Here is a 56,736-nt window from a genome sequence, read left to right as displayed (position 1 = left end):
TCATCGTCGCCGCCCTGATCGACACCGGCGAACAGATCGTGGAGTCCCTGCGGCAGGCGGTCCGCGACCTCGCCCGGTTCGTCGGGGCGGAGGGCACCACCCTGGACGATCTCGTCACCTACGCCCAGGACCGGCTGAGCCGGCTGGGCGGCGGCGCCGCCTCCGGGGTGATCAGCGGGATCGGCGTGGTCGCCCAGGTGCTCACCGTGGCGCTCCTCGCGCTGCTGCTCGTCTTCTTCTTCATGCGGGACTCGGGCCGGGCAGTCCGCGCCCTGCGCTCCTTCTCCCCCGCGGGCCGCGCCGACATCGTGGAGGCGATGGCGCGGCGGGCCTTCGGGGCCGTCGAGGGCTTTATGCGCGGCACCACACTGATCGCGCTGATCGACGCCACGTTCATCACCGTCGGCCTGCTCGTGCTGGGCGTCCCGGGCGCCGTCGGGCTGGGCGCGCTCGTGTTCATCGGCGCCTACATCCCGTACCTCGGCGCGTTCATCTCCGGTGCCGTCGCCGTGCTCGTGGCCCTCGCCGACCGGGGTTTCGCCATCGCCCTGTGGACGCTGGGCGTCGTCCTCGCCGTACAGACCCTGGAGGGCAACATCCTCCAGCCGGTGATCCAGAGCCGGATGGTGCGGATCCACCCCGCCGTGGTGCTGGTCGCCCTGACCGCGGGCGCTTCCGTCGCCGGGGTCCTCGGCATGCTGCTCGCCGTGCCGTTCACCGCGGCCGTGTTCGGCGTCCTGGGCGAGCTGCGCCGGCACTACGGCTACGGAGAGGGACCGGGAGACGGTCAGACGGCCGACGCGCCGCCCTCGTAGAGCTCGAACCAGATCGACTTGCCGTCACCGCGCGGGTCCACGCCCCACGCGTGCGCCAGCATCTCCATCAGCAGCACGCCGCGCCCCGACGACGCCATCTCGCCGGGTCTGCGCCGGTGCGGCAGCTCGTCGCTGGCGTCCGCGACCTCCACGCGCAGCCGCCGCGCCCCGTGGTCGCCGGTCGCCTCCGCCACCAGCAGCGCGTCGCCGTCGGTGTGCACCAGCACGTTCGTGACCATCTCCGAGACCATCAGGACCGCCGCGTCGACCTGGTCCGTGTCCGCCCAGTCGTGGAGCAGCTCCCGCAGTCGCTGCCGGGCGCCCGCGATCCGCTCCGGCTCCGCCTGGGCGACGCTCAGCGCCGTACGCCGCGGCGGGGCCAGCCGGCCGGCGGTGACGCCCGTACGGGACAGCAGGAGTATCGCGATGTCGTCCTCGCGGCGGTCGGCGAGCGGCCCGGTCGTGTGGTGCGAGCTGGGGCCGTGCACGGCCTGCACCAGGCAGTCGGCGAGTACGTCCAGGGACTCCTTGGCCGGGCGGTACTCCTCCAGCAGCTTGCGGACCCGCAGCCAGCCGGTCTCCAGGTCGTGCCCGCCGGTCTCCAGGAGCCCGTCGGTGCAGATCATCAGGGTGTCGCCGGGCTCCAGGGTGAGCCGGGTCGTCGGATAGTCGGTGTCCGGGACGATGCCCAGCGGAAGCCCGCCGTCCGTCTGTCTGATGAGCACGGTGCCGTCGGCCATGCGGATCGCCGGGTCCGGGTGCCCGGCGCGGGCGATGTCGAGCGTGCCGGTCGCCGGGTCGACCTCCAGGTACAGGCAGGTCGCGAAGCGTGCGCCGTCCGCCCCCGTGCCGGACTCCGCGTCGCCGCCGCCGTTCGCGCCCTCCGTGATCCCGTACAGGAACCGGGACGCCCGCGACAGCACCGCGGCCGGCCGGTGCCCCTCCGCGGCGTACGCGCGCAGGGCGATCCGCAGCTGACCCATCAGCCCCGCCGCCCGCACGTCGTGCCCCTGCACGTCGCCGATCACGAACGCCACGCGCCCGGCCGGCAGCTGGATCATGTCGTACCAGTCGCCGCCGACCTGGAGCCCGCCGCCCGTCGGCACATACCGCGCGGCCACGTCCATGCCGGGGACCGCGGGTCCGAGGACCGGCATCATCGCCCGCTGGAGGCCCAGCGACAGCTCCCGCTCCGACTCGGCGACACCCGCCCTCGCCAGCGCCTGGGCCAGCATCCGCGCGACCGTCGTCAGCACCGAGCGCTCGTCCGGCGTGAACCCGACCCGGTACTTGAACGCCGCCATCCACGCGCCCATCGTGCGGCCCGCGACGATCAGCGGCAGAAACGCCCATGACTCCCGCTCGAAGCGCTGCGCGAGCGGCCAGGTCGCCGGATAGCGCTCCCGGTACTCCTCAGGCGTCGGCAGATAGATCGCCCGGCCCGTCCGTACGACCTCCGCCGCCGGGTAGTCGGTGTCCAGCGCCATCTCCGTGAAGGGGCCCTCGTCGCCCACGCGGTGCCCGTGTTGACCGATGATCGTCAGCCGGTCGCCCGCGACGCCGAAGACCGCGAGTCCGTCCGGCGAGAACCCGGGCATCGACAGCGACGCCGCGACCCGCAGCACCTCGGCCGTCGACCGCGCCTCGGCCAGCGCCCGCCCCGCGTCCAGCAGGAACGCCTCGCGCGACCGCCGCCAGTCGCCGGTGACCGGCGTCCGCGCGGCCGAGCCCGGCTCCGGCTCGGCGACCTCCTGGAGCATGCCCACCAGCTCGAAGCCGTCGCCGTTCGTCAGCGGCTTGGAGCGGGTCCGTACGGTACGCAGCACCCGGCCGCTCTCGTCCATGACCCGCAGCCGGGCCTCCGCGAGGGTGCCCTCGGCGGCGGCCAGGTTGACTACGCCGTCGATCTCGTTCCAGTCGACGGGATGAAACCGGGAGCGTACGGCGCCTTCCGTCAGCTCCACCGGCTCGGCGGGCAGGCCCAGCAGCCGGGCCGCCTCGCCGTCGAGCGAGACGATCCCGGTCGCGTTGTCCCAACGCCACAGGCCGGTCAGAGTCGCGGCCAGGACGTCCTCGGTGCGCATTGCCCCACTTTATGAAGATGGACCGATGAGACGCCACTGTGCGAGGGCTGTGAGCTGCGGCTCAATAGGTCAGGGAATCCGTCTTGGGACGGACGGTAACCTTGACGGGTCGAGCCATACCCACACACCCGAAGACTGGATGAACGACGATGCATCGGTACAGGTCCCACACCTGCGGCGAGCTCCGCGCTTCTGACGTCGGTACCGACGTCCGGCTGAGCGGCTGGCTGCACAATCGGCGCGACCTGGGCGGCATCCTCTTCATCGATCTGCGCGACCACTACGGCATCACGCAGCTCGTCGCCCGGCCCGGCACCGCCGCGTACGAGGCCCTCGACAAGCAGACCAAGGAGTCCGTCGTCCGCGTCGACGGCGAGGTCGTGTCACGCGGCACCGAGAACGTGAACGCGGATCTGCCGACCGGCGAGATCGAGGTCGAGGTCTCCGACGTGGAGGTGCTCGGCGCGGCGGGCCCGCTGCCGTTCACGATCAACACGGACGACGGCGTCAACGAGGAGCGGCGCCTGGAGTACCGCTTCCTCGACCTGCGCCGCGAGCGCATGCACCGCAACATCATGCTGCGCACGGCCGTGGTCTCCGCGATCCGGCACAAGATGGTCGCCCTCGGCTTCAACGAGATGGCGACGCCGATCCTCACCGCGACCTCCCCCGAGGGCGCCCGTGACTTCGTCGTCCCGTCCCGCCTCAACCCGGGCAGGTTCTACGCGCTGCCGCAGGCGCCGCAGCAGTTCAAGCAGCTGCTGATGGTCTCCGGCTTCGACCGCTACTTCCAGATCGCGCCCTGCTTCCGCGACGAGGACGCCCGCGCCGACCGGTCGCCGGGCGAGTTCTACCAGCTCGACGTCGAGATGTCCTTCGTCGAGCAGGAGGACGTCTTCCAGCCGATCGAGAAGCTCATGACCGAGCTGTTCGAGGAGTTCGGCGGCGGCCGCCATGTCACGTCGCCGTTCCCGCGCATCCCGTTCCGCGAGGCGATGCTGAAGTACGGCTCCGACAAGCCGGACCTGCGGGCCGGGCTGGAGCTCTTCGACATCACCGACGTGTTCGCCGAGTCGGAGTTCAAGGCGTTCGCGGGCAAGCACGTGCGCGCCCTGCCGGTGCCGGATGTCGCCGGGCAGCCGCGCAAGTTCTTCGACGGCATGGGCGACTTCGCCGTCGAGCACGGCGCGAAGGGTCTGGCCTGGATCCGCGTGGGCGAGGACATGGCGTTCAGCGGCCCGATCGCCAAGTTCCTCACCGAGGAGAACGTCAAGACGCTCGTCGACCGCCTCGCCCTGAAGCCCGGCCACGCCGTGTTCTTCGGCGCCGGCGACTTCGACGAGGTCTCGAAGATCATGAGCGCGGTGCGTGTGGAGGCCGCGCGGCGCGCCGGGCACTTCGAGGAGGACGTGTTCCGGTTCTGCTGGATCGTGGACTTCCCGATGTACGAGAAGGACGAGGAGACCGGCAAGATCGACTTCTCCCACAACCCCTTCTCGATGCCCCAGGGCGGCATGAAGGACCTGGAGGAGAAGGACCCGCTGGACATCCTGGCCTGGCAGTACGACATCGTCTGCAACGGTGTCGAGCTGTCGTCCGGCGCCATCCGGAACCACGAGCCCGAGATCATGATCAAGGCGTTCGAGATCGCCGGGTACGACCGCGAGACGGTCGAGGCCGAGTTCGCGGGCATGCTCCGCGCGTTCCGCTTCGGCGCCCCGCCGCACGGCGGCATCGCCCCGGGCGTCGACCGCATCGTCATGCTGCTGGCCGACGAGCCGAACATCCGCGAGACCATCGCGTTCCCGCTCAACGGCAACGCGCAGGACCTGATGATGGGCGCGCCGACGGAGCTGGACGAGTCGCGGCTGCGGGAGCTGAACATCGCGCTGCGGAAGCCGGTGGCCGACAAGTAGGCGCCGGTTTCTCGGCCGAAGGCCCCGCGCCCGGAAGGGGCGCGGGGCCTTCGGCTGCCTTTTGTGTGCCTTTTGTGTGCCGCGGGATCTTGCCCATACGGGGGCAACCCCAACGGGGGGCCGTCGCGTTGTCAGGGTGTGAAGCACCGGGACGACGACGGACGGCGAGTACGTGGACGGCGACGGCAGGACTTCGGCTCCGAGGAGTGGTCCCCGTGACCACCGTGGGGCCGGGTCGCGGTCGCGGGCACCGTGCCGGACACCGGCTGACCGAAGCCGAACACCTCCTGGCCGCAGCGACGTTCGGCACCGACGCGACTCCCGTAGCCGGCACCACCCGAAAGGCCGTGACACATGCCTGCCTCCCGACGCCCGCGGCGCCGCCTCGTCGTCGCCGCCGTGCTGCTGATTCCGTTGCTGCCGCTGACCGCGTGCGCGGATGCCGACGGCGCGCGCGGAGACTCGTCCCGCCCGGCCGCCGGAGCCCCGGGAGCCCCCGGAGTCCCCGGTGACGACGGCCAGGCCGGCCGGCGCGCGACCGCCCCGGCCTCCCCCGCGTCCCCGGCCGCTCCGGCCGGTATCCCCGGTCTCGGCCCGGCCACCCGCGGCGGCATCCCCGAGAAGAGCCGCCAGGCCGTCGTCGTCAGGGGCGACGACCAGGACGCGAACACGTCCACGGTCACTCTCTACGAACGGCACGCCACCGAGGGCTGGAAGGCGGTGTCCGACCCGTGGCCCGCGCACAACGGCCTCAAGGGCTGGACCGACCACCACACGCAGGACGACCTCCGCTCCCCGATCGGCGTCTTCGGCCTCACGGACGCGGGCGGCCTCCTCCCAGACCCGGGCACGAAGCTCCCGTACGACCAGGACCACGGCTTCACCATCCGGGGCACCGGCGCCCTGGGGGAGCCGCTGGAAGGCTCCTTCGACTATGTCGTCGCCATCAACTACAACCGCAGGCCCGGCACGAGCCCGCTGGACTGGACCCGCCCCCTGGGCGCCGAACGCGGCGGCGGCATCTGGCTCCACGTCGACCACGAGGGCCCCACACAGGGGTGTGTCTCCCTGAAGGAGCCCCGCATGCGGGAGCTTCTGAAGTGGCTGGACCCGGCGGCGAAGCCGGTGGTGGTGATGGGGGACGTGACGAGCCTGGGCCGCTGAGACGCCTGGTTCAGCCGTGGGCCGGGCAGGTCGCGCGGAGCCGGGAGACGAACCAGCCTTCGCCGAGCACTCCACCGCCGGGCGCCAGAACGGTGCCCGAGCGGGCGGTGACCGCCGTGGCGAGTGCGGGGCCCCGGAGTGACGGGTCGCCGGCCAGGGCCTCGGCCAGGGCGGTCACGGCGGTGGCGCACACCCTGCCGCTGCGGCTGATCGTGGTGGACGGCTCGCTGGCAATCGTGCCCGCCCCGCGCACCGAGGACGGCGAGATCGCGGCGGTGATCCTGCACAGCGACGCCCTGGTGGGCGTGTTCCGGGAGATCTTCGATCACTGCTGGGCGGGCGCGAGCGTCCTGTCCGAGACCGCCGCCGCCCTCGACTCCTCGGCCCCCGCCGCCGACGGTGGGTGGGAACCCACCGGCCGGCACCGTGAGGTGCTGCGGATGCTCGGGGGCGGACTGACCGACGAGGCGATGGCCCGCAAGCTCGGGATCTCCGAGCGTACGGTCCGCCGCCTCGTCTCGGATCTGACGGAACGCCTAGGGGCGGCCAGCCGGTTCCAGGCCGGGGTCGCTGCCGTGCGGCTGGGCTGGCTCGACGTCTGAGGCGGCGGCGGACGCCTGGTCGTCCCGGTCCTTGTCCTTGTTCTGGTCCGCGTACTGGTCCCCGCCCTGGTCCCCGCCCTGGTCCCGGTCCGCCACAGTGCGTCCCCAGGCCGTGCCCGCGAGGATCAGCGCCACGCCGACGAAGCCCAGCCACCCCGGCCGGTCCCCGGCCAGCGCGATGCCGAAGACGGCGGCCCAGACGGGCTCCGTGCCGAGCAGCAGGCTGACCCGCGACGGGGAGGTACGCCGTACCGCCCACATCTGTACGAAGAACGCGAACAGCGTGCAGAACACCGACAGATACAGCAGCCCCAGCCACTCGGCGGCGCTGAAGGCGGCGGCCACCGCCCATGGCGTCCCGTCCCCGCCGGACGTCGTCGACAGCAGCGCGAACACCAGGACCGCGCCGCCCAGCTGGACCGTGGTCAGCGACATCGAGTCCGCGCCCCGCACCGAGTCCATGCGGGCCATCGCCAGTACGTGCACGGTCCGGGCGACGGCGGCGCCCAGCATCAGCAGGTCACCGCCGGACGGGGCACTGAACCCGGTGCCCTGGGCCAGCAGCACCACACCGAGGACGGAGAGGCCCGCCGCCGCCATGAAGGTCCCGGACAGCCGCGTGCCCCGCACCCGGCTCTCCGCGACCGGCGTGAAGATCATGGTGAGGCTGATGATGAGCCCGGCGTTCGTCGCGGACGTGTGGACGACGCCGTACGTCTCCAGGAGGAAGATCCCCGCGAGGATCAGCCCCAGCAGTCCGGCGCCGCGTATCTGGGCGCCGCTGAGCGCCCGTAGCTTCCGCCACCCGGTGACCACGAGTACGGGCAGCACCACGGCGAACCGCAGCACCAGCACCGCGAGCACGGTCTGGGCCGTGGTGATTCCCTTCGCCGCCAGATAACTGGAGCCCCACACCACCGCGACCAGCAGGACGGGCAGGTCGGTCAGCCAGGCACGGCGGGCCATGGTGACGGTCAATTCAGGCTCCTCGGCAGAAGTGCGGAAGTACGGGCGCGTGGGGTCAGCGCGCGGTGCAGGCGATCACCAGGACGTCGCGGTGTGCGGCGAGGCCGGGGTCCACCGGTCGCACGGGGGTCACCGAGTGCAGGGTGCGGCGGTCGTCGCCCAGCAGCAGGTCACCGGGCTGGGACAGCGTAGTGGTGAGCAGATGGGCGCCGTCGTCCGCGTAGACGCCGCTCTCGCCGCCCCGGGCGTACATCTCCTCCGGAACGTCGTGCAGCTCCGGGTCGTCGAGGATGCCCGACTCGAACTCGCGGCACCACAGGTTCGAGTCGCCGCTGACGATGCGCCCGGCGAGCAGGTCCACGTCGGCGGCACGGAGCGCGGCGAGCTTGTCGTCGCGGGAGACGGGGTCGAGGTCGTACGGGCTGCCGAAGGCACCCTCGTAACCGAGCAGTCCGAGCGCGCCGTTGAGCCTGCGCAGGGTGTTCTGGGAGCGGTTCGCGGTGTGCAGCACGGCCTGCGCGCCGAGGCTCCTGGCCAGGTCCACCGCGCTCCGCGCGATGAGCGGGCGGCTGAGGGTGGAGCTGACGGGGTGGATGCCGAGGTACACGGCCTGCGCGGCGATGGCGGGCGCCACGTACCGCTCGGCGAACTCGGCACGCCGGTCCAGGATGTGGACGGTCGCCCCGAGGGCCTCGGCCACCTGGCGCTTGTACGTCCCGGACTCGTCCTCGCCGATGTCGACGCTGACGGCGTGCACATCACGGACGCCCATCCGGCGCAGCCGGAGCAGCAGGTACGAGCTGTCGAGTCCGCCGCTGAACAGGGTCACGACGGGCCGGCCGGGTGCCAGATCCTCCAACTGCGAGAAGGATCGGATGAGCGGGGGCCGCATGGTCTCTCCAACCTCTGTGTGGTTCACGGAGGAGGAGATTTCCGTGCGCCGGACCCCACGGCAATGGATTCCGGCCGACCGCCCCCGGCCATGACCGCACCCGGAAGCACCGGCCGTGACCGCGCCCCGGAACACCGGAACACCGGAAACGACAAGACCGCCGTCCCGGGGTGGGGCGGCGGTCGTCGTGGTGCGGGGTCAGGACTTCTTCGGGTCCTCCAGGCGGGGGAACAGGACCGCGCCCTTCGTCACCGTCGCGCCGGGGGGCAGCCGGCCCCAGTCGGCGGCGTCGGTGAGGGGCTGGGAGGCGAGGGGGCCCAGGGCCGGCTCGGCGCCCAGGGAGTCCCAGAGCTTCTGGGAGGTCTCCGGCATGATCGGGTTCAGGAGCACGGCGACCGCGCGGAGGGACTCCGCCGCCGTGTAGAGGATCGTCGCCAGGCGGGCCCGGCCCTCCGGGGACGTGTCCTTGGCCACCTTCCACGGCTCCTGCTCCGTGATGTAGCCGTTGACCTGCTTCACGAAGTCGAAGATCGCCAGGATGCCGCCCTGGAAGTCCAGCTCCTCGCCGATCTTCCGGTCGGACTCCCCGACCGCCTTGGCCAGGCCGTCCTGGACGGCCTGCTCGGCCTGACCGGCCGCCGTGGCCTCCGGGAGGGCGCCCTCGAAGTACTTGCCGACCATCGCGGCCAGGCGCGACGCCAGGTTGCCGTAGTCGTTGGCGAGCTCCGAGGTGTAGCGGGCGGTGAAGTCCTCCCACGAGAAGGAGCCGTCCTGGCCGAAGGCGATGGCCCGCAGGAAGTACCAGCGGTAGGCGTCCACGCCGAAGTGCGAGGTCAGGTCCTGCGGCTTGATGCCGGTCAGGTTGGACTTCGACATCTTCTCGCCGCCGACCATCAGCCAGCCGTTCGCGGCGACCCTGCCCGGGACGGGCAGGCCCTGCGCCATCAGCATCGCGGGCCAGATGATCGCGTGGAAGCGCAGGATGTCCTTGCCGACCAGGTGGACGTCGGCCGGGAAGGTCGCGTCGAACTTCGCCTGGTCCGCGCCGTAGCCGACGGCCGTGGCGTAGTTCAGCAGGGCGTCGACCCACACGTAGATGACGTGCTTGTCGTCCCACGGGATCGGGATGCCCCAGTCGAAGGTGGAGCGCGAGATCGAGAGGTCCTGGAGGCCCTGCTTGACGAAGTTCAGGACCTCGTTGCGGGCCGACTCCGGCTGGATGAACCCGGGGTTCGCCTCGTAGAACTCCAGCAGCTTCGGGCCGTACGCGGAGAGCTTGAAGAAGTAGTTCTCCTCCTTGAGGATCTCCACCGGCTTCTTGTGGACCGGGCAGAGCTTCGTGCCCTGCTCGTCCTCGATCAGATCGCCGGGGAGCTTGTACTCCTCGCAGCCCACACAGTACGGGCCCTCGTACCCGCCCTTGTAGATCTCGCCCTTGTCGTACAGGTCCTGCACGAACTCCCGGACGCGGTCGGTGTGCCGCTTCTCCGTCGTACGGATGAAGTCGTCGTTCGCGATGTTCAGGTGCTCCCAGAGGGGCTTCCACGCCTCCTCGACGAGCTTGTCGCACCAGGCCTGGGGCGTGACGTCGTTCGCCTCGGCCGTGCGCATGATCTTCTGACCGTGCTCGTCCGTGCCGGTGAGGTACCACACCTTCTCGCCGCGCTGACGGTGCCAGCGCGTGAGCACGTCGCCTGCGACGGTCGTGTAGGCGTGGCCCAGGTGAGGAGCGTCGTTGACGTAGTAAATGGGGGTCGAGACGTAGTACGCCTTCGCCCCCTGCTTCTCGGATCCAGTGGCCGCCATGGTCGAAATCCTATCCGCCCGCCGAAGCCGCCCTCACCTCCGATTCCGTCCCTCGTCCCGTCGGGTGGGGACGGCCCGGCGGGTGCCGCGGCCCGTACACGTCCGGGCGGAGCGGGCGGGGGCCTGGTCGGGACCGCGGACCTGACCCCCGCCGTGGCTCAGACGGACCAGGAGGCGAGGACCTCGCGGTAGAAGCGGGCGTGGGGGATGTCGCGGGGGGTGGGGCCCGCGTGGAAGAAGGCGGCGTTGTCGACGGAGAGGCGGCGCAGGTAGTCGAACGCCTTGCCGTCCTCCTCGCCGAAAGCCACGAACTGCCAGAACACCGGCCGCCCGGTCGCCGCGGCGGCCGCGAGCGCCTGCGTGGCGGCGGTCTTGGACTCGGGCGCGCCGTCGGTCTGGAAGAGCACGAGCGCGGGGCGGCCGGGGCCGGTCTTCTCGTGGTGGGCCATGACCTCCTTGACGGCCCGGTCGTAGTTGGTCCGGCCCATGCGCCCGAGGCCGCTGTGCAGCTCCTCGATGCGGCCTTCGACGCCCTCCAGGGTGAGGTCGCCGGTGCCGTCGACCTCGGTCGAGAAGAACACGACGGGCACGGTCGCGTCCTCGTCCAGATGCGCGGCCAGCGCGAGCGCCTGCTCGGCGAGGTGCTGCGCGCTGCCGTCCTTGTAGTACCCGCGCATCGACCCGGACCGGTCCAGCACCAGGTACACGGCCGCCCGCGTCCCGACCAGACCCCGCTTCCGCAGCGCCGCCCCGGCGGCCTTGTACGCCTCCACGACGCTGTCCGTCGCCCGGGCCTTGACCTGAGCCGCCGAAAGGGCGGGCTTGCCGCCGTCGGCGACGGGCGCCTGCGCGGTGGCGGTCTCGGCGGCGGTGTCGGCGGCGGTGTCGTCCGCCGGCGGCACGTCGGCGGCGGCCGCCACGGGCTGCGGCGTCTCCTGCGCCGGGGTGGCCTCCGCCGCGGCGGGCTCGGCCACGGGGGCCGCCTCGGACCGCGCGACGGCGCCGTCCGCCCCGGGGGCGGTGGCGGGCTCGGGCGCGTCCGTGGTGGCGGGCTTCTCCTCGGCGATCGGCTCGGCCCCGGCCCCGGTGGGCGCGGCCGCCGGCTCCTCCGCCGGGGCGGTGTCCGTGCCGGCGGCGGTGGGCTCCTGGGTCACGGGCGCGTCGGCGGTGGCTGTGTCGGCGGCCACGGGCTCGGGCGCCTTCTCCGCCGGGGCGGCTTCCGCCGCGGCGGGCACCGTGTCGGCGGCGGGCCCGTCGGCGGCGGGCTCCGCCGTGTCGGCGGTGGTCAGGGGCTGGGCGGGGGCCGGGGCGGTCGCGTCGGCGGTGTCGTCCGACTCGGGCGCCTCGGCGGTGCCGACGGCGACGGGCTCCGGCACCTCCGCCGGGGTGGGCTCCTCGGCGGCGTTCGGCTCCGCCGCGCTCTCGGTGGGCGCGGCCGCCGGCTCCGCGGCCGCGGCCTCGGCCGGGGCCGGCTCCGTGGTGGTGTCCGCAGCGGTCCCGGCGGCCGTGGCGACGGGGGCGGTCTCGGCGGGCGTCGCCTCGTCGGGCGCGGCGGGTGTCTCGTCGGCGACGGCGGCGGGCGTCTCGTCGGCGATGGCGGCGTCCCGCTCCGGCGCGTCCGTCTCCGCCGCGGCGGCGGCGTTCGCGGGCTCGGTGGCTTGCGGCTGTGCCTTCGCGGTGGCGTCCGGCTCCGCCTCCGGGGTGGCGGCCGTGGCCTCGGGGGTGGTGTCGGCGGGGGGCGCGGGCTCGGGCGTAACGCCCGGTTCCTGGGAGGGGCTTGCGGCCTCGCGGGCCGCCGGCACCGTGGTGCGGCGGGACTTGTCGAAGACCGCCGCCACCAGGTCCTCCGCCGTCTGTTCCGACGTCGCCGTCCCCTTACCCCGTTCCGCCCTGGACGGGGCCGAGGGGGACGGGACCGTCGCCGCCGGCTCGTCCTGGGGCACCGTGCGTTCCGCCTGGGGCGGGACGGAGGGGGTGGCCGTCGACTCGTCACGCTCCGCGAGGTCGCGTCCAAACACCTTGCGCAGCAAGCTCCGAATGCCCATGGGCCATGGCCTTTCGCATATTGGGTGCCGTGTATGTCCGTACTGCTGGGGTTCACTCTGAATCATCCCTGGCCAGGGCGGACACGTAAGGTTAGCCGCCCCGAGTGGCGCGGATAGGTGCCCGCCATTCGCGTCACGCCCACCCCCGACTCCCCGCATTCATCACGCGTTCACTCCGACGCCGTCGACCTGCACGGCACCCCGCTTAACGTCGCGCCCGGACGTTATCCCGACACCACGTCGGCGCGGTGTGCGCCGAAGGAGGAACACGTGCGCAAGCTGCTGCCGCTGCTCACCACCCCGCACGCGGGCGGCCGGTCCGCCCTCACCTGCCGCTACCGCTGCGGCGACGCCTGCTTCCACGAGGTGCCCAACACCAGCGACAACGAGTACGCAGGCGACGTCATAGCCGGCGCCCTCTCCCGGCGCTCCATGATGCGCGCCGCGGCCGCCGTCACCGTCGCGACCGCCGCCGGCGGTGCCGTGCTCGGCGCGGCCGCCCCCGAGGCGCAGGCCGCACCGGCCGACGGCCGGTACCCGGGCGGCAAGGGCAAGGCGTGCGGCGCGCGCGGACTGCGCTTCGCGCCCGTCGCGCCCAACACCGCCGACCAGGTCACGGTCCCCAAGGGCTACGCCCAGAACGTGGTCATCCGCTGGGGCGAGCCCATCCTCCGCGGCGCCCCGGCCTTCGACCCGGACAACCAGACCGCGAAGGCGCAGGCCGGGCAGTTCGGGTACAACAACGACTTCCTCTCCCTGCTGCCGCTCCGGGGCGAGCCCGGCCGCCAGGTGCTCGTCGCCAACCACGAGTACACCGACGAGCTGCTGATGTTCCGCGGGTACGACCCCGAGAACCCCACCCGCGAGCAGGTCGAGACCGCCTGGGCCGCCCACGGGCTCTCCGTGGTCGTCGTGCGGGAGGAGCACCGCAGCGGGAAGCTGACGCCCCTCACCCGGCACCCGCTCAACCGGCGCCTCACCGCCACCAGCGTCTTCGAGCTGACCGGTCCCGCCGCCGGCGGCGACCTCCTCAAGACCTCCGCCGACCCGTCCGGCCGCAAGGTCCTCGGCACGCTCAACAACTGCGCGGGCGGCACCACCCCGTGGGGCACGATCCTGTCCGGCGAGGAGAACTTCAACCAGTACTTCGCCCACGGCTCCACCCCCGCCGACAAGCGCTACGGCATCGGCTCCGGCGCCACCGAGCGCAAGTGGGAGCGGTTCGACAGGCGGTTCGACGCCGCCCAGGAGCCCAACGAGCCGCATCGCTTCGGCTGGGTCGTCGAGCTCGACCCGTACGACCCGGAGTCCACGCCCCGCAAGCGCACCGCGCTCGGCCGGTTCAAGCACGAGGCCGCCCAGCCCCGCCTGACCGACGACGGCCGGCCCGTCGTCTACATGGGCGACGACGAGCGGTTCGACTACTTCTACAAGTTCGTCTCCGGCAAGCGGATGAAGAGGGGGAACTCGCGCGCCGCGCGTGAGCACAACCTCACCCTCCTCGACGAGGGCACCCTCTATGTCGCCAGGCTCACCGGCGACTCGCCGGCCGCCGAGGTCGACGGCTCGGGCAGGCTCCCGGACGACGGCGAGTTCGACGGCTCCGGCGTCTGGATCCCGCTCGCCACCGGCGACGTCTCACACGTCCCCGGCATGACCGCCGAGGAGGTGTACGTCTTCACCCGTCTCGCCGCGGACAAGGTCGGCGCCACCAAGATGGACCGCCCCGAGGACGTCGAGCCCTCCCCGCGCACCGGCCGTGTGTACATCGCGCTCACCAACAACACCAAGCGCGGCACCGACGGCAAGCCCGGCGCCGACGAGGCCAATCCGCGCAACGAGAACAAGCACGGCCACGTCCTGGAGCTGGCCGAGCACTGGGACGACCCGTCGTCGGACGGCTTCGCGTGGCGGCTGTTCCTCGTCGCGGGCGACCCGGAGGACCCGGCGACGTACTTCGCGGGGTACCCGAAGGAGAAGGTGTCGCCCATCTCCTGCCCGGACAACCTCGCCTTCGACCCGCACGGCAACCTGTGGATCTCCACCGACGGCAACCGGCTCGGCTCCCACGACGGCCTGTTCGGGGTCGCCACGCAGGGCGAGCGGCGAGGTGAGCTGAAGCAGTTCCTGACCGTGCCCGTCGGCGCCGAGACCTGCGGCCCGATCATCCAGAACCGCCGTGTCCTCGTCGCCGTCCAGCACCCGGGCGAGGTCGACGGCGCGTCCGTCGAGACGCCGGCCTCCGCCTGGCCCGACGGACGGGGCAGGATCGTCCGCCCGTCCGTCGTCGCCGTCTACCGCGAGGACGGGCGCCCGATCGGCGTCTGAGCGCCGCACAGGGCTTCACGAGGTGGCGCGGGCCTGTGCGCGCCACCTCGTGAACTGCTCGGCGGGATCTCCGGTGTACGACCACGGCACCCGCGACGCCCGCGCCCCCAGCAGCCCGAACAGCTCACCCGCCACATCCAGCCGGCCCGCGTGACAGGCCGCGTGGGTGAGGTAGTTGAGGACCTCGACCTCGTGCGGGCGGACCGGGCCCGGCGTGCGGTCACCGATCCACCGCTCCCAGGTGCGCCGTACCTCCGTCACCGCCAGCTCGTGCTTCCAGTGCTGGTCGAAACCGCGCACCGTCCCCGGCCTCCGTCCCCGCCCCAGCGCGCCGTCCACCACGTACCGGTACTCCTCCACCCGCGCGATCTGCACCAGCACCGGCAGCGGGCAGCCGGGCGGCGCCGCGCCCGCCGCGTCCCGCGCGAAGTCGTACATCGAGCCGTGCGTGCCGTGCCACCGCGCCGACCAGTAGCGCAGCAGCTGCACATGGCCCTCCGTGTTGTGCGGGTCCCGCCGACGCAATTCGTCCCACCAGTGGCGCAGCTCCCCCCGGCCCACCCCGCCCTGGTACAGCCGGGCCACCGTCAGCAGCGACACCCACGGCATCGGGTCGGCGGGGCGGGCGTCCGCCGCGGTCAGGCACGCCAGGACCGTCGAGTCCAGCCGCCCGCGGTCCACCGCGGAGCCGCGGCCAGCCGCGATCGCCGCGCCGAAGACCCGTACGACCTCGGTCGCCGCCCGCAGGACCGCCGCGTCCGGGTTGTCCGGTTCGGCCGCCCGCCACGCCTCGACCGCCGAAGTGCCGGCCACCGCGTGCGCCAGCAGCCGGACGCGGTGGGTACGCAGCGGCCAGTCGTCGCCGGTGGCGCGCAGCAGGTCCCGCAGGCCCTGCCAGCGGCCGATAACGATGTCGTGCCGTACGTCGGTCAGGGCCTCGTCCCCGAAGTCCGGATCCATGTCCGGGACGAAGCGTTCCCCGCGACGCGCGGACCTCGCCGCGCGCCCGATCAGCCCGGCACGGCGTGCGATGCGCCCCGGCCGTCCCGGCTTCTCCGGCCCCCCGGGCCGGTCCGGGCGTCCCCCGCCGGTGGCGCGGTGGCGTGCGGCCATTCCTTCTCCCCCCGATCGCGTGGTCAGTCGCGTGGTCAGAAGTCGGTCGCCATGGTCTCGTCGGCGGCCGGCCGGTGCTGCCGCGGTACGTCGCCGTACGGTCCGTCCGACTCCGCCTCGGCCGCCAGCGCCCGTACCGCGTCCAGCTTCGCCGGACGGTAGTACGAACTGCCGCGCCGCCAGTGCCAGGTCATCGGAATGAGACCTGCGGCGAGCCCGCCGAGCCCGATCGTGAGGGAAGCGGTGGACAGCTCCGCCAGCGACTCGAAGAAGATCCACAGCATGAACGCGGCGCCCAGCAGCGGCCACACGCCGCCCAGCAGGAACTCCCGCACGGACGTGAGCAGCAGCCGGCGGTAGGCGACGACCGCGGCCACCCCGGCCAGGCCGTAGTAGAACGCGATCTGCAGGCCCATCGCGCTGACCGCGCCCGACAGGATGTCCCCGACCGAGCCGAGCGCGTTCGCCGCGACGAACAGGACGAGCGTGACCCCGCCGACCACCGCGACCGCCACCCACGGGGTGTTCCAGCGGCGGTGCACCGTCCCGAACACGGCCGGGACCGTCCGGTCCCGGCCCATCGCGAACAGCGACCGCGTGACCTGGATCAGCGTCGTCTCCAGCGTCGCCACGGTCGACAGCATCACCGCCACGATCAGCAGCTTCCCGCCGACGCCCGGCCAGACCGCGTCACCGAGCAACGCGAGGGTGTTCGCGCCACCGCGCGCGGTGATCTCCTCGGCGGTGAGGACGATGTTGACGGCGATGGTGAACGCCTCGAAGAGCAGGAAAACGGTGCCGACACCGATGAGCGCGGCGAGCCCGGCGGTACGCCGGCTGTCACGGGTCTCCTCGCTCAGATTGCTGGTGACGTCCCATCCCCAGTAGTAGAAGGCGGCGATCAGCGCGCCCGACGCGAACCCGGACACCCCGTCGAAGTGCCCGAAGCCCAGCCAGGACCAGTCGAACGCCGCCGCCGCGCCGCCGTGCACCAGGGCGCCCAGCACGAACAGCAGCAGAAGCAGCAGCTCGACGCCCGACATGACGAGCTGGGCCCGTACGGAGAGCCGCGCCCCGCCCAGCACCACCAGCAGCATCACCAGGAACCAGCCCGCGCCCACGGCCGTCGCCAGCCATGTGTCGTCGGCCAGCGCCGGGTCGATCAGCGCCAGCGTCAACGCCCCGGCGGGCAGCGACCCGGCCACCATGAACAGCGTCGTCGACACCACCAGCGCCCACCCGCACAGGAACCCGAGCGCCGGGTGCAGCGTCCGCCCCACCCAGGAGTACGCGGCCCCCGCGTTCACATCGATCCGCCCGAGCCGCCCGAAGGCCAGCACGATCCCCAGCATCGGCAGCGCGCAGTACAGCAACGCCGCGGGCGCGGCGAATCCGACGGCGCCGACGAGCACGGCGGTGGTGGCGGCGATCGAGTAGGCGGGGGCACTTCCGGCGATCGCCATCACGACGGTGTCGAACGTGCCGAGAACATTGGGTCGAAGCCCTCTGCCGGAAGCGTTGCGCATGCCGAACATCCTTGACTGGCAGGGGATATGGCGCGGGGTCAGGCGGCATCGTAGTGCGATTCCCGGAAGCCGGACGTCCGGGGCGGGGGTACGGCGCTCCCGCGGTCTCGGCACGGGCGCCGGGGCCAGGCACGTCCAGCACGCCCCGAACCGGCGGGCGGTCAACGGCCCCGGTGCAGGACGAGTTCGACCAGGAGGGCGCGGTGGTCGGTGCGGGACAGATCCAGGAAGCGCGCGGCGCGCACCGTGAAGTCCGGGCCGACCAGCACATGGTCGAGCTGCGTCCAGGGCGGCACATGACTGTTCGCCGGCCAGGACGGCGTACGCGCGGCCCCGGCGAGCCGCGCACCGTCATGCAGCCCACCCGCGTCCAGCACGTCCCGGAACACCTCGTGGTCCTGCCCCGAGTTGAAGTCGCCCGCCACGATCCCGGGCTCGCCCCGCGCCGCCGCCGCGTCCTCCCGCAGCAGCCCCAGTTCCCGCCGCCACGCCCCGACCTGCCCCGGCAGCGGCGGCAGCGGGTGGGCGAGCCGGAGCCGTACGTCCCGCCCGCCGATCCGCGCCGTCGCGCCCGGCATGCCCAGGGTGGTGCCCGGCAGCGCGTGCGCATCGGTCAGCGGGAAGGCGCTGAGGATCACGGACCCGGCGGAGCCCTCCGCCACGACCTGCGCCCGGTGCGGCAACCGCTCCCCCAGCGCGGCGGTCAGCGCGGCCACGCACGAGGGGGCGCACTCCTGCACGAACAGCAGCTGCGGCCGTTCCCGCCGCGCCGCCTCGATCAGCGCGGGCACGGCCCCGCCGAACTCGACGTTCGACGTCAGCACGCGCAGCGACGCGGCGACGGGCCCCCGCGCGCCGGTGGCGTCGGGCCCGTACGGCCGGATGAACCAGACCGTGACGGCCAGCACCGCCGCCGCCCACGCGCCCAGCGCCCACCGGACCCGGCCGCGCGCGGCCACCGCCGTCAGGAGCGCCAGCCCCGCCGGTACGGCCAGCCACGGCAGCAGCGCCAGCAGCTGGGGGACGGGCGTGACCCCGTCGGTCTCGAACAGCCGGGCACCGGCGACCACGGTGGGCGGGAGAAGCAGCACCCCGGCGGCCCATCCCGCCGCACGGCTCCCCCGACGCCCGTGCCGCCGCTGCTCCTCCGTCACGCGGGCCTCCCTGCCGACGTCCTCCTGTGTCCGACTTGCCGAGTGTCCCCCCTGGGTGTGCCCTTGGAGGGGGGTTGTGGGAAGGAGTTCCGCCATGGGCGCACACGCAGCGCCCGCGCGGCACCGCCGCGCGGCGCGCCGTTTCCGGGACCGTACGGAGGACCGGCACACCCTGCGCTGGGCCCTGCCGACGACGCTCGGCTTCCTCTACGGCCTGTACGCGGGGTTCCTCGACCGCGGGGAGGGCCCGACGAACTGGGGCAACGTCGTGTTCGGCCTGGTGAGCGGTGTCGTGTTCGGTCTGCTCAGCTACGGCATCGGGCGGACCCAGCGGGCGATGCCCCGCGAGCTGCGCGGCCTCGCGTACGGGGCGCTCACCGGGATCGGCGTCGGATTCCTCCACAGCGTGTCCGGCGCCACCGTGCTCGGCAGCTCGGTGATCGGGCTGCTCGTCGGCGCGTCGATGTTCTGCGCGGCGTTCTACTTCTTCTACACGCGGGAGTGAGCGGGGAGCGGTGGCGCGCTCCCGGGTGACGGCCGGAGACTGGGGGAGGCGAGGGCGGAGGGTCGCCGCCGCCGTACCGCCGGGAGGTACCCGCGATGACGAGTCCTGCATACGGCACCACAGACCTGGCGGTCGAGACGCACGGCCTGGTCAAGGTCTTCGGCGCCACCCGGGCCGTCGACGGCGTCGACCTGCGGGTTCCGTCCGGGACGGTCTACGGGGTGCTGGGCCCGAACGGCGCGGGCAAGACGACCGCCGTGAAGGTGCTGGCCACGCTGCTGCGACCGGACGGCGGCGAGGCCCGGGTGTTCGGCCTGGACGTGGTGCGGGACGCCGACGCGGTACGCGGCCGGGTGAGCCTGACGGGGCAGTACGCGTCGGTCGACGAGGACCTGACCGGCACGGAGAACCTGGTCCTGCTCGGCCGCCTGCTGGGCCACTCCCGCGCGGCCGCCCGCGAGCGCGCGGCGGAGCTGCTGGAGGCGTTCGGGCTGTCCGACGCGGCGGGCCGGCAGGTGAAGAACTTCTCGGGCGGCATGCGGCGCCGTATCGACATCGCCGCGTCGATCCTCAACACTCCCGACCTCCTCTTCCTGGACGAGCCGACGACGGGCCTGGACCCGCGCAGCCGCAACCAGGTGTGGGACATCGTCCGGGCGGTCGTCGCCCAGGGCACGACGGTGCTGCTGACCACCCAGTACCTGGACGAGGCCGACCACCTCGCCTCGCGCATCGCGGTGATCGACCACGGGCGGGTCATCGCGGAGGGCACGAAGGGCGAGCTGAAGGCGTCGGTCGGCTCGGGCTCGGTGCACATACGGCTCCGGGCCCCGGAGCAGCGCGAGGAGGCGGTACGGGTGCTGAGGACGGCCCTCGGCGACGTGACCGTCCAGCTCGACCCCGACCCGGTCGCCCTGACCGCGACGGTCGACGGGCACCGTACGGAGCTGGGCGCGGCCGAGCAGGCGGCGCGGGCCCTCGCCGAGCTGGCCCGGGCGGGGGTCACGGTGGACGACTTCGCGCTGGGGCAGCCCAGCCTCGACGAGGTGTTCCTGGCGCTGACGGGCAAGGAGGGCACGGGATGACCACTACAGCGTCACAGCAGACGCAGCAGACGCAGCAGACCGACGCCGCCGCGTTCGTCGCGCCCCGCGCCGACGAGCTGGCCGCGCTGCTGGTCAAGGGCGCCGACCAGCGGCCGCCGCGCCCCTCGGCGCTGTCCGCGTCGCTCACCTTCGGGTGGCGGGCCATGCTGAAGATCAAGCACGTGCCGGAGCAGCTCTTCGACGTGACCGCGTTCCCGATCATGATGGTGCTGATGTACACGTACCTCTTCGGGGGCGCGCTGGCCGGGTCGGTCTCGGCGTACATCCAGTTCCTGCTGCCGGGCATCCTGGCGATGAGCGTCGTGATGATCACCATGTACACGGGGGTCGCGGTCAACACGGACATCGCGAAAGGCGTCTTCGACCGCTTCCGCACCCTTCCGATCTGGCGCCCGGCGCCGATGGTCGGCTACCTGCTGGGCGATGTGGTCCGCTATCTCATCGCGTCGGTCGTGATGCTCTCGGTGGGTCTGCTGATCGGCTACCGCCCGGAGGGCGGGGTGCCGGGGGTGCTGGCGGGCGTGGCGCTGCTGATGGTCTTCTCCTTCGCCTTCTCGTGGATCTGGACGATGTTCGGGCTGCTGCTGCGGAGTGAGAAGTCGGTGATGGGCGTCAGCATGATGGTGATCTTCCCGCTGACGTTCCTGAGCAATGTCTTCGTCGACCCGAGAACCATGCCGGGCTGGCTGCAGGCGTTCGTGAACAACAGCCCGATGACCCATCTGGCCACGTCGGTCAGGGACTTGATGGCGGGCGCCTGGCCGATGGCGGACATCGCGTGGACGCTGGGGTGGTCGGCGCTGTTCGTGGCGGTCTTCGGGGCGGTGACGATGCGGCTGTACAACCGCAAGTAGGGACGCCCTCGGGCGGGCCACCGAGGCCCGCTGAACCGGTCGCGGTGGGACCCCCGGCGTCGGGCGTACTGTGGACGGCGGCCTTACGACGGACACGGCGAGGAGACACGATGAGCGACCTGGAGCGCTGGAAGGAGAAGGGCGTAGCCCTGCGCGTGTTCGTGTACGTGTTCGTCACGCACGCGCTGGCCGGGTTCGTGTGGATCCTCTTCTACGTCGGCGAGCACGCCGACAAGTAGCACCCGCCCCCGCTCCGCGCACCGACCGGCCGGTAAGGTCCGGCCCGTGAGCAGCACCGCCAGGGGCCCCGAGCGGCACCCGCACCCCGTCACCGTCGTCGGTATCGGCGCCGACGGCTGGGCAGGGCTGCCCGAGGCGGCCCGCGCCGCCCTGCGCGCCGCCGACGTGGTCATCGGCGGGGGCGCCCGCCAGCTCGGACTGCTGCCCGCCGCCGAGGTCGGCGCCGAGCGCGTCGCCTGGCCCTCGCCGCTGCGCCCCGCCGTTCCCCGCCTCCTGGACGCCCACGCCGGCCGGAAGGTCGCCGTGCTGGCCAGCGGCGACCCCATGTTCCACGGCATCGGACGGGCCCTCGCCGAGGTGCTCGGCCCCGAGCGGCTGCGCGTCCTGCCGCACCCGTCCTCCGTCGCGTACGCCTGCGCCCGGCTCGGCTGGCCGCAGGAGGACGCCGAGACCGTCACGCTCGTCGGCCGCCCCCTCGACACCCTGACCGCCGCGCTCCACGACGGGCGCCGCCTCCTCGTACTCAGCGCGGGCGCCGCGACCCCCGGCGAGGTCGCCGCCCTGCTGCGGGCCCGCGGCTACGGGCCCAGCCGCCTCCATGTCCTGGAGCGGCTCGGCCACGCCGACCACGAGCGCGCCCTGCACGGCACCGCCGACGACTGGCCCCACCCGCAGGGCGACCCCCTGAACATCGTCGCCGTCGAGTGCCTCCGCGCCCCGGACGCGCCGCGGCTCGGCGCCGTACCGGGACTTCCCGACTCCGCGTACGAGCACGACGGCCAGCTCACCAAGCGGCACGTCCGCGCCGCGACCCTCGCGGCCCTCGCGCCCGCGCCCGGCGAGCTGCTGTGGGACATCGGCGGAGGCTCCGGCTCCATCGGCATCGAGTGGATGCGCACCCACCGCAGCTGCCGCGCGGTCACCGTCGAACGCGACCCGGTACGGGCCGGGCGCATCGCCCGCAACGCCGCCACCCTCGGCGTGCCCGGCCTGCGCGTCGTCACCGCCGCGGCCCCCGGCGGCCTGGCCGGTCTCGACGCCCCCCACGCCGTGTTCATCGGCGGCGGGCTCACCGTGCCCGGCCTGCTCGACGCGTGCTGGGACGCGCTCCGCCCGGGCGGCCGGCTGGTGGCGAACACCGTGACGCTGGAGTCCGAGGCGCTCCTCGCCGACCGGTACCGGCGGCACGGCGGCGAACTCGTACGGCTCGCGGTCGCGCACGCCGTACCCGTGGGCGGCTTCACCGGCTGGCGGCAGGCGATGCCGGTCACGCAGTGGTCCGTAACGAAGGCAGGAGCAGAGGAAGCATGACCGTCCACTTCATCGGCGCGGGACCCGGTGCCGCCGACCTCATCACCGTGCGCGGCGCCCGCACCCTCGCCTCCTGCCGGGTGTGCCTGTACGCCGGGTCGCTCGTCCCGCGTGAACTCCTCGCCGAGTGCCCGCCGGACGCGCGGCTGGTCGACACGGCGAACATGGACCTCGACGCCATCACCGAGGAGCTCGTCCGCGCCCACGAGGCCGGGCACGACGTGGCCCGGCTGCACTCCGGCGACCCCTCCGTCTTCAGCGCGGTCGCCGAGCAGATGCGGCGGCTGGACGCGGCGGGCGTGCCGTACGAGGTGGTGCCCGGCGTCCCGGCGTTCGCGGCGGCCGCGGCGGCGCTGAAGCGGGAGCTGACGGTGCCGACAGTCGGCCAGACGGTCATCCTGACGCGCGTCGCCCAGCAGGCCACACCCATGCCGGACGGCGAGGACCTGGCCACGCTCGGCCGCAGCGGCGCCCTCCTCGTCCTCCACCTCGCGGCCCGGTACGTCGACCGCGTCGTCGCCGAACTCGTCCCGCACTACGGCGAGGACTGCCCGGCCGCGGTCGTCGCCATGGCCAGCCGGCCGGACGAAGTGGTGCTCCGGGGCACCCTCGCCGACATCGCCGCGCGGACGAAGGCGGCGGACATCACCAGGACCGCTGTGATCATTGTCGGCCGCACTCTGGCGGCCACCCAGTTCCGCGACAGCCACCTCTACTCGCCCGAGCGCGACCGCCACGTCTGCTGACGCCGGGTCCGCGCGGACGAAGACCATGTGCGGGAAGGCGACGACGCCTTCCACGAGGTGGGCGGCTCGGTCGCCGACGCGTTCACCCTCCGCGCGGAGGCCGCGCGGCCGCCGCGGCCGTCGCGGCCGTCGCCGCGGCGGCCTCCCTGTTCCGCGTCCCCCGGGCGCGGGGACGCGGGGACGCGTGATGCGGGGACGCGGGATGCGGGGACGCGGTCAGTGGGGCGCGGTCAGTGGGACGCCGCGAGGATCTGTGTGAAGGTCTTGCCGGCGTCCTTGGACTCGTACACCCCGCCCTCCGTCGCCGCCAGGACCCGCTCCGCCGTCACGGCCGTCAGGGCCTGCGGGCCACCGCCCGGGACCGTGGCGGCCTTGTGCCAGGTCCTGCCGCCGTCGGCGCTGTGGTGCACCGCCCCGGACGGGTCGAGGCCGAACAGGGCGTCCGGTGCCGCCCAGGACACGAAGGCCATGACCGGCTCGGTGCCCTTGGCGAAGGTACGGCCGCCGTCCGTGGAGCGGGCCACCCCGTCCTCGGTCGTGGCCAGGACCGTGTCCGGGTCCTCGGGGCTGACGGCGATGTCGAGGGCGCGCAGCTCGGACCGGTTCTCCCAGTCGACGCGGTTCTCGCTGACGCGCAGGCGGCCGTTGGTGCTGTCGTAGCCGTAGACCGTGCCGTGGGCGAAGTCCAGGGAGTGGAAGTCCACCCCGGCGAGGGACTTCCTCTTCCATGTCTTGCCGGCGTCGGTGGACTCGATGAGGCCCCGGTTCCCGGGCTCGTCCTCGTTGCCGTGCCCCGGGTGGCCGCTGGCGACGAAGGTCTTCGGACCGATGACGGTGAAGCCCATGTAGTCGTCGTGGCTGTCGCCGACGCGCTCGGCGCCGCCGTCCGCGCCCGGCGTGACGATGCCCTCGTGCGTGGCGACGTAGACGCGGCCGTCGGCGGGGTCGACGCCCAGGCCGTGGATGTGGCTGACCTCCACGTCGCCGGACGCGTCCGGCGACGGCCCGCCCTCGTCGCCGGCGCAGCCCGACAGGGCCAGTCCGAGCGCCGCCAGGGCGGCCACGGCCGCGTACCGCTTCTTCTGCGTCTTCTTGCTGTGCATGTTGTCCCTCGGGTGAGTGCTCAGTGCTCAGTGCCCAGCACTGGGTGCTGGGTGCTGGGTGCTGGTGGATGGGCGGAGGAAGGTGAAGGTGAAGGTGAAGGTCTTCCTTCTCCCTCCTAGATCCGCAGCAGGGACAACTGAGCCAGGTCCGGCGCGCGGGGTGGGGGATTCGCGCGACGCGGGGTGGTGTGCGGCATGCGCGTACGGGCCCGGAAGGCCGCCCACGGGACCGGGCGCCCCGTCAGCGCCGCCAGCGCCCCCGCGCCGATGAGCACCGCCACGCACAGTCCGGCGAGGTCCACGTCCGTGACCGGACGGTCCTCGTCGTGCGGTGCGTCGTGCGGTGCGTCGTGCGGTGCGTCGTGCTGTGTGCCGTGCGGGGCCGACGCGGCGGTGGGCGTGGACGCCGCGTGCGCCTGTTCCTGATGGCCCACGCCGTGCATCAGGAACAGGCCCACCGCCAGTACCGCGACCAGCAGCAGGCGCCCTACGGGGCCGGGGCCGGTGGCCCGGGCACTCCGGATGCTCACGCTCAACGGGGTACGCCTTCCAGGGGGTGTTCCGGTTCGAGCGTACCGGCCCACGCCCGGCGAGCGTGGGCTCCCACCGGCCCGGAGCTACCGTGACGGGATGCAGCTCGCCCGTGACCGGTTGGCCCTCGGCGCGTTCGCCGTGACCTGTCTCCTCGCGGGCGGCAACGCGGTCGGCATCCGCTTCAGCAACCGGGAGCTCGACCCCCTCTGGGGCGCCGCCCTGCGGTTCGGGGCCGCCGCGCTGCTGCTCCTGGCGATCATGGCGGCGCGCCGCCTGGCGTGGCCGCGCGGCCGGGCACTCGCCGGGTCGGTGCTGTTCGGGCTGCTGAACTTCGGCGTGACGTTCGCGCTGGCGTACTACGCCCTGCTCCACATCCACGCCGGACTCGGCCAGACCCTGCTCTCCCTGGTGCCCCTGGCCGCGCTGCTGCTCGCGGTGGCGCAGCACCAGGAACGGTTCCGCCGGGTAGCCCTGGCCGGGACGCTGTGCGCGGTCGCGGGTGTCGCGGTGATGTCGCGGGCGCCGCTCCAGGCGGAGGTGCCGGTGACCGCGCTGCTGGCCGCGCTGGGCTCCGTACTGTCGTTCGCGCAGGCCGCGGTGCTCGTACGGCGGCTCCCGAAGGTTCATCCGGTGACCATGAACGCGGTCGGGATGACGGCCGCGGCGGTCGCGCTGTTCGCGGGGTCGCTGGCGGTCGGGGACGAGTGGGTGCGGCCGGAGCGGGCCGCGACGTGGTGGGCGCTGGCGTATCTGGTCGTGGCCGGGTCGGTGCTGACCTTCATCTGCTATCTGGTGGTCATCCAGCGCTGGGGTGCGTCGCGGGCCGCGTATGTGTTCGTCGTCATCCCCGTGGTCACGATCGCCGCCTCGGCCTGGCTCGACGACGAGCCGCTCACGGTGTCGCTGCTGCTGGGCGCGCCGCTGATTCTCGTGGGTGTCTATCTGGGTGCGCTGCGACCGGCCGCGGAGGAGCCGGCCGCGGAGGAGTCGCCCGCGGAGGAGTCGCCCGCGGAGGAGCCGGACGGGGACGGGCCGGACGGGGACGGGCCGGACGGGGACGGGCCCGAGGGCTAGCTGTTCTGTCCCGGGGGGCCGACGACGGGCGCAGGGCGTCCAGGGTGACCGCCACCAGGCGTCGTACGGCCGCCTTGGAGGCAGCGCGCGGCGGCCGCTTCGAGGGCGTGCAGGCCGTACGCGGCGAGTGCGGCGGGCAGCGGCGCGGGGCGTGCTGACGCTCGCCGTGCTAACGCTCGCCGTGCCCGCCGCCGCCACGCATGGCACGCATCATCACGATCATCATCAGCGGGCAGGCCACGGCCAGCGCGGTGAACAACAGTGTGCTCGCCGGTACGCCGAAGCCCGCAGCGGCGACCAGGATGACGCCGACGAGCGCCGCCACCCCGCCGACGTAACGGCCGTAGAGGTCGTGGCCGCCGTGGCCCGGAGAGGCTGAACCGATGTGTCCGTCACGGCTCGTCTGGATGGCCATCGCTACCTCCTGAACGGTGCGTTCGCCGACTGCGCCCGCCCGCTCCCGGTCCGTACGGGGAGGGGACCGCGGGGCGGGCGCACCCGGCCGTGTCCCCCATGCAACCAACGCCCGCCGCCGGCCCCCAGGGCCGAACGTCCTCCTCCGGCCGGGCCTGTTCGGGGCCGTTCGGGGTCCTTCCGCAAGGGGCCACCGGGCCGTTCGCCCTCTTTCCCCGTCACAGCGGCCTGTGTTCACTTGCGACACACAGACGAGTGGGAGGCGTTGTATGGCCGGGAAGCGAGCCCCGAGGTGATCGCGGCCGTCGGGCACACCGACCTGACACCGGAGACCCTGAAGCTGGTCGAACACGAACTGCGCAAACGTGTCGAGCGCCTGACGGACGGGGCGGTCGGCCTGGTGCGCGTCGGCGCGGGACTGCCGTTGGCGTTCGGGCGGGCCGTACGGGAGGCCGGGCGGAAGCTGGTCGTCCTGCTGCCCGCGCAGGGCTCCGTGCCCGCCGTGCTGCCGCGCCGCGACCGTGCCGCGGCGGGCGAACTGCTCCTGCTCGCCGAGCAGATGAGGCTGATGCCGTACGACCCGGAGGGCCGGGACGCCTGCGTCGGCGCCGACGAGCGGATGATCTCCACGAGCCGCCGGCTGCTCGCCGTCTGGGACGGCTCCCCGTCCAACGGCCGCGACGCGACCGCCCACCTTGTGGCATACGCCCGCGCCCACGGCATCCCGGTCGACGTGGTGTGGCCCACCGGTGCCGCCCGGGCCGCGGGCGGACCACGTCCGCCGCGTACCCGCCGCTCCGGCTCGCTCCGCGGTCCCCGATGACGAGCACCGTCAACGGCCGGTCGTCACACCCCCGTCCCCGTCCCCACCCCCGTCGCCGTCCGCGCCCGCGTTCCGCCCCCGTGCGGCCGGGCCCAGCGCCGCCGACCATCGGGTCCGGTCCCGCCTTCGCCTGGCTGCTCGTGGTCACCGGACTCCTCGGCGGCCTCGCATCCTTCGTGATCACACTGGACAAGTTCCGGCTCCTCGAAGACCTCGGGTACGTACCGTCCTGCAATCTCAGCCCGGTCGTGTCCTGCGCCGACGTGATGCGCAGCGAGCAGGCGTCGGTGCTCGGCTTCCCCAACCCGCTGCTGGGCCTCGCCACGTACGCGGCGGTCGTCGCGATCGGCGTCGGCCTGCTTGCCGGGGCCCGTCACCGCCGCTGGTTCTGGCTCGCTCTGAACGCCGGGACGCTGGCCGGTGCGGCGTTCTGCATGTGGCTGATGAGCCAGGCGCTGTACGTGATCGGCGCGCTCTGCCTGTGGTGCGTTCTCGCCTGGGCGGCGACCGTCCTGATGTTCTGGTACACGACGGTCCACAACCTCCGGCACGGCGTCCTGCGGGCACCCCGCGGGCTGGTCAGCGGCGTCCAGGAGTTCCACTGGGCGGTCCCGGCCGTCTGGCTGGGTGGTATCGGGATGCTGATCGCCACCCGCTGGTGGCCGTTCTGGCAGTCGCTGCTGTGAGGCCCGTACAAGAGCCCGTACAAGAGCCCGTACAAGAGCCCGTACATGCTCCCGTTCAGCAGCGGGAGCGGGGACCACCAGGTCCCGCGAGGGACCGTTCGGCCCTGTCGGCACCCCCTGCCCCTCCGCGGATCATGTGGCGGCAACGCACTGATGTGGGGAGGTCACCGGCCGGTGGACGAGACAGAGACGAACCAGGTGGGAACCGCCGGGCGGCACCGCCCGGCGGTGGCCGGGGAGACCGGGCCCGGCACGAGGACCCGGCCCTCCTGGGCCGAGTGGCTGACGACCACCGATCACAAGAAGATCGGCACGATGTACCTCGTCACCGCGATGGTCTTCTTTCTCCTCGGCGGCGCGCTCGCGCTGCTGATGCGCGCGGAACTGGCCAGGCCAGGCACGCAGATCATCTCGAACGAGCAGTTCAACCAGGCGTTCACCATGCACGGCTCGATCATGCTGCTGCTGTTCGCCATGCCGCTGTTCACGGGGTTCGCGAACTGGCTCATGCCGATCCAGATCGGCGCGCCGGACGTGGCGTTCCCGCGGTTGAACATGCTGGCCTACTGGCTGTTCCTGTTCGGGTCGCTGATCGCGGCGGGCGGGTTTTTGACCCCGGGTGGCGCGGCCGACTTCGGCTGGTTCCTGTACGTGCCGCTCTCCGACGCCGTGCACTCGCCGGGCCTCGGCGCCGACCTGTGGATCATGGGCGTGGCGCTCTCCGGATTCGGCTCGATCCTCGGCGCGGTCAACTTCATCACCACGATCATCTGTATGCGGGCCCCCGGCATGACGATGTTCCGGATGCCGATCTTCACCTGGAACGTGCTGCTGACCGGCGTGCTGATCCTGATCGTCTTCCCGGTCCTGGCGGCGGCTCTCCTCGCCCTCGAGATGGACCGCAAGTTCGGCTCGCACGTCTTCGACCCGGCGAACGGCGGGGCGCTGTTGTGGCAGCACCTGTTCTGGTTCTTCGGCCACCCCGAGGTGTACGTCCTGGCGCTGCCGTTCTTCGGGATCGTGTCCGAGATCGTCCCGGTGTTCTCGCGGAAGCCGATGTTCGGCTACATAGGCCTCATCGCCGCGACCATCGCCATCGCGGGCCTGTCGGTGACGGTGTGGGCGCACCACATGTATGTCACGGGCGGGGTGCTGCTGCCCTTCTTCTCCTTCATGACCTTCCTGATCGCGGTGCCGACGGGCGTGAAGTTCTTCAACTGGATCGGCACCATGTGGAAGGGCTCGCTCTCCTTCGAGACCCCGATGCTGTGGGTGGTCGGCTTCCTCCTCACCTTCACCTTCGGGGGCCTGACGGGCGTCCTGCTGGCCTCGCCGCCGCTGGACTTCCACGTCTCCGACTCGTACTTCGTCGTGGCGCACTTCCACTACACGCTGTTCGGGACGGTCGTGTACGCGATGTTCGCCGGGTTCCACTTCTGGTGGCCGAAGTTCACCGGGAAGATGCTGGACGAGCGCCTCGGGAAGATCACCTTCTGGACGCTGACGGCCGGCTTCCATCTGACCTTCCTGGTCCAGCACTGGCTGGGCGCCGAGGGTATGCCGCGCCGGTACGCGGACTACCTGGCGGCGGACGGCTTCACGGCGCTGAACACCCTGTCCACGGTCGGTTCCTTCCTGCTCGGCCTGTCCTTCCTGCCCTTCTTCTACAACGTCTGGAAGACCGCCAGGTACGGCAAGAAGGTCGACGTCGACGACCCGTGGGGCTACGGCCGTTCGCTGGAGTGGGCCACGTCCTGTCCGCCGCCGCGCCACAACTTCGTATCGCTGCCGAGAATCCGCTCCGAGTCGCCGGCGTTCGACCTGCACCATCCGGAGACGGCGGCACTGGAACACGGCTCGGAACCCGATCCGGCCCGGGTCTGACGTAGAGAGGGGTACGAGCGGTGTCCGCTGCTGCCGTTGCCGCGCTGGGCGTCGCGGTGGTGTCCGCGTCCGGCTACGTCTGGTACGTGCCCGCGCTGGTCGATCTGAGGGCCGGCCAGGACCGCCCGGAGTCCCGCCGTATGGCGGCGGCTGCCTGTGTGACCGGCTGGGGCGCTGCCGCCGCCGTCGCGGTGCTGCTCCTCGCCGGTGCGCCGTGGCGAGTCGCCCTCTCCGCCGCCGCGCTGGGCGGTGGTGTCTCGGCGGCCTTGCGGATACGGTCCGCGCTGTGCCGCCGGCGGGAGGCCGCGGAGGAGGTCCTCCGGTGGGCCGCGCTTCTCCGGGCTCCGCACGCCGGGCCGCACGCCGGGCCGGGCACCGGGCCCGACCCGGCCGCCGCCACGCGCCGGTCGGCCACCTGGGCGGCGGCGGGGCTCGGCACGGCCACCGCCCTGGCCGTGGCCGTCATCCTGGCCCTGGCCACCGGTTCCGCTTCTCCGTGACGTTGTGGCCGCCCGCACGTGGCGGCGCTCTACCTGGCCTGCCTGGCAGGCGTGTGGGATGCCTGGGGGTAGGCGAGGACGCCGGTGAGGATGATCCTCAGGATCTCGCGCAGTTCGATGTGCAGGGGCGCTCCCGCGTCCGGGTTCCGCGACCAGCGGTAGAGAAGGCCGAGGTACGCGTCCCTCAGGATGTTGCCGACCCTCAGGGGGTCGATGTCGAAGGTGACCTCCCCGCGCTGTCGGCCGGCCTCGATGATCGAGGCGAAGGCGTTCCCGGCCCGCTGGTCCTCCAGGAGCGGACGGCCCGCCTTCACCCATGCCTGCAGCATGGTGGTGGTGAGCTCCCGCTCCGCCTCGTTGAACTCGGCCAACGCCGCCACGCACCGCTCCAACTGGACGGTCACGTCGTCGTCCTGAGAGAGCGCCGACTCCTCGATGAAGCGCTCCAGCCGTTGTTTCCGGGCGTCCGCCCAGGCCGTGATGAGGTCTTCCTTCCGCTGGAAGTAGTTGAAGAAGGTCCCCCGGGCCACGTCCGCGCGCTCGGTGATCTGGTCGATCGTGGTGCGGTCGTAGCCCTGCTCGACGAAGAGGGACAGGGCGGAGGAGTAGATGCTGGCTCTGACCCTCTGCTTGCTGCGTTCCCGGCGTCCCATGGGACGGGCGGTATCCGTGGTCAAGAGCCTTCGCCTCCTCGCGTCGTCGGCATCTTCGCCGAGACGAAATTTATACCAGAGTACATAGTTGACTTCTAGTCCTCTATTGCGAGGGAGCGGGCGAGTACGCCGACGGGCTCGTCGCCCAGCAGGCGTTTCGCGGTGACATCGACGCCGAGCGCGCGCTGAAGCCGTACGCGCAGTTCGGTGGCGAGGAGCGAGTCCAGTCCGAGGGCGCGCAGCGGCTGCCGCGCGTCCAGCCGGGAGAGCGAGACGCCCAGCACGGTGGAGATCTGTGTCAGAACGCTCTCCGGGGTGCGCGGCGACGGGGTGCCGGTACCAGGGTCGGGGTCGGGGACGAGGGCCGGCGCGGGGGTGTGCGGCGCCGGCCCGGAGGAGGGCGCGGCCCGGGGACGGGAGCGAGGGGCGTCGGTGCGTTCCGGTCCCGGTGCCTGGCGCAGCCGCATGGCGCGGAATTCGGCCAGTACCCTCCCGTCCGCCGCGAGCAGTACGACATCGCAGCGGGCGTTCTCACCGGCGGCCCCGTCGTCCGCCCCGTTGCCGCCGCCCGGCGCCTCCGGCGCGAACCGGGCCAGGCTCCAGTGCTCCCGGGACAGTCCGTCCCCGTCGGCGATCCGTACTCGGTCGACGGACACGGGCACGTAGGTCCATGCCGCGGCGGCGCCATCGACGTGGTGCGGCCAGGCGCCGAGCATGGTCAGCAGGGCGGCCTCCAGGCCCGCCGTGACCCCGCCGGGGCACGGGTGCATACGGGCGACCGCCTCACCGTCCCGGCGCCACAGCCGGTCGACGGTGCGGAGCGCGGTGTCGAGCGCGTAGCCGCGGGACTCGGCCCGGCGGTAGAACTCGGCGGCGGGTACGTACTCGGCGCAACGGGTCAGCGCGGAGTCCAGCGCGGAGTCCGGAGCGGAGTCCGGAGCGGAGGCCGGCGGCGTCTGGCCGGGGGCCCCGGTGGCCGCGCCGTCCGGCGCCGCCGACGACGTGTCGGCCGTGCGGAACCTGCCGGCCAGACACAGGGTGTCGCCCGCCGCGCCCCCGGCCTGGGCCGCGGTGACGGCGACCGCGTAGACGCCCCGCTCGGCGGTGGGCTCGAAGGTGACCCGGAGGGTGGTGTCCCGGTCCCGCGCCAGGTCGAGGGGACGGCCGCCGAACTCCGCGTGCTCCAGTACGCCCGGCCCGCAGCCGGGGATGCCGCGGGCCGTGTCCAGTACCGCCTTGAGGTGGACCACCGGCGGCACGGGAGTGCGGCCGCGAGCGGTCACCCCGGCGCCCAGGCCGTCGAGGCCCAGCTCGCGCAGGCCGATCTCCCGTACGTGGCCGTGGTGGGCCCTGGCCGGCCGCGTGGCCGGCTCCTGCCGGTAGTGCTCGGTCTCCCAGGCGTACGAGGGCAGCGGCACATGCGGGGCCCTGCCGCCGAAGCAGCGGTCCCAGTCGATCCGGCCGCCGAAGGCGAAGACCTGGCCCAGGGCTCGGACGACGTTCTCGTACTCGTCCTGGCGCCGTCGCAGGAGTGGTACGGCGGCCGGGGGCGCGCTGTGTTCGTCCAGGGTGGCGACGAGCGACTGGACCAGTATCGGGTGCGGACTGACCTCCAGGAAGACCGTCTCCTCCTTGGCGGCGGCCCGGACCGATTCGACGAAGCGGACCGGTTCACGGAGGTTGTCCATCCAGTACGCGGCGTCGAGTTGGGCGCCTTCGACCGGGGTGCAGCGGGTGGAGGAGAACATCTCGGTGCTGGGCGCCGTCGGCGAGAGACCGGCCAGTGCCGCCCGCAGATCCTCGCGCAGCTCCTCCATGGCCGGAGAGTGGGAGGCCACGTTCACCTTGACCGGGCGGCAGTCGACGCTGTCCGCCTCCAGCCGCCGGGAGAGCCGGCGCAGCGCGTCGGCGTCACCGGCCAGGACTGTGGCGCGCGGGGCGTTCTCGGCGGCGACGCACACTGCGGCGCCGTAGGGCGCCACGGCCGTACGGGCCTCGTCCGCGCTCAGTTCGACGGAGAGCATCGCCCCTTGCCCGGCGAGGCGCTGCATGAGCTTGCTGCGACGGCAGATGACGGCCGCCGCGTCCCGCAGGGACAGCGCCCCGGACACATACGCGGCCGCCGCCTCGCCCATGCTGTGTCCCAGGCACAGATCCGGCTCGACGCCCTTCTCCCGCAATAGCGCGGCCAGGGCCACCTCCATCGCCCACAGCACCGGCTGCACCACGGCGACGTCGGACGGAAGCTCCTGCCCGGCGTCGCCGAGTACATCGACTACCGACCAACCGAGTTCCTCGCGGATGACGCTGTCGCACTCGGTCAGGGCGCGGCGGAAGGCGGAGTCAGAGCCATCGCCGGAGCCGACGTCGGCGTCGAGGAGCCGCCGTCCCATGCCGAGCCACTGCGAACCCTGGCCGGGGAAGACGAAGGCGATCCTGCGGCCCGTGTCGAAGCCGGTGTCCACCAGCCCGCCGTCCGGGGTCTCCTGCCCGGCGGCGAGGAGGCGGAGCGTCGCGGCGAGTTCGTCGTGCGTACGGCCCACCGCCCACAGGCGGCACGGGAGGGCGTCGCGCCGTGCGGCGGCGGTGTGGCAGACGTCCCGCAGCCGGAAGCGGCGCCCCTCGCCGCCCGGTTCCAGGTGGGCGGCGTAGCGCTCGGCGAGCATGCGCAGGGACTCCGTGCCGCGGGCGCTGAGGACGAGCAGTTCGGGCCGCGCGCCGTCGTGGCGGGACGTGGCGGACGCGGCGGACGCGGTCGCTCCGGCCGGTGCGGCCGGTGCGGCCGGTGCGGGCTCGGCCGGGTACTCGGCGACGACGACATGCGCGTTGGTGCCCGAGAGCCCGAAGGAGCTGACGCCCAGGAGCGCCGTCCCACCGGCGGGCTCTATCGGCGTGTTGCGGTCCACGGCCGCGATGGGCGCCGCGTCGGTCAGGAGCGGATGCGGGTCGCGCAGGTGCAGGGACGCCGGTATGAGACGGTGGCGGGCGATCAGTACCGCCTTGATCAGCCCGGCGATTCCGGCGGCCGCCTCGGTGTGGCCGATGTTGGACTTGACCGAGCCGACCCGCAGCGGGCTGGAGCGGGGCGACGCCTCGTCCCGCAACGCCTCGGTCAGCGCCCGCAGTTCGACGCCGTCGCCGACCCGGGTGCCGGTGCCGTGCGCCTCCACGTAGTCCAGCCGGCCGGGTGTGATGCCCGCGCTGCGGCAGGCGGCGCGGACCATCTCGACCTGCCCGGACACCGCGGGCTGCAACAGGAGTCCGCTGCCCTTGCCGTCGTTGGTCACCGCGCTGCCGCGCAGCACCGCCAGGACGCGGTCGCCGTCGCGTACCGCGTCGGGCAGCCGTTTGAGCAGTAAGGCCCCCACACCCTCGCTCCGGACGAAGCCGTCCGCGGAGGTGTCTCCGAACTTGCAGCGGCCGTCGGGCGCGAGCATGCCGCCCTGGGAGTAGACGACGGAGTCGTGCGCCGACAGCACCGCGTTGACGCCGGCTGCCATGGCCAGGTCGCTCTCCCCGGTCAGCAGGCTCTGCCGGGCCATGTGCACCGCCACCAGCGAGGAGGAGCAGGCGGTGTCGACGACGATGCTCGGGCCCCGGAGGTCCAGCGCGAAGGAGACGCGCCCGGCGGTGACCGCGCGCAGCCGGCTGCCCGTCATACCGTGCACGTCCTGGGCCTGCCGCGGGTCGGCCACGTCCGCGTACTCGCTGGTCGCCTGTCCCACGAAGACCCCGGTACGGCTGCCGGCCAGGGAGGAGGGGAGGATTCCTGCGTCCTCCAGCGCTTCCCACACGACATGCAGGAGGACCCGCTGCTGGGGGTCCATGGCCCGGGCCTGGCGCGGGGCGATGCCGAAGAAGGCGGCGTCGAAGCCGTACAGGTCGTCGAGGAAGCCGCCGTGCCGCGACACCGTCCTGCCCGGTGCACCCGGTGGCGGGGAGTAGTGCGCCGCCACGTCGAAGCGGTCGGCTGGGACGGGGGTGACGGCGTCGGTGTTGCTCTCCAGCAGCCGCCAGAACGCGTCCACCCCGGTCGCCCCGGGGAACCTGCACCCCATGCCGACGACCGCGATCTCGGGTATACCGCCGTGATTCACTCTGCCCCCTGTCGTGTGAAGGTCACAGTGCAAAAGTACACGCGAGATCAACTTTGACTTCGGGGTGGCCGAGCGCTGGAGGTGACACTCTCCACAGAGATGCCGGATATTCCCTCATTTGGTGTGTTCCTGCGCGTGGTCGGGTCGGAAGTTTATGGCTTGAGGAAGTGTCGGTCGTGGTAGATATTTGTTCTGCAGTTCATTAATGGACCGTTGTGCGTGATCGGCTGTGCCCGGCTGTCGGGGGATGGGGGAGAACAGATGATCGCCAGAGTGCTGGGCCCTCTGCGTGTGACGATGAACGGCGATTCGGTGGTACCCGCCGCACGGAAGGCCAAGAAGCTGCTGGCGGTGCTCATCCTGAACCACGGCCGGGTCGTCCAGCGCGACACCATCGAGCGTGAACTGTGGGGGCTTGACGTGCCGATGAGCGCGTCGACCGGCATCCAGAACTCCGTCATGCAGATCCGCAAGAGCATCGCGCTGAGCCAGCGTGGCGCCGCCGCGTGCAGATCGCCCAAGGAGATCCTGGTCACCGAACCGACCGGCTACCGCCTCGACGTGCCCTGCGGCGAGCTGGACGTGTCGCACTACCGCCGACTGGTCGCGGAGGCGGGCGATGCGGCGGAGCGCGGCGATCTGACCCTGGCCTCGGCCCAGTTGAACAGCGCCCTGAAGCTGTGGCGGGACGCCCCGCTGGCGGACGTCCCAGCCGGTCCGGTGTTGCGGGCGCACGTACGACAGCTGGAGGAGGGGCGCAGGTCGGTGCTCAGCCGTAGGGTCGCGCTCGACCTGCGGCTCGGACGGTACTCGGAAGTCATCGGCGAACTCCACGCGTTGGCGGCGCTCAACCCGTACGACGAGACGCTCCACGAGTACCTGATCCTCGCCCTGTACCTGTCGGGGCGGCGCAACGACGCGCTCGCCGCGTACCAGGACGTACGCACCGCGATGGCCGACGGGACCGGACTGGAGCCCTCGCCACAGCTGCGCCGGCTCCAGCAGGGCATCCTGAGCGGAGACGGAAGCCTGGACGAACATCTGGAGCGACGCCTACTGAAACGCCCCGGAACCTGGGAGCGGCTCGGGCAGCCGACGGGCGTGTAGCTCGCGCAACTCCTCGGACAGCAGCGCCCGGCCGTACGGAGTGAACGGGAAGAAGTGCCCGCCATCGGCGAGTCGCGCGCGGAACGGCCCGGAGGTGAAGTGGCCCCACAGCGGCAGCACGGCCGGATCGACGAGGGGGTCGTCCCGGCCTGCCAGCGCCGTCAGCGGCACGGTCAGCGGCGCCGGGGGACAGGGACCACCGCCCACGGCCCGAAGCGCGTCGCGCGTGAGGGCGAGATCGTGGGCGAGGACCCGCTGGGCGTCGTTGAGAGCCGGGTTCTCCAGGGCGTCGGCCGGCAGCCGGTGCGCGGCCAGGACGGCGGCCCACTCGTCCCGTCCATCCGGCCGCCCGGGAAGGCGGAGGCCGCGGGCACCCGGCACCGAGCAGCTGACCACCAGTCCGTCGCACCGCGCCCCGCCCCGGTGGGCGGTGGCCACGGCCAGCAGCGCGCCCATGCTGTGCCCGAAGAACACGGTGGGCACGGGCGTGAGCGCGCCCAGCTCCGCGTCGACCGCCCCGACCGCCTCCGCCGTCGACAGGCAGGGCGGCAGGCCCGCCCGGCGCTCCCGGCCGGGAAGCGTCACGCCGACCACCTCGACATCGTCCGGCAGCTCCGACACGAGGGTCGCGTAGCGCTCCGTGCCGGCGCCCGCGTGCGGGAAGACGACGAGGCGGCCGCCGAGCCGCGACGCGGGCCGCAGCACGGCCGTCCACCGGTCGACGGGTGGGGGAGACATGGCATGGGCTCCTGTGGCTCGTGCTGCTTGTACTGCTCGGCTACTCGTGCGGGTCGTGCCGCTCGTGCGGCCGCACCGTTCGTGCGGCTTCCACGGCTCGTGCCGGGTGGCGTTCAGGCCGAGGTGAGGACGAGCGCGGCATTGTGACCGCCGAAGCCGAGCGACGTACTGACGGCCACGTCCACCCGGGTCCTACGGGGCTCACCGCTGACGACGTCCAGCTCGATGGACGGGTCCGGGTTCTTCAGGTTCGCAGTCGGAGGCACCACGCCGTGCTGCACGGCCAGTACCGCGTAGGCCGCCTCGATCGCGCCGGCCGCGGCCAGCGCGTGGCCGGTGACGCCCTTGGTGGAGGTCACCGCCGCGCGGTCGCCCAGGACCCGGCGCAGCATCCGGCCCTCGATGACGTCGTTCATCGGGGTCGCGGTGCCGTGCGCGTTGACGTGGTCGACCTCGTCCGGCGCGACCCCGGCGTCCGCCAGCCCGCCGCGCAGGGCCCGCTCGATGCCCTGACCGTCCGGATGGGGCGCGGTGGCGTGGTGGGCGTCGGACGAGGCACCGTAGCCCCCGACCAGCGCGCGTACCGTCGCGCCCCGGGAGCGGGCGTCCGCGGTGCGCTCCAGGACCAGCACCCCGGCGGCCTCGGCCGCGACGAAGCCGTCGCGCTCGGCGTCGAAGGGCTTGCACGCGTGCTCGGGAGCGTCGCCCGACCGGGAGAGGGCGCCCATCCTGCCGAGGCCCGCCATCACCGTCGGGGTGAGCGCGGACTCGCTCGCACCGGCCAGCACGATGTCGCAGGCCCCCGATCGCAGCCAGTCCCGCGCGGTCCCGACCGCCGTCGCCCCCGAGGCGCACGCCGTGGCGGTGACCATGCTGGGCCCGGTCGCGCCGACGTCGATCGCCAGGTAGCCGGCGGCCATGTTGGGCATGTACTTCGTCACCAGCAGCGGGGACACCTTCGCCGGGCCGCGCTCACACAGGACGAGATGCTGCTCCTCGAACGTCGCCGCGCCGCCCAGCGAGTTGCCGAGCACCACGCCGACTCGCCTGCCGTCCCAGGTCTCCGGGTTCCATCCGGCGTCCCGCACCGCCATCCGCCCCGCGACCAGGGCGAGTTGCACAAACCGCTCCAGCTGCCAGGAGGCGAAGCCGCCCAGCAGTTCCTCGGCGTGGAAACCGGGGACACGGCAGGAGAAGTCGACCGGCATCCCGTCGAGTGCGCCGTCCCGCGTGGCGCGGGAGCGCCCCGAGAGCAGCCGCTCCCAGTTCTCCTCCACACCGATCCCGGCGGGGGTGACCAGGCCGAGACCGGTGACGGCTATGTCACCGCCGAGTGCCGTCATCGGACCGCCGCTCCCTTGGCGGCCAGCAGCTCAACGAGGCCCTCGATGGTGTGGTGCTCGGTCAGCTCGCCGTCGTCGATCTCGACGCCGAACTCCTTGTCCAGGACCAGGCCGAGCTCGATCAGTACGAGTGAGTCGAAGGAGAGCTTGCCGAGCGTCACGTCCGGCTGGATGGTGTCCGCCTTGACCTTGAACTGGTCCGAGAGGAGGGCGGAGACCCGCTGCTCGATGTCCTGCATGGTGTGTGCTCCGATCGTGGATGGTGGTGTGAGTGCTCAGTGCTCAGTGCTCAGTGCTCAGTAGTCGGTCGGTGAGGGGGACACGGGCGCCGCGTCGGACCGGATCGCGGTGACGTCAGGCCACACCAGGGCGACCGACCCCCAGGTGAGCCCGCCGCCGAAACCGCCGAGTACGATCCGTTGGCCCGGGCTCAGTTCGCCGGAGACACACGCGTCGGCCAGCACGAGCGGGACCGACGCGGCGACGGTGTTGCCGACCCGGTCGATGTTGGACGGGAAGCACTCCGCCGGTACGTCGATCTGCTCCGCCACCGCCGCCAGGATCCGGGCGTTGGCCTGGTGCAGTACGACCCGGTGGATGTCGGCGGGCGCCCAGCCGACCTCGGCCGCCGTCGCCCGCACGGAGGTCGCCATGCGCCGTACTGCGTGCGCGAAGACCGGGCGGCCCTCCATCCTGAAGTAGGTGTCCCGGTCCCTGGCGGGCAGCCCGGTGGAGCGCTGCCGCGACCCGCCGGCCTTCACCTCGATGAGCTCGCTGCGCGTCCCGTCGCTGCCCAGGCGCAGACCCATGAGCGCGCCCGGCTCCGTCGGCCGCCCGGCACGCAGGAACACCGCCCCGGCCCCGTCGCCGAAGATCGCCCGGGTGGTCCGGTCCAGGGGGTCGAGGATCGTGGAGAACGTGTCCGCCCCGATGACGAGGGCGGTCCGCGCGAACCCGGACGCGATCATGCCCCCGGCGACCCCCAGCGCGTACACGAACCCCGTGCACACCGCGGCGACGTCGAACGCCGCCACTCCGGTCAGACCGAGCCGGGACGCGACCTCCGGTGCGGTCGCAGGGCACGGGCGGTCCGGTGTGCTGGTGGCCACGACGACGACGTCGGCGTCGTCCGCCCCGGCGGACTCCAGCGCCCGGCGGCCCGCCTCGACGGCCAGGTCGCTCGTGGCGCCGCCGGGGGCGATGACGTGCCGCCGGCGGATGCCGGTGCGGCTGCGGATCCACTCGTCGGAGGTGTCCAGCCGCTCGGCGAGGGCTTCGTTGGTGACCACGGCGGGCGGTACCCAGGCGCCGACCCCCGCGACCACCGCCGCCCGGTCGGTGCCGCTCACCCGGCGCTCCGGCCGGCGTCGCAAGGGCGCCTCGTCATGGTGCTGGTCGTGTCGCGCGTTGCCGTCACTGCGTCATCCCTCCGGGGCTCTCGTCGGAGCACTCAAGGTGGCAACGCCGACTCCGATTTGCCTCACCGGCGTCCCATGCGCGGCCCACGCGGCGCTCACCCCGGCCGTGAGTGCCGCGTGAGCGGTCCGGGAGTACGCGCGGAGACCATGGACACCGGTACGCGCACGACAAGGCACGACATGGCACGACGAGGCACAAGGAGACACACGTGCGACAACGCAGGATCGGCAGGAACGGACCGTCGGTCTCCGCCGTCGGGCTGGGGTGCATGGGCATGTCCGAGTTCTACGGCCCGACGGACGAGGGCGGCAGCCTGGAGACCCTCACGGCGGCCCTCGACTCCGGCGTCACCTTCCTCGACACGGCCGACATGTACGGCAAGGGCCACAACGAACGCCTGGTGGGCCGCGCCGTCGCCGGGCGCCGCGACGAGGTGTTCCTGGCCACCAAGTTCGGTATCAGGCGCGACGAGACCGACCCGCGCCTCGGCCGGATGGTCGACTCCAGTCCGGAACACTGCCGCCGCGCCATCGACGCCTCCCTCCAGCGGCTCGGCGTCGACCACGTCGACCTCTACTACCTGCACCGCCGCGACCCCGATGTGCCCATCGAGGAGACGGTCGGGGCCATGGCCGAACTGGTGCGGGCGGGCAAGGTGCGGCACCTGGGCCTGTCCGAGGTGACGGCCGACACGCTGCGCAGGGCGCACGCGGTGCACCCCATCGCGGCCCTGCAGACCGAGTACTCGCTGTGGACCCGTGAGGTCGAGGACGAAGTCCTGCCCGCGGCACGGGAGCTGGGCACCACGCTGGTCGCGTACTCACCCATCGGCCGCGGCTTCCTCACCGGGACCATCACCCGGCCCGAGGACCTCGACCCCACCGACTTCCGGCACTCGCACCCCCGCTTCCAGCAGGAACACCTGCGGCGCAACGTACGCATCGTCGAACGGCTGCGGGAACTCGCCGCCGAGTTCGGCTGCAGCCCCGTGCAGCTCGCGCTGGCCTGGCTGCTGGCCCAGGGCGAGGACATCGTCCCCATCCCGGGCACGCGCCGCATCCCGTACCTGCGCGAGAACGTCGCCGCGGCGGAGCTGCGGCTCACCGACGAGCAACTGGCCGCGGTGTCGGCCGCGGTGCCGCGTACCGCCGTGTCGGGCGAGCGGTACGACGCGGCGGGCATGGCGACCGTCGGTCGCTGACACCTCGTCCGCCACCCCGGGCGCCCGTACCACCTCCCCCCCACCGACTTCCCCAACCACATCCCGCCCAGCCACCTCCCCACCACCCTTCAGAGGACAGCCCCATGGCAGAGAAGCTCAAGCAGCTGAAGCTGGCCGCCGTCAACATCGACGGCGTGCTCCTGAACGACACCTTCAGCCCCGTCATCCACAACTTCATCGTCAGCCGCGGTGGCGAGTACACGGCCGAGGTCGAGCGCAGCATCTTCTCCCAGCCGCAGCTCGTGGGCGGCCAGGGCATGGCCAACGCGGCCCGCGTCCCGTGGACCGCCCAGGAGGCCATCGACGTCTACTTCAAGGAGCGCGAGGAGTACCTGCGCGACCACCCCGTCGAACTCATCGACGGAGCCGTCGAGCTGCTGCGCCGACTGCGCGCCCTCGGCCTGAAGACGGTCAGCTACGGCGGTCTCGACAAGGCCCACTTCGACACGTACCTGGGCGGCCGGTACGGCGACCTGTTCGACGAGCCCGGCTACGTCTGCACCAACGACTTCCGCCCGGGCCTGCGCGAGATCACCACCGAGGTCTTCGGCCTGGAGTACGACCAGGTCCTCTTCATCGACGACGTGGCGCGGGTCGCAGAGGTGGCCAAGGCCCTGGACATCCCGTTCATCGGCCACCCCAGCTCCTTCGAGCACAGCTTCCAGCCGCAGTTGATGCGCGAGGCCGGCGCCCGCCACATCGTCGGTTCCCTGCACGCCATCGACGAGGACCTGCTGCACACCCTCGATGCCGAGGCCGCCGCCCGCTCCGTCTGGCACGGCTGAGCCCGAGCCCGAACCCGAGCCCGGCGCCGCGGCCGGGCGGGGCGGTCACCACGCCCTCCCCGCCCGGCCGCCGCCGGTCCACACCCCCGACCTCGCACAGGGCCGCGCACAAGCCCCTCGTACAAGCACCTCGCACAAGGAGCCGCCCGCCATGGGACACACCGCCGACATACCCCCCGCACCGGCCACCTCCCGGCACACCCTGCTGCTGGACTTCGACGGCGTCCTCAGCATGAACGCCTCCGGTCTCCTGCTGCGGGCCCTGCACGAGGGCATCAACCGCCATACGGAGCTGCCCATCGAGGCCACGGCTGCCCAGTTCAAGGCCATCTGCACCTTCCCGCAGCGCGACAGCCTGCGGGTGCTGTTCGCGGGCCTCGGCATCGAGCGGCACCTCGGCGCCGAGATCGAGTCACTGCGCTCGTGCCTGAGCGTCCAGGGGACACGGATGACCCTGGCCCGGGGGGCGGATACCTTCTGCGCCGAACAGCGCGCGCGAGGTGTACGGCTGCGGGTCTTCTCGACGATGGACCGCGGCACGGCGCGCCGTTCACTCCTCGACGGTCTCTTCGGCCCGGAGGACTTCGTACCCCTCGGCCACGCCTCCAAGGCGGACCCGGACACCTATACGGCGCTGCTCGCAGCCGAGAACGAGAACCACCCCGAGCGGTGGCTCCTCGTGGACGACTCGCCGCTGGCGCTGCGCGCGGCCAAGATCGCGGGCCTGCGGACGGTGCTGATGCGTGGAGACGTCTTCACCCCCGGCGACGTCGCGCCGTTCGCCTCCTTCATCGACGCGCAGGCGGACTCCTTCGCCGAGCTGGGCGACCTCCTGAGGGCCGACGCGGTAGCCGTCGGCGCCGCCCCGGTCTCGTTCCCAGCGGCCTGACCCCGTCGCCCCGGCACCCGACACTGGACGGATATACCCCCATGTCCCACCCCTCCGCCGACTCCGAAACGTTCCGGCAACCGCAAGGGCCCCGGGGACCACAGGTCGAACCACCCCCGGTGACGCCCGACGCCGTACAGGCGGCCGAGCCCGCCGACGCACCCCCCGCCGACGCGCCCCCCGCCCCGCGCCCTCCCCTCCCGACGGTCGGCCCGACCCGCACGCTGGTGGCGGTCGCCCTGGCGGCGGTGATGCTGCCGATCTCGGTGACCGGTCCCGGCGTGGCCCTCGCCGACATGTCGGACGCGCTGAACGCCTCGGCCGCGGCCACCCAGTGGGTCCTCAACGCCTACAACGTGGCGTTCACGGCGTTCATGCTCGCCGCGGGCTCCGCCGCCGACCTCTTCGGCCGCCGCCGGCTGTTCCTCTCCGGTACGGCCCTGTTCGCGCTGGCGTCCCTCGTCGCGGGCGTCGCGCCCGCCATCTGGCTGGTGGACGTGGCTCGTTTCGTCCAAGGCGTGGGCGCGGCGGCCGTACTCACCAGCGGCTCCACCCTGCTCGCCCACTCCTTCACCGGCGCCGCCCGCGCCCGCGCCTTCGGCGTCTTCGGCGCCTCAATCGGCTTCGGCCTCGCCATGGGCCCGTTCATCTCGGGACTGCTGGTGGCCGCGGCGTCCTGGCACGCCGTCTTCCTCGTCAATGTCCTGGTCGGTGCGGTCGTCCTCGTCCTGGCCCGGCGCCTGCCCGAGTCGAGGAACCCCGAGGCGCGGCGCATCGACAAGCCCGGCGTGCTGACCTTCACCGCGGCCCTGATGCTGCTGGCCCTCGGCTTCGTCGAAGGCCCCTCCGAGGGCTGGACCTCGGTGGCGACGCTCGGCTCCTTCGCGGGCTCCGCCGTGTTCCTGGCCGCCTTCGTCGCCGTGGAACTCCGCGGCGCCGAGCCCATGTTCGACCTGACCCTGTTGCGCAGCCCCACGTTCGTGGCGATCATCTGGCAGCCCGTCAGCATCGTCTTCGCGTTCGCGGCCCTGCTCGTCTACCTGCCGCCGTACTTCCAGGGCGCGGGCGGCGCCGGGTCCACGGCGTCCGGCGCGATGCTGCTCCCGCTCACCCTGCCCGTGTTCATCCTGCCGATGTTCTCCGGCGTGCTCGTCAAGCGGATCTCCGTACGGATGCTGCTCGCCGTCGGTCCCGGGGTGCTGGCCGTCGCGCTCCTGCTGATGACCCTCACCGACCCGGTCTCGAACCGGACCGGGATGTACGCGGCCCTGCTGCTGGCCGGTATCGGCATCGGCCTCGCCTTCGGCGTCATGGACAACGCCGCGGTGAGCGCCGTGCCGCCGGAGCGTGCCGGCATGGCGTCGGGCATGTTCAACACCCTCCGCGTCGCAGGCGAGACCATCGGCGTCGCCTGCGTCGCCGGACTGCTGCTCACCGCGACGCGGGGCGAGCTGTCCGCGCACACCGCCGCCGGCAGCGGCACGATGGCCGACGACGTGGTCCAGGGCCGGCTCGGCTCCGTACACGAGGCCGGCGGAGAGGACCTGGTACGGAACGCGGTCCAGGGCCTGAACCACGGCTGGGACGTGGTGTACGTGGTGCTGGCGTGCGTGGCGTTCGCCGGCGCGGTCGCCATCTTCACGATGGTCCGCGACAGGGACCTGGAGCAAGCGGCGACAGCTGGATGACGGCCGCTCAGCGAGCCCGAGGCCGGGTTTCGTACCGCGGTCCGGCGGTACGAAACCCGGCCGACTGTCGGCCGCGGGCGCCACGCCCCGCCCCCTCAACGACGGCGAACGAACCGGAACCCCGCCTCGGCGGTGCCCCGCCCACCCTGCTCGAAGAGGACGCGCACGCCGAACAGCCCGTCGCCGTCGCCGCCGCTGTCACCGGCGCCGTCCACGCCGCCACGTGCGACCACCACCAACGGCTCATCCAGCTCCGCGTAGGCGCGGAAGGCCGCCGACATCCCCGTGAGGCCCCACTCGGCGGCAGGCACCCCGGTGCTCTCCTCGGCCGCCAGCAGCCCGGCCTGCCGTCCCGCCTCCATCAGCACCATGCCCGGCACATGGTCCTGGGCGTGATCGAACAGGCTCGGATGTCCTCCGGCCACGCGGAGCCCGGCCCGCACCTCGTGCTCGCCGACGGCCGGATCGAGCAGGATCACGTTCTCGGCCCGCACCCGCCCCACGCGCGCGGGGGCGGCCAGCCCCGGGGGCAGCGGTTCGCGGTAGGCGTCCGAGGTGGGCAGGGGCCCGCTGCCCTTGCGGCCACGCAGAGCCCCGTACACCGTGTCGGCCACGTACTTGACCCGCATCGTCACCTCGCCCACCCGGGCACCGTCCATGGACAGCCGCATCCGGTAGCCGAGCCCCCGCAGCGCGCCGCCCACCCACCGGGCGTCATACGTCTCGGCCCTGATCAACAGCTCCGCGGGCCCTGTGACCCCACCGACGGCGGCGGCGCCCGGCAGGTCCATGTCCCACGACTCCAACACGAACTTCGTCCCGATCGGCGCTCCGAAGTGCGCGTGCACGGCATGCGTCTCGGCCTGCCGACAGCATTCCAGCAACAGCAGCGGATCCACGGCGTGGGCGGCCGTGTGATCGGTGTAGTACGCGTGCGACGGCGGCAGCTGGGCCGCCGCCACGAAGGACGTCGCGGCGACCATCCTGCTGTCCGTGAGAAACACCTCCGACAGCGCCCGCCGGTGCACGAGCCCCCTCGGCACCGTCCGCTCGAATCCGAGACGCGAGAGCGCGGCCTCAACCCCGTCGGACTCCACGACCGCAGTCATCCCAACACCCTTCCCAGTGACGATCTTCCAGCGGCCCTCACGCTCCCAACCCCCGCTCACGCCCCACTCACGCCCCCATCACACCCGCCGCTGAGACGATCGCCCCATGACTCATCTGGGACTGGTGACCGTGGTCGTACGCGACTACGACGAAGCCATCGCCTTCTACCGGGACGTGCTCGGCTTCGAACTCCGCGAGGACACCAGCGTCGACGCCGGCAAACGCTGGGTGGTGGTCGCCCCACCAGGGGCGCGGGAGACGGCCGTCCTCCTCGCCAGGGCATCGACCGGCGAGCAGGAGGCCCGCGTCGGCGACCAGACCGGCGGCCGGGTCGGCTGGTTCCTGCACACCGACATGTTCGACCGGGACTACGAGCGGCTGCGCGGCGCCGGCATCACCTTCGAAGAGCCGCCCCGCCACGAGCCGTACGGCACGGTCGCCGTCTTCCGGGACCTGTACGGAAACCGGTGGGACCTGATCCAGCTCAACGGGGAGTGAGCTCGTCCGGGCCGCCCGCGTGTGAAGATCTCCCGCGCCCCGCGCCCCGCGCGCGTATACGCGGTGCCTCAGGTGATGGCGAGCATCCGGCTCAGGGCCGGCAGGACGAGACCCACCGCGGTCATGACGCTGCCGAGCCGATTGAAGAACCCGGGGGCCGAGACTCTCCCTGTCCGCGAGGCTCAGATCGCCCGTGCGCTGCCCCCTCAGCTCCAGAGCGGCTCGGCGGCGCGTCAGCGCCTGCCTCAACGGCACAGGACCCCCGACGGGCCGGATGTGTCCGCGGCCGACACAGTGGCGATCATGAGCATGACGTGCGTCATGGCAGGCGGCCGGGACGGATGTCGCCGTGTCGGCCGACCAAGACGGAGGAATGGCAGCGGCCCGGCGGGGTGGCGGCCGCCACGGCCCGGATGGTGTCCCGCCAAGTGGTGTAGGGGTTCAAGGCGAGAAGGCGCAGGCCACGGCCGGAATCTGGAACCCTGGGGCGCGAGATCAAGTGATGGTACGTCAGCTCGTGGCGATGTATGGACTCGCGCGGTCGATCTTGGGTGTCCTACCTCCGAGGTCACGCCAACGCCCGCCGCGGCTGAGGCCGCGCGCCACAGCCGCGGCTGACGGTCAGTCAGGATCCTGGGTGCTGTCGATCGGCAAATCGCATGCGTGACCTGTAGATATCCACGTTGATCCCCTACACCACGACAAGGGACATGACCACGGCCCGTATGCGAGCGGCGGGTTGCGGGAGTCGGTTCACACCGGTGGCTGGCAGCTTCTTCGCCCCTCTGCCGACCGGTGCGGATGTGTACACACTCGTCAAGGTCATCCATAACTGGAACGACGAACAGGCAGCCGCCATCCTGCGCCGTTGTGCCGAAGCCGGCCGGGAGGACACGCAAGGTGGAGGCGGAGATCATCTCCGTGGTGGACCTCCTGCCTCAGCTGTTCGGCGAGATCCGGCAGCTTTTCCCCTCCCTTGGTGTCCTAGGCAGGACTGGAGAGCGGGCCGTCGACAGACAGCGGTGGCTCCGCTGCCCTCGTTGCCTGGCCGGCCTCGATGAAGCCACCGGCAGACCCTCGAAGGTCCGGCCGCTCCCTAGGTGATCGGCTGCGGGGGTCCGGCGGGGGTCGTACCTGTCCTGACCTGCGGTGGAGTGGCGGACAGTGGCTGTGGCAGGGGCCCGGCGGCGACAGCGGCCAGGTCGGCAGTGATGTCCTCGTGGGTACGGCCGGCGTCCAGAGCCCGACGCACGCTGCCGGCACTGAACCGCCACACCGACGCCGTGCCGCTGGTCTCCCGGTCCGCGACGAAGTCCAGGAGCGCGGCCAGCCGCGCGGACGGTGTGCCGGTGACGACGGCGGTGAGGTCGGCGCCGATCCGGGCCGTCGCAGTGGCCGAGGGCAGCAGCCGCCGGCACTCGATCCCCAGCCCCTCCGCGTCGCCGGTCCGCAGGCGGATGCCGATGGCGGACAGGGCACCTCGCGCGAGTACGCCGAGGAGTTCGGCCTCGCGGATCACCGTGGTGAACGGGGTTCCGTCCGGCGACGAGTCGGCGAGGGGGCGGTGCCAGGCGATCAGCGGCCCCAGATCCGAGGCGACCCGCACGCCCTGCCCCGCCGGGAACCACGCGGCTGCGGCCAACAGCCCGTGGCGGGCCTGCACACAGCCGTCGCAGGGCGGTGCGCCCGCGAGTGCGGCGAGCGCCTTGCTGTCCTCGTCGCGCGCCCGGGTTGGGGTGAGCGGCAGGTCACGCCATGCCTGGAGCAGTACGGCGAACTGCTCCGGAGGTTCCTGCTCCGCCCAGGCGTCGTAAGCCTCGGTGGGGGCCACGCGATCGCCGTCCCGGGCCAGCAGCCCGGCGGCGTACGCGGTCTCCAGGGTGAGGCGTACGACGGCGTCGTCGGCCTGGGCCGCCTTGCCGATCCGGGCCAGCTCACGCGCACCGATCCCGCCGGACTTCAGCCGGGCCGGCGCGGCCGCCGAGCAGGCCGACAGGACCGAGGCGGCACCGGCGGCGAACGCCGAGGCGGCGGCCGAAGCCTCGTGGTCGACCTCCCTCGGGGTGACCTGCGCCAATCCCAAGGAAGGCGGGACGGGTTGGAACGGGGCGTGCCGGCCGGCCCCGCGCAACGCGAGCGCCACCTCGGCGGGCATACGGGCCGGGCCGTAGCGGTGGCGGTCCTGGACCAGGAACCCCCGTTCCAGTGCCCATCGAGCGCCCGGTTCGGTATCGGGGCCCGGACTCCCGAACATGACGAACCGCGCGGGCCTCGCTGGCCCGGCCCCCGCTCGGCCTTCGAGCAGCTTCCGGGTCGCCGCGGGGGCCTTGGCGACCACGGAGAGGATCCGCTCCGGGTCGCTGTGGTGTTCCACCAGCGCGGCCAGCCGCTGCGCCTTGCTGCGCGGCGGCCTGACGCCCAGTGCAGCCAGCATTCCGCGCAGCTCGTCGGAGGTCGAGCCGGCGAGTAGTTCCTCCAGTTGGGCATCCAGGCCCAGGGGCGCGTCCCACGCCTGCCGCAGCGGTCCGGCCATGCGGAGGTTCCCCGCGCCGTCAGGCCAGACCAGAGCATGATCGGCCAGGGCCTCCAACACCAGGTCCAGTTCCCCGACGGCTTCGTCGTCCGCCGCTCCCAGCAGCTCCGCCAGGGCATCGCGCGACGCGGGCGCACGCAGCGCCGCCAGCGCCTCGGCCACCTGGAGATGCGGCAGCGCGAGCCGTGGCAGGGCAAGCGCCACCGATCCCGGGCGCTGAAGGCGGTCGGCCAGTTCCCCCACCGAGCGCGGCTCCGGAGTGGCCGCCGCGTCCCTCCGCGTCTCGAGCACGCGTGTCAGACGACAGCCGTCAAGGCCGCCCAGCCAAGTCGCCAGCGTCGATCGGGACTTCATGCCGGGCACCTCGCGAGATCAGACCATGGCAGCGGGGGAGACCCACCGCGGGGCTTCAAGGATGTCGTACCCCTGTGATCCGCAGATGCCGTACGGGACAGGACTCCCCGTTGGTGGGCGCCGACATCCGCGGGGCGCCGCGGGCAGCGGGAATTGGGTGTGTGTAAACGCAACCAGAAATGCAACCAGAGCACGACGACAAGCCGAGTCGCAGATTGCGGCTCGGCTCACGTGATCGAGCTTCCTGGGCGGGAGAGACCGCTCTGCATGCATCGAGATCGTCTAGACATGACCACCGGCAAGAGCTCGGGGAGCTCCTTGACGCGAGCCCAGCATCTGTTCCAAGACCAACTGAGACGGAAACTGAGACGGACAACGTCGAAGGGCCCCACCGCGAGCGGTGGGGCCCTTCGACATCGTGCCCGGTGAGGCACTGGCGGAGGATACGAGATTCGAACTCGTGAGGGGTTGCCCCCAACACGCTTTCCAAATGTTCGTCCGGGGGTTCTGGGCCGTACGGCAACGTCCTGACCTGCGGTGCAGCTGGTCCGTTCGGGGGTTCTGAACGGTGCTGCACGCCGGTGAATGCAACCAGAACTGCAACCACGGAAGTGGGAGCAGCGTGAGTGTGCCCAGCTTCTGCTCGTGGTTCCTGGTCAGCGGGGAATCGCCTCCTTACTCCCAGTTCTGCGACCATGCCGCGGTGAGCGCGGTGACCGGGTCACTGTCGGCTGGTGCCGCGGGCCACCATTCGCCGTCGTCGTCCCGGAGGTAGGGGTACCAGCGGGCGTCAGGGCCCAGACGCAGCTGGATGCCGTGGTGTGTGAGGGTGAGGCGGTTGCGCCAGGTTCTGAGGTGTGTGGGGGAGTCGGTCATCTCGGCGAGGGCCGCGTCCACGGCGGTGCGGGCGGTCTTCATCACCGTCGGATCGGGGGCGTAGGGCTGTTCGGCGACGGAGATGCCCGTGGGACCGCCGTGGCGCCAGGCGCGGGTGAGACGTGCGAAGGCAGTGGGTTTGGCGCCGGTGTTCTGGATCAGGTGGTGGAACCACTCAGGTCCGGGGTTGCTTGCGGCGATGCGGACGGCGTCCTGGTGCTGGGTCAGGTGCAGGTCGGCGGTGTCGCCCGCTAGGAGCCGGGCGGCGCGCGCGGTGGCGTCGGCCATGAGGCGTTCCAGGTCCGCGGCGGCCAGGCCGGTGCCGGGCGGCGGGGCGACGGGCAGTGCTGTGGTGTGGGCAACGGGTTCCGGGAGTTCGGGCAGTGCGGGGGGCTCTTCGGCCCAGTGGGCGTACGCGGCGGCGGCCGGTATGCCGGCAGGTGCCGGTTGGGCTCCGGTCTCCTGTGCTGCCGTACGGCGTACGCGTAGCTGGGCGAAGACCTCCTCGCGACCGCGGCCGCGCAGTGCGAAGAGCACGAACGGGTCGGTGTCGATGGTGGCGGCGATGGCGTAGCAGAGCGCGGCGGCGTGCTTGCAGGGGTATCCCCAGTCGGGGCAGGAACACTCCGGATCGAGCTCGGTGGGCAGTGGGAGCAGTGGGACGCCTGCGTGCCGGGCGTCGTCTACGAGTTCGGCGGGCATCTCGTCGTCGAGAAGTGCTGCGAGATGTCCGGCGCGGGCCGCGATCGTGTCGAGCAGGGTGTCCCACTGAGGGTCGGTGAGGACGGGCAGGTGGACGGCGGAGCGGTAGGGGCGGGGACTGCTGCCCTGGACGGCGGCTTTGACCTGGCCGGGGGCGATGGTGACGGCGCCGACCATGCCCTGGCGGGCGTAGGTGCGTCCGCGGGACAGGCGCCCCGAGTCCAGGGTGGAGTCCTCCAGGGCCGTCACCCATGCCTGGCCCCACCAGGTAGCGGCGAAGGCACGCCTGCCGCGAGCGGGCGCGCGGCGCTGGCCGGGAAACGAAGGGCTCATGTCTGCCTCCCCAGGGCGACGAGTTCGGCGAGGTCGGCATCGGACAGTTCGGTCAGGGCGGCCTCACCGGAGCCGACGACGGCGTCGGCGAGCGCGCGCTTGGACTCGAGAAGCTTCGCCACCTTGTCCTCCACGGTGCCCTCCGCGAGGAGTTTGTGGACCTGTACGGGCTTGTCCTGGCCGATGCGGTAGGCGCGGTCGGTGGCCTGGTCCTCGACGGCCGGATTCCACCAGCGGTCGTAGTGCACGACGTGGGTGCCGCGGGTGAGGTTGAGGCCGGTGCCCGCGGCCTTGAGGGAGAGCAGGAACACCGGCACCTCGCCGCGCTGGAAGCGGTCCACCATCTCCTCACGTGCGGTGACGCGGGTACCGCCGTGGAGGAAGAGGGTGGGGACTCCTCGCTCTGCGAGGTGCTTCTCCAGCAGGGTTGCCATCTGCTTGTACTGGGTGAAGACCAGCACCGACTCGCCCTCGGCGGTGATGGTGTCGATCAGTTCGTCGAGCAGGTCGAGCTTGCCGGACCGGCCGCGCAGCGGTGTCGACTGGCGCAGGTACTGGGCGGGGTGGTTGCAGATCTGCTTCAGCGCGGTGAGGAGCTTGAGAACCAGACCGCGGCGGGCGATGCCCTCGGCTTCGGCGATCTTCGTCATGGATTCGCGAACCACTGCTTCGTACAGGCTTGCCTGCTCGGCGGTCAGAGGCACGACGCGGTCGGTTTCGGTCTTGGCGGGCAGTTCGGGTGCGATGCCCGGGTCGGACTTCCTGCGGCGCAGCAGGAACGGGCGGACAAGACGGGACAGCCGGTCGGCAGCCTGTGGGTCCTCGCCCGACTCGATCGCTCGGGCGTGCCGGTCGCGGAAGGCCGTGAGCGGGCCGAGGAGTCCGGGGGTGGTCCAGTCGAGGAGCGCCCACAGTTCGGAGAGGTTGTTCTCCACGGGGGTGCCGGTGAGGGCGACGCGGGCGCGAGCGGGCAGGGCGCGCAGCTCACGGGCGGTGACGGCGTAGGGGTTCTTGACGTGCTGTGCCTCGTCGGCGGCGATCAGCGACCAGTCGTGCTCGGTGAGGGTCTCCCGGTCGCGGCGCAGGACGCCGTAGGTGACCAGGACGATCTCGTCATCGGCGAGGTCCTTCAGGTGGCGGTCGCCGCCGTGGTAGCGGCGCACGGGGATGGAAGGGGCGAACCTGGCGGCCTCGCGCTGCCAGTTGCCGAGCAGAGAGGTGGGGCAGACGACGAGCGTGGGGCCGGCGGTGGCGGGGTCGGTCTGGCGGTGCAGGTGCAGAGCGAGCAGGGTGATGGTCTTCCCCAGACCCATGTCGTCGGCGAGGCAGCCGCCGAGGCCGAGTGCACACATCTCGGCCAGCCACGCCAGGCCACGCTTCTGGTACCTGCGCAACGTGGCCTTGAGGGCGGCGGGCTGGGGCACGGGGGTGCGGGACTCGGGGTCGCGGATACGACCGACCAAGTCACCGAGCGCACCGACCGCCGCACAGGGGACCCGGTCACCGTCCCGTTCGGCCTCGCCGGTCAGCGCGGCGCTCAATGCCTCCATGGGGGTGAGCGGTTCCATCCGGCGGCGCTTGGCGCGGGCCACCAGCTTCGGGTCGGCGACCACCCACTGGTCGCGAAGCCGGACGAGGGGACGGCGAGACTCTGCGAGAGCATCCATCTCGGCCTCGGTGAGCGGCTCGCCGCCAAGGGAGACCTGCCAGCGGAAGTCGAGGAGGGCCTCGGTGTCCAGCAGGCCGCCCGCGGTGGAACCGGGGGCGGTGCGCTGCCCGATCTCCGCGGTCGCGGTGAGCGCCTTGACCAGCTCGCGCGGCCAGTGCACGTCGACACCGGCCGCGCGCAGCGCGTCCGTGGCGTCCCCAAGGAGATCGAAGGCTTCGTCGTCGGTCAACCGGAGCTGATCTGGAGCGGCATCGTTGAGCAGCCTGCGCAGCGGGGGCCAGGCGCGGGCGCCGCGGCGCAGGGCGAGAAGGGTCTCGGTCTCGGCGCGTGGGCCGAGCAGCTGCTCCACTTCGGTCGGCTCGCTCCAGAGTCGTGCGGCCTCGATGACGAGCGCCGGGTCCGCCGCGGTGTGCAGTTGCAGGACGGCCCGGAACTGCCGTCGGCGTCCTTCGGGTACTTCGACGCGCAGGGAGACACTGACCTCGGCGGTGAGCGCCGCCTGGGTTTCCTCGGCCCATTCACGCAAGGCGGGCACGGCGCGGGCCTCGCGCCAGGCGTACGGCAGCGCTCCCATGGCGAGCGGCGCGGCCGGCGTGCGGACCAGATCATCGGCGACCGCGTCGCAGAACTGTCTTACCAGCGCGGCCGGTTCGGCGATCCGTACCGGAGTGGGGCCAGGCTCGGGCAGGCAGTGGGCGTGTGGCGGGAAGGCGGCGGCCAGGGCGTCCAGCGTCTGGCGCTGGGCGGCGGTGCAAGGACCCACCTGCCAGGTGTCGTAACCGGCGGGAGTGAGGGCCGGGTGTAGGCGGCCGTCGGCGAGCAGCCGCAGCGCGAAGCGAGTGGCGGCCTGCCAGGCGGCGCCGGAGGGATGCGTCGGCTCCGCATCGGCCAGGGCGGAGACAGCGACGGCGACAGGCAGCGCGTAACCCTCGACCCTGCGCCGCCTGACCGAGCGGCCGTGCGGCAGGACCAGCTCCACCGCCTCGGTCTCAAGGCCGGTGGGCGCCATACTGTCTCCGGCTGCTGCCCCGGTCGGCTTCCACAGCAGCAGCCGCCCGAGGCGAGCGGGCTCACCGGGCAGGAACACCGCCGCCCAGCCGGCGCCGAGCAGTTCCCTCACGACGGCGGATGTTTCCTGCCGGGCCATCGGCGGTGCGCTCCTCGTGCCCGTACTCGGCTCTCGTGCGACGACTCGTGCCACTCTCTTCCGCCCTGTCGCTTGCCGGGCCCGCCCCTGGGCCGTTCACTACCGAACCCCACCAGGCAACGTCACGCGCTGGCAACCACGAGCCTTGGCTTGACTGCCGGCGACGGCGCCACGACGGATATGCCGCTGCTGAACACACCGGTCCTCAGCCGTACGGTGCAGCGCTACGGTGAGGCGATGAGCACCTGGGCCCCAGCCGCGCCGGAGGCGTTGGTCGAAGAGGCCACCGTCGACGCCTACGGCGAGAATGAGCAGCTCACCGGCCTCTTCGCGATGATCGAGGAGAGCCTTGCCGTGCCGTTCAGCACGACTGTTCCCGGCGTCGAGGTGAGCGTGGTCGGTGTCGATCCGGCCGAGGTGGACGCGTGGTCGCACGCTGCGCCCGGGGGGCGGTCCGGCCGGGCATCGGAATTCTGGACCTGCCGCTGCCGGCACCCGCCCCCGAGGGCTCGCAAAGGACCGAGACGTACCGCTACTGGGCCCGCTGAACTGGCGCGTCGTACAAGCGCCCAGCTGAGCCCCTGCTCGACCGGACAGTCGCCCCGACTGCCGCTGACCGGACCGACTGCGGGGAATAGACAGCACGTAGCGCGCATATCGCAGTATGCTTGCGGTCATGGCTGACACCACACGCATCACGGTGACGCTCCCCACCGAGCAGGTGGCGGAGCTGAAGAAGATCACGGACAACATCTCCGGCTACGTGGCCGAAGCGGTCGCCAGGCAGATCCGGCACCAGCTCCTGGGGGCCGACCTGCGCAGCCACACAGACGAGCACGGGGCCTTCAGTGAGGAAGAGCTGGCCGAGGCGCGGGCGCGGATCTTCGGTGCGACGTCGGCCGCCGGCGGCGCGAGCGCCGCGTGAGCGGGCACATTGAGACCGTCGTCCTGGACAGTGAGGGGCTGTCGGCCTGGGTGGCGCAGGACCGGAAGGTTCTGGCGATGTTCCAGGTGTTCCATGACATGGGAGCGGACCTTGTCGTCAGCGCCAACACCATCGTGGAGGTGAGCCACGCCAGGGTGAACCTGCCCCGACTGCAATGGGCGCTTTCCCGGGTCAAGGTGGAGCCGATCACGGAAACAGCGGCCAAGGCGGCTGCCCAACTGCTCAAGGGCGCCGGTCTGCACGGGCACAAGTATGCGATCGACGCCACCGTCGCGGAAGCGGCCTTGCGTCAGCCTGGCCCGGTCGCCATCCTCACGTCGGATGTCGATGACATGACCCGGCTGTGCGGCAGCAAGGTCCGGATGATCGGGCTATGACCGCGACATCGTCCCGGGACATGGGCAGATCCGCGTGGATCCGTGGAAGCCAGAGTCGCCGCAGGCCAACCCGTGATGGGGGCGTCGACGGATACGGGGGCATGACTGCGTTCGGTGTTCAAGGCTCCTCAGGGCGGCGACTGCCTCTTCGCTACGCCGTTGAGGACGGTCAACTTCATCGTGTGGGTCCTGGCGGCCCGGTAACCGTCGTGAGGTATCCCGTCAGGTGGTGTGGCTCCCCGCAGTCTGCGCCGGTCGCCTCATAGGGCGTGAGCGTGCGCCTTCCTGCTTGAGGTGATGTCCTAAATGTCGCGTATAAATGCAACCGAAACTGCAACCAAGGAATGCCGAAGAGCCGGACCGCAATGAGCGGTCCAGCTCTTCGTTTCGCCTGTTCAGGCGGCTGCGGAGGATACGAGATTCGAACTCGTGAGGGGTTGCCCCCAACACGCTTTCCAAGCGTGCGCCCTAGGCCTCTAGGCGAATCCTCCGCCGGAAACATTACATGACGTTGAGCCGTGCTCGCGAACTCGTTCCCAGGTCGGAGGATCGGGTACTCTTGGCGGAGCCCCTCACGTGGCGCTATCTGACTGAACTCCCCCAGGGCCGGAAGGCAGCAAGGGTAGGTCGGCTCTGGCGGGTGCGTGGGGGGCGCTTGCGTTGGTGAGTGAGGGCCGGCCGGGCTGTGATCTTCCGGCGGGGTGGGGCGCGGTCTTCTGGTGGGAGCGCGGGTGATCTCGGGGCGGGCCGGTTGTCGGTGGGGCCCGATATCGTCGTAAGCGTGTCGTCCCTCGCGCTGTACCGCCGCTATCGACCCGAGACCTTCGCCGAGGTCATCGGGCAGGAGCATGTCACCGACCCGCTGCAGCAGGCGCTGCGGAACAACAGGGTCAACCACGCGTACCTGTTCAGCGGGCCGCGTGGGTGTGGCAAGACGACCAGTGCGCGCATTCTCGCGCGGTGTCTGAACTGCGAGCAGGGGCCCACGCCCACGCCCTGCGGGGAGTGCCAGTCCTGCCGGGACCTCGCGCGCAACGGGCCGGGGTCGATCGACGTGATCGAGATCGACGCCGCCTCGCACGGTGGCGTCGACGACGCGCGTGACCTGCGCGAGAAGGCGTTCTTCGGGCCGGCGAGCAGCCGGTACAAGATCTACATCATCGACGAGGCGCACATGGTCACCTCGGCGGGGTTCAACGCCCTGCTGAAGGTGGTCGAGGAGCCTCCGGAGCATCTGAAGTTCATCTTCGCGACGACCGAGCCCGAGAAGGTCATCGGGACCATTCGGTCACGGACCCATCACTATCCCTTCCGGCTCGTGCCGCCCGGCACGCTGCGGGAGTACCTCGCCGAGGTGTGCGGCAAGGAGGCCATTCCCGTCGAGGACGGGGTGCTGCCGCTCGTCGTGCGCGCCGGCGCCGGGTCCGTGCGTGACTCCATGTCCGTCATGGACCAGCTCCTCGCCGGCGCCGACGAGGACGGTGTGACCTACGCGATGGCCACGGCCCTGCTCGGGTACACGGACGGATCGCTGCTCGACGCCGTCGTCGAAGCCTTCGCGACCGGCGACGGGGCCGCGGCCTTCGAGGTCGTCGACCAGGTCATCGAGGGCGGGAACGACCCTCGGCGGTTCGTCGCCGACCTGCTGGAGCGGCTGCGGGATCTCGTGATCCTCGCCGCGGTGCCGGACGCCGCCGACAAGGGGCTCATCGACGGGCCCGCCGATGTGATCGAGCGCATGCTGGCGCAGGCGTCCACGTTCGGGGCCGCCGAGCTCAGCCGCGCCGCCGACCTGGTCAACACCGGGCTGACCGAGATGCGCGGCGCCACCTCGCCGCGGCTCCAGCTGGAGCTGATCTGCGCGCGCGTGCTGCTGCCCGCCGCCTTCGACGACGAGCGGTCGCTGCAGGCCCGCCTGGAGCGGCTGGAGCGTGGCATGCACGTTCAGCCTGCCGGGCCCGGGCCCGGGCCCGGGCCCGGGCCCGCTGTGGGGTACGTGCCGGGGCCCGGGGCCCATGCGCCCGACGCCGTGGGGCCCGGGGTGCCGCCGGGCGGCGGG

The 56,736-nt window shown here is 72.4% G+C and carries 48 protein-coding genes, 1 tRNA gene and 1 other RNA gene (1 of these 50 only partly in view); 27 read left to right on the top strand and 23 right to left on the bottom strand.

The window, feature by feature from the left end; genetic code table 11:
- Positions 1 to 815 carry the 3' portion of an AI-2E family transporter gene (locus tag FVS66_RS25620; protein ID WP_149183580.1) on the top strand. Its footprint begins 265 nt before the window's first position, so the window shows 815 of its 1,080 coding nt (coding positions 266-1,080); the start codon falls outside the window, past its left edge; it ends in the stop codon at positions 813 to 815.
- Here FVS66_RS25620 and FVS66_RS25615 read toward each other — a convergent pair.
- Positions 788 to 2,899 carry a SpoIIE family protein phosphatase gene (locus tag FVS66_RS25615; protein WP_149183579.1) on the bottom strand — a complete coding sequence of 704 codons (2,112 nt, stop codon included), beginning with the start codon at positions 2,897 to 2,899 and terminating at the stop codon, positions 788 to 790. The two genes, FVS66_RS25620 and FVS66_RS25615, sit on opposite strands and share 28 nt — an antisense overlap.
- 149 nt (positions 2,900 to 3,048) lie before the next feature.
- On the opposite strand from FVS66_RS25615, the gene aspS reads away from it, so the two are divergent.
- Together aspS and FVS66_RS25605 are read left to right on the top strand one after the other, a co-directional pair.
- On the top strand, positions 3,049 to 4,815 hold the full coding sequence (gene aspS, locus FVS66_RS25610) for an aspartate--tRNA ligase (RefSeq protein ID WP_149183578.1): 1,767 nt from the start codon (positions 3,049 to 3,051) through the stop codon (positions 4,813 to 4,815).
- Between the two features lie 354 nt (positions 4,816 to 5,169).
- Positions 5,170 to 5,979: a L,D-transpeptidase family protein gene (locus FVS66_RS25605; RefSeq protein WP_149183577.1), complete on the top strand. Its 810-nt coding sequence runs from the start codon at positions 5,170 to 5,172 to the stop codon at positions 5,977 to 5,979.
- 10 nt (positions 5,980 to 5,989) lie between these two features.
- Here the strand turns inward: FVS66_RS25605 and FVS66_RS36235 are convergent, their stop codons facing one another.
- Positions 5,990 to 6,157 carry a hypothetical protein gene (locus tag FVS66_RS36235; protein ID WP_262387204.1) on the bottom strand — a complete coding sequence of 56 codons (168 nt, stop codon included), beginning with the start codon at positions 6,155 to 6,157 and terminating at the stop codon, positions 5,990 to 5,992.
- Between the two features lie 4 nt (positions 6,158 to 6,161).
- Here FVS66_RS36235 and FVS66_RS25600 point away from each other — a divergent pair, with 4 nt between their 5' ends.
- A complete protein-coding gene (locus FVS66_RS25600) occupies positions 6,162 to 6,581 on the top strand; it encodes a LuxR C-terminal-related transcriptional regulator (protein ID WP_262387203.1) in 420 nt (139 codons plus the stop codon).
- Here the strand turns inward: FVS66_RS25600 and FVS66_RS25595 are convergent.
- The 4 genes from FVS66_RS25595 to FVS66_RS25575 form a co-directional block, all read right to left on the bottom strand.
- On the bottom strand, positions 6,516 to 7,547 hold the full coding sequence (locus FVS66_RS25595; RefSeq protein ID WP_149183614.1) for a DMT family transporter: 1,032 nt from the start codon (positions 7,545 to 7,547) through the stop codon (positions 6,516 to 6,518). The two genes, FVS66_RS25600 and FVS66_RS25595, sit on opposite strands and share 66 nt — an antisense overlap.
- Positions 7,548 to 7,602: 55 nt before the next feature.
- The gene (locus FVS66_RS25585; protein WP_262387202.1) at positions 7,603 to 8,439 is read right to left on the bottom strand and encodes a 2OG-Fe dioxygenase family protein; all 837 of its coding nucleotides are present in this window, start codon (positions 8,437 to 8,439) and stop codon (positions 7,603 to 7,605) included.
- A 198-nt stretch (positions 8,440 to 8,637) separates the two neighbouring features.
- Complete coding sequence (gene metG, locus FVS66_RS25580; RefSeq protein WP_149183575.1) at positions 8,638 to 10,245, bottom strand: methionine--tRNA ligase; 1,608 nt, start codon at positions 10,243 to 10,245, stop codon at positions 8,638 to 8,640.
- A 158-nt stretch (positions 10,246 to 10,403) separates the two neighbouring features.
- The gene (locus FVS66_RS25575) at positions 10,404 to 12,290 is read right to left on the bottom strand and encodes a VWA domain-containing protein (protein ID WP_149183574.1); all 1,887 of its coding nucleotides are present in this window, start codon (positions 12,288 to 12,290) and stop codon (positions 10,404 to 10,406) included.
- A gap of 270 nt (positions 12,291 to 12,560) precedes the next feature.
- On the opposite strand from FVS66_RS25575, the gene FVS66_RS25570 reads away from it, so the two are divergent.
- Entirely contained in the window at positions 12,561 to 14,618 is a 2,058-nt protein-coding gene (locus FVS66_RS25570; protein ID WP_149183573.1) for a PhoX family protein, read from the top strand.
- Between the two features lie 15 nt (positions 14,619 to 14,633).
- Here FVS66_RS25570 and FVS66_RS25565 read toward each other — a convergent pair whose 3' ends face one another.
- The 3 genes from FVS66_RS25565 to FVS66_RS35220 all read right to left on the bottom strand — a co-directional run bounded on the left by FVS66_RS25565 (position 14,634) and on the right by FVS66_RS35220 (position 18,411).
- Entirely contained in the window at positions 14,634 to 15,578 is a 945-nt protein-coding gene (locus tag FVS66_RS25565) for a hypothetical protein (protein WP_149183613.1), read from the bottom strand.
- 188 nt (positions 15,579 to 15,766) lie between these two features.
- Positions 15,767 to 17,257 carry an APC family permease gene (locus FVS66_RS25560; RefSeq protein WP_149183572.1) on the bottom strand — a complete coding sequence of 497 codons (1,491 nt, stop codon included), beginning with the start codon at positions 17,255 to 17,257 and terminating at the stop codon, positions 15,767 to 15,769.
- A gap of 161 nt (positions 17,258 to 17,418) precedes the next feature.
- Positions 17,419 to 18,411: an endonuclease/exonuclease/phosphatase family protein gene (locus FVS66_RS35220; RefSeq protein WP_262387201.1), complete on the bottom strand. Its 993-nt coding sequence runs from the start codon at positions 18,409 to 18,411 to the stop codon at positions 17,419 to 17,421.
- A 94-nt stretch (positions 18,412 to 18,505) separates the two neighbouring features.
- Here FVS66_RS35220 and FVS66_RS25550 point away from each other — a divergent pair, with 94 nt between their 5' ends.
- The 6 genes from FVS66_RS25550 to cobM all read left to right on the top strand — a co-directional run bounded on the left by FVS66_RS25550 (position 18,506) and on the right by cobM (position 23,173).
- Positions 18,506 to 18,916, top strand: coding sequence for a hypothetical protein (locus FVS66_RS25550; protein WP_149183571.1), 411 nt, complete (start codon positions 18,506 to 18,508; stop codon positions 18,914 to 18,916).
- 95 nt (positions 18,917 to 19,011) lie between these two features.
- Positions 19,012 to 20,001: an ATP-binding cassette domain-containing protein gene (locus FVS66_RS25545; RefSeq protein ID WP_149183570.1), complete on the top strand. Its 990-nt coding sequence runs from the start codon at positions 19,012 to 19,014 to the stop codon at positions 19,999 to 20,001.
- Positions 19,998 to 20,876 carry an ABC transporter permease gene (locus FVS66_RS25540; RefSeq protein ID WP_149183569.1) on the top strand — a complete coding sequence of 293 codons (879 nt, stop codon included), beginning with the start codon at positions 19,998 to 20,000 and terminating at the stop codon, positions 20,874 to 20,876. The genes FVS66_RS25545 and FVS66_RS25540 overlap by 4 nt, the downstream gene beginning before the upstream one ends.
- Before the next feature lie 110 nt (positions 20,877 to 20,986).
- A complete protein-coding gene (locus tag FVS66_RS35555; protein ID WP_222946981.1) occupies positions 20,987 to 21,115 on the top strand; it encodes a DUF6126 family protein in 129 nt (42 codons plus the stop codon).
- Between the two features lie 46 nt (positions 21,116 to 21,161).
- Positions 21,162 to 22,427, top strand: a complete 1,266-nt coding sequence (gene cbiE, locus FVS66_RS25535; RefSeq protein WP_149183568.1) for a precorrin-6y C5,15-methyltransferase (decarboxylating) subunit CbiE — start codon at positions 21,162 to 21,164, stop codon at positions 22,425 to 22,427.
- Positions 22,424 to 23,173, top strand: a complete 750-nt coding sequence (gene cobM / locus FVS66_RS25530) for a precorrin-4 C(11)-methyltransferase (protein ID WP_149183567.1) — start codon at positions 22,424 to 22,426, stop codon at positions 23,171 to 23,173. The genes cbiE and cobM overlap by 4 nt, the downstream gene beginning before the upstream one ends.
- A 230-nt stretch (positions 23,174 to 23,403) precedes the next feature.
- Here the strand turns inward: cobM and FVS66_RS25525 are convergent, their stop codons facing one another.
- Both FVS66_RS25525 and FVS66_RS25520 read right to left on the bottom strand, forming a co-directional pair.
- Entirely contained in the window at positions 23,404 to 24,276 is an 873-nt protein-coding gene (locus FVS66_RS25525) for a F510_1955 family glycosylhydrolase (protein ID WP_149183566.1), read from the bottom strand.
- Positions 24,277 to 24,392: 116 nt separating this feature from the next.
- On the bottom strand, positions 24,393 to 24,806 hold the full coding sequence (locus FVS66_RS25520; RefSeq protein WP_149183565.1) for a DUF6153 family protein: 414 nt from the start codon (positions 24,804 to 24,806) through the stop codon (positions 24,393 to 24,395).
- Positions 24,807 to 24,906: 100 nt separating this feature from the next.
- On the opposite strand from FVS66_RS25520, the gene FVS66_RS25515 reads away from it, so the two are divergent.
- On the top strand, positions 24,907 to 25,884 hold the full coding sequence (locus FVS66_RS25515) for a DMT family transporter (RefSeq protein ID WP_149183564.1): 978 nt from the start codon (positions 24,907 to 24,909) through the stop codon (positions 25,882 to 25,884).
- Positions 25,885 to 26,053: 169 nt separating this feature from the next.
- On the opposite strand, the gene FVS66_RS25510 is transcribed toward FVS66_RS25515, so the two are convergent.
- Complete coding sequence (locus FVS66_RS25510) at positions 26,054 to 26,299, bottom strand: DUF2933 domain-containing protein (RefSeq protein WP_149183563.1); 246 nt, start codon at positions 26,297 to 26,299, stop codon at positions 26,054 to 26,056.
- Between the two features lie 291 nt (positions 26,300 to 26,590).
- Between FVS66_RS25510 and FVS66_RS25505 the strand changes: the two genes are divergently transcribed.
- The 4 genes from FVS66_RS25505 (at position 26,591) to FVS66_RS25490 (ending at position 30,191) form a co-directional block, all read left to right on the top strand.
- A complete protein-coding gene (locus tag FVS66_RS25505; protein ID WP_149183612.1) occupies positions 26,591 to 27,121 on the top strand; it encodes a hypothetical protein in 531 nt (176 codons plus the stop codon).
- Positions 27,118 to 27,807, top strand: a complete 690-nt coding sequence (locus tag FVS66_RS25500; RefSeq protein ID WP_149183562.1) for a vitamin K epoxide reductase family protein — start codon at positions 27,118 to 27,120, stop codon at positions 27,805 to 27,807. The genes FVS66_RS25505 and FVS66_RS25500 overlap by 4 nt, the downstream gene beginning before the upstream one ends.
- Before the next feature lie 153 nt (positions 27,808 to 27,960).
- On the top strand, positions 27,961 to 29,691 hold the full coding sequence (gene ctaD / locus FVS66_RS25495; RefSeq protein WP_399226284.1) for a cytochrome c oxidase subunit I: 1,731 nt from the start codon (positions 27,961 to 27,963) through the stop codon (positions 29,689 to 29,691).
- A gap of 20 nt (positions 29,692 to 29,711) precedes the next feature.
- On the top strand, positions 29,712 to 30,191 hold the full coding sequence (locus tag FVS66_RS25490) for a hypothetical protein (protein ID WP_149183560.1): 480 nt from the start codon (positions 29,712 to 29,714) through the stop codon (positions 30,189 to 30,191).
- A 29-nt stretch (positions 30,192 to 30,220) separates the two neighbouring features.
- Here the strand turns inward: FVS66_RS25490 and FVS66_RS25485 are convergent, their stop codons facing one another.
- Both FVS66_RS25485 and FVS66_RS25480 read right to left on the bottom strand, forming a co-directional pair.
- Entirely contained in the window at positions 30,221 to 30,844 is a 624-nt protein-coding gene (locus tag FVS66_RS25485; protein ID WP_149183559.1) for a TetR/AcrR family transcriptional regulator, read from the bottom strand.
- Between the two features lie 95 nt (positions 30,845 to 30,939).
- A complete protein-coding gene (locus FVS66_RS25480; protein WP_149183558.1) occupies positions 30,940 to 34,941 on the bottom strand; it encodes a type I polyketide synthase in 4,002 nt (1,333 codons plus the stop codon).
- 261 nt (positions 34,942 to 35,202) lie between these two features.
- Between FVS66_RS25480 and FVS66_RS25475 the strand changes: the two genes are divergently transcribed.
- On the top strand, positions 35,203 to 36,048 hold the full coding sequence (locus FVS66_RS25475) for an AfsR/SARP family transcriptional regulator (RefSeq protein WP_149183557.1): 846 nt from the start codon (positions 35,203 to 35,205) through the stop codon (positions 36,046 to 36,048).
- Here the strand turns inward: FVS66_RS25475 and FVS66_RS25470 are convergent.
- The 4 genes from FVS66_RS25470 to FVS66_RS25455 all read right to left on the bottom strand — a co-directional run bounded on the left by FVS66_RS25470 (position 35,995) and on the right by FVS66_RS25455 (position 39,478).
- Positions 35,995 to 36,786 (bottom strand): thioesterase II family protein, encoded by a 792-nt coding sequence (locus FVS66_RS25470; protein ID WP_149183556.1) that lies wholly within the window; start codon positions 36,784 to 36,786, stop codon positions 35,995 to 35,997. The two genes, FVS66_RS25475 and FVS66_RS25470, sit on opposite strands and share 54 nt — an antisense overlap.
- 113 nt (positions 36,787 to 36,899) lie before the next feature.
- Positions 36,900 to 38,129 carry a beta-ketoacyl-[acyl-carrier-protein] synthase family protein gene (locus FVS66_RS25465; protein ID WP_149183555.1) on the bottom strand — a complete coding sequence of 410 codons (1,230 nt, stop codon included), beginning with the start codon at positions 38,127 to 38,129 and terminating at the stop codon, positions 36,900 to 36,902.
- On the bottom strand, positions 38,126 to 38,368 hold the full coding sequence (locus tag FVS66_RS25460) for a phosphopantetheine-binding protein (RefSeq protein WP_149183554.1): 243 nt from the start codon (positions 38,366 to 38,368) through the stop codon (positions 38,126 to 38,128). The genes FVS66_RS25465 and FVS66_RS25460 overlap by 4 nt, the downstream gene beginning before the upstream one ends.
- A 57-nt stretch (positions 38,369 to 38,425) precedes the next feature.
- Positions 38,426 to 39,478 carry a beta-ketoacyl-ACP synthase III gene (locus FVS66_RS25455; protein WP_149183553.1) on the bottom strand — a complete coding sequence of 351 codons (1,053 nt, stop codon included), beginning with the start codon at positions 39,476 to 39,478 and terminating at the stop codon, positions 38,426 to 38,428.
- Positions 39,479 to 39,756: 278 nt separating this feature from the next.
- Here FVS66_RS25455 and FVS66_RS25450 point away from each other — a divergent pair, with 278 nt between their 5' ends.
- From FVS66_RS25450 to FVS66_RS25430, 4 genes are all read left to right on the top strand, one after another.
- Entirely contained in the window at positions 39,757 to 40,749 is a 993-nt protein-coding gene (locus FVS66_RS25450; RefSeq protein WP_262387199.1) for an aldo/keto reductase, read from the top strand.
- 104 nt (positions 40,750 to 40,853) lie between these two features.
- A complete protein-coding gene (locus tag FVS66_RS25440) occupies positions 40,854 to 41,555 on the top strand; it encodes an HAD family phosphatase (RefSeq protein WP_149183552.1) in 702 nt (233 codons plus the stop codon).
- Between the two features lie 151 nt (positions 41,556 to 41,706).
- Positions 41,707 to 42,444, top strand: coding sequence for an HAD family hydrolase (locus tag FVS66_RS25435; protein ID WP_149183551.1), 738 nt, complete (start codon positions 41,707 to 41,709; stop codon positions 42,442 to 42,444).
- A gap of 119 nt (positions 42,445 to 42,563) precedes the next feature.
- The gene (locus FVS66_RS25430) at positions 42,564 to 44,132 is read left to right on the top strand and encodes an MFS transporter (protein ID WP_262387198.1); all 1,569 of its coding nucleotides are present in this window, start codon (positions 42,564 to 42,566) and stop codon (positions 44,130 to 44,132) included.
- Between the two features lie 95 nt (positions 44,133 to 44,227).
- Here FVS66_RS25430 and FVS66_RS25425 read toward each other — a convergent pair whose 3' ends face one another.
- Positions 44,228 to 45,241, bottom strand: coding sequence for a ScbA/BarX family gamma-butyrolactone biosynthesis protein (locus FVS66_RS25425; protein ID WP_149183550.1), 1,014 nt, complete (start codon positions 45,239 to 45,241; stop codon positions 44,228 to 44,230).
- A 106-nt stretch (positions 45,242 to 45,347) separates the two neighbouring features.
- On the opposite strand from FVS66_RS25425, the gene FVS66_RS25420 reads away from it, so the two are divergent.
- A complete protein-coding gene (locus FVS66_RS25420) occupies positions 45,348 to 45,740 on the top strand; it encodes a VOC family protein (protein WP_149183549.1) in 393 nt (130 codons plus the stop codon).
- Between the two features lie 710 nt (positions 45,741 to 46,450).
- Positions 46,451 to 46,801, top strand: a complete 351-nt coding sequence (locus FVS66_RS36620) for a methyltransferase (RefSeq protein WP_149183548.1) — start codon at positions 46,451 to 46,453, stop codon at positions 46,799 to 46,801.
- Between the two features lie 35 nt (positions 46,802 to 46,836).
- On the opposite strand, the gene FVS66_RS25410 is transcribed toward FVS66_RS36620, so the two are convergent.
- From FVS66_RS25410 to FVS66_RS25400, 3 genes are all read right to left on the bottom strand, one after another.
- On the bottom strand, positions 46,837 to 48,627 hold the full coding sequence (locus tag FVS66_RS25410) for a helicase-associated domain-containing protein (RefSeq protein WP_262387197.1): 1,791 nt from the start codon (positions 48,625 to 48,627) through the stop codon (positions 46,837 to 46,839).
- Positions 48,628 to 49,302: 675 nt separating this feature from the next.
- A complete protein-coding gene (locus tag FVS66_RS25405) occupies positions 49,303 to 50,538 on the bottom strand; it encodes an SWIM zinc finger family protein (protein ID WP_262387196.1) in 1,236 nt (411 codons plus the stop codon).
- Entirely contained in the window at positions 50,535 to 53,354 is a 2,820-nt protein-coding gene (locus tag FVS66_RS25400; RefSeq protein WP_149183547.1) for a DEAD/DEAH box helicase, read from the bottom strand. Before FVS66_RS25400 ends, FVS66_RS25405 begins: the two co-directional genes overlap by 4 nt.
- Positions 53,355 to 54,030: 676 nt before the next feature.
- Here FVS66_RS25400 and FVS66_RS25390 point away from each other — a divergent pair.
- Both FVS66_RS25390 and FVS66_RS25385 read left to right on the top strand, forming a co-directional pair.
- Positions 54,031 to 54,279, top strand: coding sequence for a hypothetical protein (locus tag FVS66_RS25390; protein ID WP_149183546.1), 249 nt, complete (start codon positions 54,031 to 54,033; stop codon positions 54,277 to 54,279).
- A complete protein-coding gene (locus FVS66_RS25385) occupies positions 54,276 to 54,677 on the top strand; it encodes a PIN domain-containing protein (protein WP_149183545.1) in 402 nt (133 codons plus the stop codon). The genes FVS66_RS25390 and FVS66_RS25385 overlap by 4 nt, the downstream gene beginning before the upstream one ends.
- A 406-nt stretch (positions 54,678 to 55,083) precedes the next feature.
- Here the strand turns inward: FVS66_RS25385 and FVS66_RS25380 are convergent.
- A tRNA-Ser gene (locus FVS66_RS25380) sits at positions 55,084 to 55,168 on the bottom strand.
- Between the two features lie 72 nt (positions 55,169 to 55,240).
- Here FVS66_RS25380 and ffs point away from each other — a divergent pair.
- Positions 55,241 to 55,339: signal recognition particle sRNA small type (gene ffs, locus FVS66_RS25375), an RNA gene on the top strand.
- Positions 55,340 to 55,458: 119 nt separating this feature from the next.
- On the top strand, positions 55,459 to 56,736 hold a 1,278-nt coding region (locus tag FVS66_RS25370), incomplete at its 3' end, for a DNA polymerase III subunit gamma and tau (RefSeq protein WP_149183544.1).

The sequence above is a fragment of the Streptomyces sp. TRM49041 genome (assembly GCF_008271805.1).
In the GTDB taxonomy this organism is placed as follows: domain Bacteria; phylum Actinomycetota; class Actinomycetes; order Streptomycetales; family Streptomycetaceae; genus Streptomyces.
The sequence above is the reverse complement of the archived record's forward strand: the minus strand, read 5'-3'. Positions and strand labels throughout refer to the sequence as shown.

What these genes read in the sequence shown, in the direction of transcription:
- FVS66_RS25615 (WP_149183579.1), bottom strand. Translation starts at nt 2,899, where the DNA reads ATGCGCACCGAGGACGTCCTGGCCGCGACTCTGACCGGCCTGTGGCGT.
- aspS (WP_149183578.1), top strand. Translation starts at nt 3,049, where the DNA reads ATGCATCGGTACAGGTCCCACACCTGCGGCGAGCTCCGCGCTTCTGAC.
- FVS66_RS25605 (WP_149183577.1), top strand. Translation starts at nt 5,170, where the DNA reads ATGCCTGCCTCCCGACGCCCGCGGCGCCGCCTCGTCGTCGCCGCCGTG.
- FVS66_RS25595 (WP_149183614.1), bottom strand. Translation starts at nt 7,547, where the DNA reads ATGGCCCGCCGTGCCTGGCTGACCGACCTGCCCGTCCTGCTGGTCGCG.
- FVS66_RS25585 (WP_262387202.1), bottom strand. Translation starts at nt 8,439, where the DNA reads ATGCGGCCCCCGCTCATCCGATCCTTCTCGCAGTTGGAGGATCTGGCA.
- metG (WP_149183575.1), bottom strand. Translation starts at nt 10,245, where the DNA reads ATGGCGGCCACTGGATCCGAGAAGCAGGGGGCGAAGGCGTACTACGTC.
- FVS66_RS25575 (WP_149183574.1), bottom strand. Translation starts at nt 12,290, where the DNA reads ATGGGCATTCGGAGCTTGCTGCGCAAGGTGTTTGGACGCGACCTCGCG.
- FVS66_RS25565 (WP_149183613.1), bottom strand. Translation starts at nt 15,578, where the DNA reads ATGGATCCGGACTTCGGGGACGAGGCCCTGACCGACGTACGGCACGAC.
- FVS66_RS25560 (WP_149183572.1), bottom strand. Translation starts at nt 17,257, where the DNA reads ATGCGCAACGCTTCCGGCAGAGGGCTTCGACCCAATGTTCTCGGCACG.
- FVS66_RS25550 (WP_149183571.1), top strand. Translation starts at nt 18,506, where the DNA reads ATGGGCGCACACGCAGCGCCCGCGCGGCACCGCCGCGCGGCGCGCCGT.
- FVS66_RS25545 (WP_149183570.1), top strand. Translation starts at nt 19,012, where the DNA reads ATGACGAGTCCTGCATACGGCACCACAGACCTGGCGGTCGAGACGCAC.
- FVS66_RS25540 (WP_149183569.1), top strand. Translation starts at nt 19,998, where the DNA reads ATGACCACTACAGCGTCACAGCAGACGCAGCAGACGCAGCAGACCGAC.
- FVS66_RS35555 (WP_222946981.1), top strand. Translation starts at nt 20,987, where the DNA reads ATGAGCGACCTGGAGCGCTGGAAGGAGAAGGGCGTAGCCCTGCGCGTG.
- cobM (WP_149183567.1), top strand. Translation starts at nt 22,424, where the DNA reads ATGACCGTCCACTTCATCGGCGCGGGACCCGGTGCCGCCGACCTCATC.
- FVS66_RS25525 (WP_149183566.1), bottom strand. Translation starts at nt 24,276, where the DNA reads ATGCACAGCAAGAAGACGCAGAAGAAGCGGTACGCGGCCGTGGCCGCC.
- FVS66_RS25515 (WP_149183564.1), top strand. Translation starts at nt 24,907, where the DNA reads ATGCAGCTCGCCCGTGACCGGTTGGCCCTCGGCGCGTTCGCCGTGACC.
- FVS66_RS25510 (WP_149183563.1), bottom strand. Translation starts at nt 26,299, where the DNA reads ATGGCCATCCAGACGAGCCGTGACGGACACATCGGTTCAGCCTCTCCG.
- FVS66_RS25500 (WP_149183562.1), top strand. Translation starts at nt 27,118, where the DNA reads ATGACGAGCACCGTCAACGGCCGGTCGTCACACCCCCGTCCCCGTCCC.
- ctaD (WP_399226284.1), top strand. Translation starts at nt 27,961, where the DNA reads ATGTGGGGAGGTCACCGGCCGGTGGACGAGACAGAGACGAACCAGGTG.
- FVS66_RS25485 (WP_149183559.1), bottom strand. Translation starts at nt 30,844, where the DNA reads ATGGGACGCCGGGAACGCAGCAAGCAGAGGGTCAGAGCCAGCATCTAC.
- FVS66_RS25475 (WP_149183557.1), top strand. Translation starts at nt 35,203, where the DNA reads ATGATCGCCAGAGTGCTGGGCCCTCTGCGTGTGACGATGAACGGCGAT.
- FVS66_RS25470 (WP_149183556.1), bottom strand. Translation starts at nt 36,786, where the DNA reads ATGTCTCCCCCACCCGTCGACCGGTGGACGGCCGTGCTGCGGCCCGCG.
- FVS66_RS25465 (WP_149183555.1), bottom strand. Translation starts at nt 38,129, where the DNA reads ATGACGGCACTCGGCGGTGACATAGCCGTCACCGGTCTCGGCCTGGTC.
- FVS66_RS25460 (WP_149183554.1), bottom strand. Translation starts at nt 38,368, where the DNA reads ATGCAGGACATCGAGCAGCGGGTCTCCGCCCTCCTCTCGGACCAGTTC.
- FVS66_RS25440 (WP_149183552.1), top strand. Translation starts at nt 40,854, where the DNA reads ATGGCAGAGAAGCTCAAGCAGCTGAAGCTGGCCGCCGTCAACATCGAC.
- FVS66_RS25435 (WP_149183551.1), top strand. Translation starts at nt 41,707, where the DNA reads ATGGGACACACCGCCGACATACCCCCCGCACCGGCCACCTCCCGGCAC.
- FVS66_RS25425 (WP_149183550.1), bottom strand. Translation starts at nt 45,241, where the DNA reads ATGACTGCGGTCGTGGAGTCCGACGGGGTTGAGGCCGCGCTCTCGCGT.
- FVS66_RS25420 (WP_149183549.1), top strand. Translation starts at nt 45,348, where the DNA reads ATGACTCATCTGGGACTGGTGACCGTGGTCGTACGCGACTACGACGAA.
- FVS66_RS36620 (WP_149183548.1), top strand. Translation starts at nt 46,451, where the DNA reads ATGACCACGGCCCGTATGCGAGCGGCGGGTTGCGGGAGTCGGTTCACA.
- FVS66_RS25410 (WP_262387197.1), bottom strand. Translation starts at nt 48,627, where the DNA reads ATGAAGTCCCGATCGACGCTGGCGACTTGGCTGGGCGGCCTTGACGGC.
- FVS66_RS25405 (WP_262387196.1), bottom strand. Translation starts at nt 50,538, where the DNA reads ATGAGCCCTTCGTTTCCCGGCCAGCGCCGCGCGCCCGCTCGCGGCAGG.
- FVS66_RS25400 (WP_149183547.1), bottom strand. Translation starts at nt 53,354, where the DNA reads ATGGCCCGGCAGGAAACATCCGCCGTCGTGAGGGAACTGCTCGGCGCC.
- FVS66_RS25390 (WP_149183546.1), top strand. Translation starts at nt 54,031, where the DNA reads ATGGCTGACACCACACGCATCACGGTGACGCTCCCCACCGAGCAGGTG.